The organism is Pseudoalteromonas sp. P80D2, assembly GCF_036680945.1.
Classification (GTDB): domain Bacteria; phylum Pseudomonadota; class Gammaproteobacteria; order Enterobacterales; family Alteromonadaceae; genus Pseudoalteromonas; species Pseudoalteromonas shioyasakiensis.
In genome coordinates this window covers 57,672-115,342 of record NZ_JAZDAR010000035.1, presented here as the reverse complement: position 1 = coordinate 115,342, position 57,671 = coordinate 57,672, and the positions used below count along the sequence as shown (strand labels likewise).

48 protein-coding genes (2 of these 48 cut by a window edge) are annotated in these 57,671 nt (G+C 40.4%); 21 read left to right on the top strand and 27 right to left on the bottom strand.

What is annotated here, in order from left to right; genetic code table 11:
• Window positions 1–746 carry the 3' portion of an HlyD family secretion protein gene (locus tag VRK28_RS10180; RefSeq protein WP_062565480.1) on the top strand. 385 nt of this gene lie to the left of the window's left edge, so only the last 746 of its 1,131 coding nucleotides appear in the window; its start codon lies off the left edge, out of view; it ends in the stop codon at window positions 744–746.
• A 75-nt stretch (window positions 747–821) separates the two neighbouring features.
• On the opposite strand, the gene dnaJ is transcribed toward VRK28_RS10180, so the two are convergent.
• Both dnaJ and dnaK read right to left on the bottom strand, forming a co-directional pair.
• Complete coding sequence (gene dnaJ, locus VRK28_RS10175) at window positions 822–1,961, bottom strand: molecular chaperone DnaJ (RefSeq protein WP_054563084.1); 1,140 nt, start codon at window positions 1,959–1,961, stop codon at window positions 822–824.
• A 233-nt stretch (window positions 1,962–2,194) separates the two neighbouring features.
• On the bottom strand, window positions 2,195–4,117 hold the full coding sequence (gene dnaK / locus VRK28_RS10170) for a molecular chaperone DnaK (protein ID WP_055021216.1): 1,923 nt from the start codon (window positions 4,115–4,117) through the stop codon (window positions 2,195–2,197).
• A 239-nt stretch (window positions 4,118–4,356) separates the two neighbouring features.
• Between dnaK and VRK28_RS10165 the strand changes: the two genes are divergently transcribed.
• Window positions 4,357–5,157, top strand: a complete 801-nt coding sequence (locus tag VRK28_RS10165) for a thioesterase family protein (protein WP_062565481.1) — start codon at window positions 4,357–4,359, stop codon at window positions 5,155–5,157.
• On the opposite strand, the gene VRK28_RS10160 is transcribed toward VRK28_RS10165, so the two are convergent.
• On the bottom strand, window positions 5,146–5,922 hold the full coding sequence (locus VRK28_RS10160) for a substrate-binding periplasmic protein (protein WP_240701529.1): 777 nt from the start codon (window positions 5,920–5,922) through the stop codon (window positions 5,146–5,148). The two genes, VRK28_RS10165 and VRK28_RS10160, sit on opposite strands and share 12 nt — an antisense overlap.
• A 140-nt stretch (window positions 5,923–6,062) precedes the next feature.
• Between VRK28_RS10160 and VRK28_RS10155 the strand changes: the two genes are divergently transcribed.
• From VRK28_RS10155 to VRK28_RS10145, 3 genes are read left to right on the top strand one after another with little or no spacing between them, the layout of a single operon-like run.
• On the top strand, window positions 6,063–7,301 hold the full coding sequence (locus VRK28_RS10155) for a PqiA/YebS family transporter subunit (RefSeq protein ID WP_062565482.1): 1,239 nt from the start codon (window positions 6,063–6,065) through the stop codon (window positions 7,299–7,301).
• Window positions 7,298–8,953, top strand: coding sequence for an intermembrane transport protein PqiB (gene pqiB, locus VRK28_RS10150; protein ID WP_332393879.1), 1,656 nt, complete (start codon window positions 7,298–7,300; stop codon window positions 8,951–8,953). Before VRK28_RS10155 ends, pqiB begins: the two co-directional genes overlap by 4 nt.
• Complete coding sequence (locus tag VRK28_RS10145) at window positions 8,953–9,564, top strand: PqiC family protein (RefSeq protein ID WP_062565484.1); 612 nt, start codon at window positions 8,953–8,955, stop codon at window positions 9,562–9,564. The genes pqiB and VRK28_RS10145 overlap by 1 nt, the downstream gene beginning before the upstream one ends.
• On the opposite strand, the gene VRK28_RS10140 is transcribed toward VRK28_RS10145, so the two are convergent.
• Together VRK28_RS10140 and VRK28_RS10135 are read right to left on the bottom strand one after the other, a co-directional pair.
• Window positions 9,547–10,038, bottom strand: coding sequence for a GNAT family N-acetyltransferase (locus VRK28_RS10140; RefSeq protein WP_062565485.1), 492 nt, complete (start codon window positions 10,036–10,038; stop codon window positions 9,547–9,549). The two genes, VRK28_RS10145 and VRK28_RS10140, sit on opposite strands and share 18 nt — an antisense overlap.
• 3 nt (window positions 10,039–10,041) lie before the next feature.
• Window positions 10,042–10,446: an NUDIX hydrolase gene (locus tag VRK28_RS10135; protein WP_062565486.1), complete on the bottom strand. Its 405-nt coding sequence runs from the start codon at window positions 10,444–10,446 to the stop codon at window positions 10,042–10,044.
• Between the two features lie 285 nt (window positions 10,447–10,731).
• On the opposite strand from VRK28_RS10135, the gene VRK28_RS10130 reads away from it, so the two are divergent.
• Window positions 10,732–12,114: a Na+/H+ antiporter NhaC family protein gene (locus VRK28_RS10130; protein ID WP_062565487.1), complete on the top strand. Its 1,383-nt coding sequence runs from the start codon at window positions 10,732–10,734 to the stop codon at window positions 12,112–12,114.
• Window positions 12,115–12,163: 49 nt separating this feature from the next.
• Here the strand turns inward: VRK28_RS10130 and VRK28_RS10125 are convergent, their stop codons facing one another.
• Window positions 12,164–15,049 (bottom strand): insulinase family protein, encoded by a 2,886-nt coding sequence (locus VRK28_RS10125; RefSeq protein ID WP_253048705.1) that lies wholly within the window; start codon window positions 15,047–15,049, stop codon window positions 12,164–12,166.
• Between the two features lie 166 nt (window positions 15,050–15,215).
• Between VRK28_RS10125 and VRK28_RS10120 the strand changes: the two genes are divergently transcribed.
• Entirely contained in the window at window positions 15,216–15,629 is a 414-nt protein-coding gene (locus tag VRK28_RS10120) for an MAPEG family protein (RefSeq protein ID WP_062565489.1), read from the top strand.
• Between the two features lie 123 nt (window positions 15,630–15,752).
• Here the strand turns inward: VRK28_RS10120 and VRK28_RS10115 are convergent, their stop codons facing one another.
• Window positions 15,753–16,490: a peptidylprolyl isomerase gene (locus tag VRK28_RS10115; protein ID WP_062565490.1), complete on the bottom strand. Its 738-nt coding sequence runs from the start codon at window positions 16,488–16,490 to the stop codon at window positions 15,753–15,755.
• 247 nt (window positions 16,491–16,737) lie between these two features.
• On the opposite strand from VRK28_RS10115, the gene VRK28_RS10110 reads away from it, so the two are divergent.
• The gene (locus VRK28_RS10110) at window positions 16,738–16,935 is read left to right on the top strand and encodes a hypothetical protein (RefSeq protein ID WP_054563072.1); all 198 of its coding nucleotides are present in this window, start codon (window positions 16,738–16,740) and stop codon (window positions 16,933–16,935) included.
• A gap of 75 nt (window positions 16,936–17,010) precedes the next feature.
• Window positions 17,011–18,618, top strand: a complete 1,608-nt coding sequence (gene ushA, locus VRK28_RS10105; RefSeq protein ID WP_062565491.1) for a bifunctional UDP-sugar hydrolase/5'-nucleotidase UshA — start codon at window positions 17,011–17,013, stop codon at window positions 18,616–18,618.
• Between the two features lie 57 nt (window positions 18,619–18,675).
• Here the strand turns inward: ushA and VRK28_RS10100 are convergent, their stop codons facing one another.
• A complete protein-coding gene (locus tag VRK28_RS10100) occupies window positions 18,676–19,623 on the bottom strand; it encodes a hypothetical protein (protein ID WP_062565492.1) in 948 nt (315 codons plus the stop codon).
• A complete protein-coding gene (locus VRK28_RS10095; RefSeq protein WP_054563069.1) occupies window positions 19,610–20,512 on the bottom strand; it encodes a hypothetical protein in 903 nt (300 codons plus the stop codon). The genes VRK28_RS10100 and VRK28_RS10095 overlap by 14 nt, the downstream gene beginning before the upstream one ends.
• Before the next feature lie 219 nt (window positions 20,513–20,731).
• Between VRK28_RS10095 and VRK28_RS10090 the strand changes: the two genes are divergently transcribed.
• The 3 genes from VRK28_RS10090 (at window position 20,732) to VRK28_RS10080 (ending at window position 25,636) form a co-directional block, all read left to right on the top strand.
• Window positions 20,732–21,595, top strand: a complete 864-nt coding sequence (locus VRK28_RS10090; RefSeq protein ID WP_062565493.1) for a S1/P1 nuclease — start codon at window positions 20,732–20,734, stop codon at window positions 21,593–21,595.
• A 34-nt stretch (window positions 21,596–21,629) separates the two neighbouring features.
• Entirely contained in the window at window positions 21,630–24,752 is a 3,123-nt protein-coding gene (locus VRK28_RS10085) for a TonB-dependent receptor (protein WP_062565494.1), read from the top strand.
• A gap of 347 nt (window positions 24,753–25,099) precedes the next feature.
• Window positions 25,100–25,636, top strand: a complete 537-nt coding sequence (locus tag VRK28_RS10080; RefSeq protein WP_062565495.1) for a hypothetical protein — start codon at window positions 25,100–25,102, stop codon at window positions 25,634–25,636.
• A 45-nt stretch (window positions 25,637–25,681) separates the two neighbouring features.
• Here the strand turns inward: VRK28_RS10080 and VRK28_RS10075 are convergent, their stop codons facing one another.
• From VRK28_RS10075 to VRK28_RS10055, 5 genes are all read right to left on the bottom strand, one after another.
• Window positions 25,682–26,692 (bottom strand): ABC transporter ATP-binding protein, encoded by a 1,011-nt coding sequence (locus tag VRK28_RS10075; RefSeq protein ID WP_062565496.1) that lies wholly within the window; start codon window positions 26,690–26,692, stop codon window positions 25,682–25,684.
• Window positions 26,693–26,703: 11 nt separating this feature from the next.
• Window positions 26,704–28,203, bottom strand: a complete 1,500-nt coding sequence (locus tag VRK28_RS10070; protein ID WP_054552193.1) for an ABC transporter permease — start codon at window positions 28,201–28,203, stop codon at window positions 26,704–26,706.
• Window positions 28,203–29,243, bottom strand: a complete 1,041-nt coding sequence (locus VRK28_RS10065) for an extracellular solute-binding protein (RefSeq protein ID WP_054563064.1) — start codon at window positions 29,241–29,243, stop codon at window positions 28,203–28,205. The genes VRK28_RS10070 and VRK28_RS10065 overlap by 1 nt, the downstream gene beginning before the upstream one ends.
• Window positions 29,243–30,055 (bottom strand): hypothetical protein, encoded by an 813-nt coding sequence (locus VRK28_RS10060; RefSeq protein ID WP_062565497.1) that lies wholly within the window; start codon window positions 30,053–30,055, stop codon window positions 29,243–29,245. The genes VRK28_RS10065 and VRK28_RS10060 overlap by 1 nt, the downstream gene beginning before the upstream one ends.
• A 95-nt stretch (window positions 30,056–30,150) precedes the next feature.
• Complete coding sequence (locus tag VRK28_RS10055; RefSeq protein ID WP_332393877.1) at window positions 30,151–30,606, bottom strand: MarR family winged helix-turn-helix transcriptional regulator; 456 nt, start codon at window positions 30,604–30,606, stop codon at window positions 30,151–30,153.
• A gap of 103 nt (window positions 30,607–30,709) precedes the next feature.
• Here VRK28_RS10055 and hmgA point away from each other — a divergent pair, with 103 nt between their 5' ends.
• Both hmgA and maiA read left to right on the top strand, forming a co-directional pair.
• Window positions 30,710–32,014, top strand: coding sequence for a homogentisate 1,2-dioxygenase (gene hmgA, locus VRK28_RS10050; RefSeq protein WP_062565499.1), 1,305 nt, complete (start codon window positions 30,710–30,712; stop codon window positions 32,012–32,014).
• Window positions 32,014–32,643 (top strand): maleylacetoacetate isomerase, encoded by a 630-nt coding sequence (gene maiA, locus VRK28_RS10045; RefSeq protein WP_063530108.1) that lies wholly within the window; start codon window positions 32,014–32,016, stop codon window positions 32,641–32,643. The genes hmgA and maiA overlap by 1 nt, the downstream gene beginning before the upstream one ends.
• Before the next feature lie 53 nt (window positions 32,644–32,696).
• On the opposite strand, the gene VRK28_RS10040 is transcribed toward maiA, so the two are convergent.
• Window positions 32,697–32,927, bottom strand: a complete 231-nt coding sequence (locus tag VRK28_RS10040; protein WP_054563059.1) for a TIGR02647 family protein — start codon at window positions 32,925–32,927, stop codon at window positions 32,697–32,699.
• Window positions 32,928–33,004: 77 nt separating this feature from the next.
• Between VRK28_RS10040 and VRK28_RS10035 the strand changes: the two genes are divergently transcribed.
• Both VRK28_RS10035 and VRK28_RS10030 read left to right on the top strand, forming a co-directional pair.
• The gene (locus tag VRK28_RS10035) at window positions 33,005–33,304 is read left to right on the top strand and encodes a DUF1496 domain-containing protein (protein ID WP_332393873.1); all 300 of its coding nucleotides are present in this window, start codon (window positions 33,005–33,007) and stop codon (window positions 33,302–33,304) included.
• 56 nt (window positions 33,305–33,360) lie between these two features.
• Window positions 33,361–33,627: a VF530 family DNA-binding protein gene (locus VRK28_RS10030; protein ID WP_055198859.1), complete on the top strand. Its 267-nt coding sequence runs from the start codon at window positions 33,361–33,363 to the stop codon at window positions 33,625–33,627.
• A gap of 4 nt (window positions 33,628–33,631) precedes the next feature.
• Here VRK28_RS10030 and VRK28_RS10025 read toward each other — a convergent pair whose 3' ends face one another.
• Window positions 33,632–35,254 (bottom strand): diacylglycerol kinase family protein, encoded by a 1,623-nt coding sequence (locus tag VRK28_RS10025; protein WP_332393871.1) that lies wholly within the window; start codon window positions 35,252–35,254, stop codon window positions 33,632–33,634.
• Window positions 35,255–35,558: 304 nt separating this feature from the next.
• Between VRK28_RS10025 and VRK28_RS10020 the strand changes: the two genes are divergently transcribed.
• Both VRK28_RS10020 and VRK28_RS10015 read left to right on the top strand, forming a co-directional pair.
• On the top strand, window positions 35,559–36,263 hold the full coding sequence (locus tag VRK28_RS10020) for an anti-sigma factor (protein WP_332393870.1): 705 nt from the start codon (window positions 35,559–35,561) through the stop codon (window positions 36,261–36,263).
• Between the two features lie 162 nt (window positions 36,264–36,425).
• Window positions 36,426–37,523, top strand: coding sequence for a HupE/UreJ family protein (locus tag VRK28_RS10015; RefSeq protein WP_332393869.1), 1,098 nt, complete (start codon window positions 36,426–36,428; stop codon window positions 37,521–37,523).
• Between the two features lie 8 nt (window positions 37,524–37,531).
• Here the strand turns inward: VRK28_RS10015 and VRK28_RS10010 are convergent, their stop codons facing one another.
• From VRK28_RS10010 to VRK28_RS09980, 7 genes are all read right to left on the bottom strand, one after another.
• Window positions 37,532–38,149, bottom strand: a complete 618-nt coding sequence (locus VRK28_RS10010; RefSeq protein ID WP_058584303.1) for a TetR/AcrR family transcriptional regulator — start codon at window positions 38,147–38,149, stop codon at window positions 37,532–37,534.
• Between the two features lie 128 nt (window positions 38,150–38,277).
• A complete protein-coding gene (locus VRK28_RS10005; RefSeq protein ID WP_105173388.1) occupies window positions 38,278–39,681 on the bottom strand; it encodes an efflux transporter outer membrane subunit in 1,404 nt (467 codons plus the stop codon).
• Complete coding sequence (locus tag VRK28_RS10000; RefSeq protein WP_062565505.1) at window positions 39,681–42,812, bottom strand: efflux RND transporter permease subunit; 3,132 nt, start codon at window positions 42,810–42,812, stop codon at window positions 39,681–39,683. The genes VRK28_RS10005 and VRK28_RS10000 overlap by 1 nt, the downstream gene beginning before the upstream one ends.
• Before the next feature lie 12 nt (window positions 42,813–42,824).
• Window positions 42,825–43,988 carry an efflux RND transporter periplasmic adaptor subunit gene (locus VRK28_RS09995; protein ID WP_062565506.1) on the bottom strand — a complete coding sequence of 388 codons (1,164 nt, stop codon included), beginning with the start codon at window positions 43,986–43,988 and terminating at the stop codon, window positions 42,825–42,827.
• A 213-nt stretch (window positions 43,989–44,201) separates the two neighbouring features.
• Complete coding sequence (locus VRK28_RS09990; RefSeq protein ID WP_332393866.1) at window positions 44,202–45,290, bottom strand: 6-phosphofructokinase; 1,089 nt, start codon at window positions 45,288–45,290, stop codon at window positions 44,202–44,204.
• 75 nt (window positions 45,291–45,365) lie between these two features.
• On the bottom strand, window positions 45,366–45,800 hold the full coding sequence (locus tag VRK28_RS09985) for a hypothetical protein (protein WP_156426478.1): 435 nt from the start codon (window positions 45,798–45,800) through the stop codon (window positions 45,366–45,368).
• A gap of 63 nt (window positions 45,801–45,863) precedes the next feature.
• Window positions 45,864–47,558, bottom strand: coding sequence for a cyanophycinase (locus VRK28_RS09980; protein ID WP_156426479.1), 1,695 nt, complete (start codon window positions 47,556–47,558; stop codon window positions 45,864–45,866).
• 342 nt (window positions 47,559–47,900) lie between these two features.
• Here VRK28_RS09980 and VRK28_RS09975 point away from each other — a divergent pair, with 342 nt between their 5' ends.
• The 3 genes from VRK28_RS09975 to iadA all read left to right on the top strand — a co-directional run bounded on the left by VRK28_RS09975 (window position 47,901) and on the right by iadA (window position 53,558).
• Window positions 47,901–50,828, top strand: coding sequence for a TonB-dependent receptor domain-containing protein (locus VRK28_RS09975; protein ID WP_062565510.1), 2,928 nt, complete (start codon window positions 47,901–47,903; stop codon window positions 50,826–50,828).
• A gap of 142 nt (window positions 50,829–50,970) precedes the next feature.
• The gene (gene yfcC, locus VRK28_RS09970; RefSeq protein WP_062565511.1) at window positions 50,971–52,380 is read left to right on the top strand and encodes a putative basic amino acid antiporter YfcC; all 1,410 of its coding nucleotides are present in this window, start codon (window positions 50,971–50,973) and stop codon (window positions 52,378–52,380) included.
• A gap of 11 nt (window positions 52,381–52,391) precedes the next feature.
• Window positions 52,392–53,558: a beta-aspartyl-peptidase gene (gene iadA / locus VRK28_RS09965; RefSeq protein WP_062565512.1), complete on the top strand. Its 1,167-nt coding sequence runs from the start codon at window positions 52,392–52,394 to the stop codon at window positions 53,556–53,558.
• A gap of 16 nt (window positions 53,559–53,574) precedes the next feature.
• Here the strand turns inward: iadA and VRK28_RS09960 are convergent, their stop codons facing one another.
• The 4 genes from VRK28_RS09960 to VRK28_RS09945 form a co-directional block, all read right to left on the bottom strand.
• Complete coding sequence (locus VRK28_RS09960) at window positions 53,575–54,861, bottom strand: hemolysin family protein (RefSeq protein WP_062565513.1); 1,287 nt, start codon at window positions 54,859–54,861, stop codon at window positions 53,575–53,577.
• 139 nt (window positions 54,862–55,000) lie between these two features.
• On the bottom strand, window positions 55,001–55,693 hold the full coding sequence (locus VRK28_RS09955; RefSeq protein ID WP_062565514.1) for a substrate-binding periplasmic protein: 693 nt from the start codon (window positions 55,691–55,693) through the stop codon (window positions 55,001–55,003).
• Window positions 55,694–55,817: 124 nt separating this feature from the next.
• Entirely contained in the window at window positions 55,818–56,927 is a 1,110-nt protein-coding gene (locus tag VRK28_RS09950) for an arginase family protein (protein WP_062565515.1), read from the bottom strand.
• Between the two features lie 289 nt (window positions 56,928–57,216).
• Window positions 57,217–57,671 carry the 3' portion of a DUF2189 domain-containing protein gene (locus VRK28_RS09945; protein WP_054564098.1) on the bottom strand. It continues 325 nt past the right edge of the window, so 455 of the gene's 780 nt are visible here — the last part of the coding sequence; its start codon lies off the right edge, out of view; the stop codon is at window positions 57,217–57,219.

Here is a 57,671-nt window from a genome sequence, read left to right as displayed (position 1 = left end):
CCAGTGCACTAATGGCTAAAGCTGAATATGATCGCAGTAAGAAAGAATACGAACGTTATGAAAAAGGGGCAAAAAGCGGTGCTTACTCAAAAGGCCAAGTTGATAATAAATTAGGTGTATACTTAGCAGCAAAGGCAAGTTACGAAGCAGCACAGGCCGAAGAGCTACGTCAAAAACTTGCATTTGAGTCTGAAATAAACGGCGAACAAACTAAAATTGCCGCAGCTCGCGCTAATTTAGAGCAAGCTCAATTTAACTTAGACAGCACAAGCGTTTATGCACCTACCGATGGCTATGTTACACAACTAACATTACGCCCTGGGATGATTGCAGTACCAATGCCACTACGCCCAGTAATGACCTTTGTGCACAAAGAAGATACCGTTTACGTCGCTGCATTTAGACAAAATTCACTATTAAGACTCGAACCAGGCTACAAAGCAGACTTTATCTTTAAAGCTATTCCTGGCAAAACCTTTGCGGGTGAAGTAATCGATGTATTACCTGCTATTGGTGAAGGGCAAGTACAAGCACAAGGCACACTGATGGGCACTGAGTTTTTTGCTCGCCAAGGCCGCGCAATTGTCACCTTAAAAATCACAGACGACATGAGTGAATATAACCTACCACAGGGGACAAGCACAGAAGTCGCTGTTTATTCAGAACACTTCGAGCACGTATCAGTAATGCGTAAAGTATTGATCAGAATGAAAAGTTGGCAAAACTACCTATTCTTAGATCACTAAAGTAGGCAATTACCAATAAAAAAAGGCGCTTATTAGCGCCTTTTTTACTATCTAACTAAAGTTACTTAACTAGAGTTACTTAGTTAGGTCATCGAAAAACTTCTTAACACCGTCAAAGAAACCTTTTTCTTTTGGACGATTTTTAGAGCCATCTTTACCCATGCTTTGCTCAAGTTCTTCAAGCAATTCACGTTGACGATCATTAAGATTAACCGGCGTTTCAATAACCACTTTACAGATCAAGTCACCTTGAGCGCCACTACGTACAGACTTAACGCCTTTACCACGCATACGGAACATCTTGCCCGTTTGGCTTTCTGATGGGATCTTCAGTTTTGCACGGCCATCCAGTGTCGGTACTTCAATTTCACCGCCCAGTGCTGCTGTTGTGAAGCCAATAGGCACTTCACAATACAGGTTATTACCATCACGTTGGAAAATCGGATGTTCACGTACAGAAACCTGAACGTATAAATCACCTGCTGGTGCTCCATGCATGCCCGCTTCACCTTCGCCCGATAGACGAATACGGTCACCTGTATCAACACCCGCTGGGATCTTAACTGATAAGGTCTTAGTTTTTTCTACGCGACCTTGGCCATGACAGCTGTCACATGGATCAGAAATAATTTGACCTGTGCCCTGACACGTAGGACAAGTTTGCTGAACCGCGAAGAAACCTTGGCGCATTTGTACTTGGCCTGCACCATGACAGGTAGTACATGTTTTTGGTTTAGAACCCGCTTTTGCACCGCTACCGTCACATGGCTTACAGCTAACCCAGGTTGGTACTTTAATTTCGACATCTTTACCACGAACAGCCTCTTCAAGGCTTAAGTCCATGTTGTAACGTAAGTCCGAACCACGTTGTTGACGCGATTGACGACGACCACCGCCACCACCAAAGATATCTCCAAACACATCACCGAAAATATCACCAAAATCACCATGACCGCCGCCGAAGCCACCGCCATGACCGCCACCACCTTGTTCAAAGGCTGCATGGCCGTACTGATCATACATTTGACGCTTTTGCGGATCAGTTAGTACTTCGTAGGCATCTTTTACTTCCTTAAATTTAGCTTCAAGGTCTTTATCGCCTGCGGTACGGTCTGGATGATATTTCATCGCTAAGCGCTTATACGCTTTTTTTATGTCTCGTTCGCTGGCATCTTTGCTCACGCCGAGAACTTCATAATAATCGCTTTTTGACATATCTATCACACTACTCTTTTTACTGCAGCTACACTGCGTAAGGTAAATCGACTGATACAAATCGTATTATGGTCATAACCATTTAAGAGGATTAGCAACTTATCAATTTACCGTTTATATACATGCAAAAGGCGCGTCAAGCGAAATCGCTGGCGCGCCTCAATCATTTCATCCTAACTTAATTGGCTAAACAAAGCAGCCATTATTACGTTAGGCAGAAGCGAAACAAGCAATTACTTGTCGTCTTTCACTTCTTCGAACTCTGCATCAACAACATCGTCGTCTTGTTTTGCAGAAGATTGCTCAGCACCTGCATCCGCACCGCCTTGTTGCTGCTGTGCTTTAGCTTGTGCAATTTCCATTAGCTTTTGCGACTTCTCAGCAAGAGCTTGAGTTTTCGCTTCAATCTCTTCTTTGTTGTCACCTTTAATCGCCGCTTCTAGCTCTGTAAGCGCAGCTTCGATTGCTTCTTTATCTTCTGCAGGTAATGCATCACCCGCTTCTTCGATTTGCTTACGTGTACCGTGAACCATTGCATCAGCTTGGTTACGAGTTGCTACTAGCTCTTCGAATTTCTTATCTTCTTCAGCGTGCGCTTCAGCATCACGAACCATTTTTTCTACTTCATCGTCGCTTAGACCTGAAGAAGCTTGGATTGTGATCTTCTGCTCTTTACCTGTATCTTTATCTTTAGCAGATACATGTAAGATACCGTCCGCATCTACGTCGAATGTTACTTCGATTTGTGGAGTACCACGTTGTGCTGGACGAATGCCTTCTAGGTTAAATTGACCTAGTGACTTGTTATCGCTTGCACGCTTACGCTCACCTTGTAGTACGTGAATCGTTACCGCTGATTGGTTGTCTTCAGCTGTTGAGAAAACTTGTGATTTCTTAGTAGGAATCGTCGTGTTTTTCTCGATTAGAGCTGTCATTACTTGACCCATAGTCTCGATACCTAGTGATAACGGAGATACGTCAAGTAGTAGTACGTCTTTAACGTCACCAGCTAGTACACCACCTTGAATCGCTGCACCTACTGCAACTGCTTCATCTGGGTTAACATCTTTACGTGGCTCTTTACCAAAGAACTCAGCAACTGTTTTTTGTACTAAAGGCATACGTGTTTGACCACCAACAAGGATGATGTCATTTACGTCGCTTACTGATAAATCAGCATCAGCTAGTGCACGCTTAAGTGGCTCGATTGACTTAGTTACTAAGTCTTCAACAAGTGACTCAAGTTTTGCACGAGTAACTTTAACGTTCATGTGCTTAGGACCAGTTGCGTCGGCAGTCACGTACGGTAAGTTAACTTCTGTTTGCTGTGCAGAAGAAAGTTCAATCTTCGCTTTTTCAGCAGCTTCTTTAACACGTTGCATTGCAAGTGGATCAGTTTTAAGGTCGATACCTTGATCTTTCTTAAACTCTTCAACTAAGTAGTTGATAACACGGTTATCGAAGTCTTCACCACCTAAGTGAGTGTCACCGTTAGTTGCTAGAACTTCAAACGTGTGCTCGCCTTCAACTTCGTCGATTTCGATGATAGAGATATCAAAAGTACCACCACCTAAGTCATATACAGCAACAACGTTTTCACCTTTGTTTTTGTCCATGCCGTATGCAAGTGCAGCGGCAGTTGGCTCATTGATGATACGTTTAACTTCAAGACCAGCAATACGACCAGCATCTTTAGTAGCTTGACGTTGTGAGTCATTGAAGTATGCAGGTACTGTGATTACTGCTTCAGTAACCGCTTCACCTAGGAAGTCTTCTGCTGTTTTCTTCATTTTTTTCAGCACTTCTGCTGAAATTTGTGGTGCAGCACGTTTCTCGCCACGTGCTTCAACCCATGCATCACCGTTATCAGCTTTTACAATTTTAAAAGGCATGATACCGATATCGCGTTGTACTTCTTCGTCTTCAAAACGACGACCAATTAGACGCTTGATTGCAAATAATGTGTTAGTTGGGTTAGTTACTGCTTGGCGTTTTGCAGGTTGACCAACTAATGTTTCACCGTCTTGCGTATATGCAATGATCGATGGTGTTGTGCGATCGCCTTCCGCGTTTTCGATAACGCGTGCTTTATCACCGTCTAGTACTGCTACACAAGAGTTAGTAGTACCTAAATCGATTCCAATAATTCTACCCATGAATCTTCTCCAACTTCAAAATTCGTTAAAACGTTCGATGACTAGTAAATAGGGGTGCAGGAAACTGAATTCAACTGTAAAAATGAAAAAAATTTACTTTTTTTTGAAATATTTTCGAAATGGGCGTTTTTTCCACAAAAAGCGCTGTTTTCTCAACCTGCTTGCAGGATAAACAAACTGGTCTGATGACTTTAGCTATGCTATAACAAACACCATAACAATAAATGTTAAGGAAAATTATGCATTTTGAACAATTACTCGCCATGGCAGCTGAACTAGGCAAAGACAAAACAAAAGTGATGCAGTTTCCAGAAAACTGGTGCCAAGGCCGCACAGCGTTTGGTGGATTATCTGCAGCTTTATTATATCAAGCTATACGTCAGCATATCGATAGCTCTCGCCGCTTACTATCTTTAAGCACTAACTTTGTTGGCCCGTTAATCGCTGACAATGATTTTTCAATCGACGTTGAAGTCTTACGTGAAGGCAAAAACAGTGCGCAGGTACTCGCTAAAGTGATTCAAAATGGCGATGTTTGTGTGATTACACAAGCCTGTTTTGGGGCTGAGCGTCAGTCCGATGTTCGTGTAGATGTCACTAAGACCATGCAGCTAAAACCTGTTGATGAGCGTTTCACTCTACCTTATAAAGAAGGCGTGATGCCGGCATTTTTCCGACATGTGGCACTGTGTTTACAAGACGGCAATATGCCATTCTCTGGAGCAGACACCTCACATTTAGGTGGTTGGATGAAATTCAAACATGTACCAGAGCAAATGACTGAAGCCCATATCATCGCTCTAACAGATGCATGGCCACCAACCTTATTACAAATGTATAAGCAACCTGCACCTGCAAGTAGTATGTCGTGGTACATAGAATTTGTTGAAGAACCTTCAATTGCCCATGATGCTTGGATTGGCTACGAAGCAGTAACACATCATAGTAAGGATGGCTATGGGCTAGAAGATGGCTGCATTTGGAGTGAAGACGGCAAGCTAATTGCGCTAAGCCGCCAAACCGTCGCGTTATTCGCGTAACTCAGGCTCTGAAAGTTGCGCATACTCAGTACCATCAAGGCGAATAATTGCTTGGTACTGGCCTGACTCAATAATCTCACCAAGACCCAAATTAAAGGTGTTTTTTAACGTTTTACTGTAAAAAAACGCAGGTCTTGGTGCTTCTTTAAAGATTGCATGCACAATAAAAGGTTTTACCTCAGCGCTTTGTTTATATTTTTCTAAATAATATAAAAACACCCGTCGCTCTAAAATAATTACATCGACCCAGCCTTTCATAAGGTGATCAACTTGTGCTTCTTGGTTAACTACTTCTTCGTAAGAACGCAAAATATTGGTAACCGATTTAAAAGGTGCTTCAATGAAATTCGTCGCATTTTGAAAGGCAAGCACGCTTTTACCTGCTAAATCGTAAATACTATTAATTTTCAGCTCTTTATTGGCAAGGCTAACCGCCACATTTTGGTAGCTCAGTAGCTCGTCACTTTTATAAACATGCGGCGTGAGTACGGGTGGAAAATTTAATGCAATATCTACTTTGCCCTGCATAAGCTGCTGCTCAGCACGCTTATTAGACATGTAATGGATATCGATATTAGAAATGCCTTGCGATTTAAAAGCAGCTTTCAATATTTCGAGTTGAATACCGCTGTTAGTGTCTTGAATGACGTAAGGAGGCAAAGAGGCGCTTGCAGCAACAACTATAGGCTTTTGCGTATTTGGCTCAGATAAACACTCACCTTTAACACTAACAAACAACATTAAAAGGATAAATAATTGCTTCACTGATCACCTTAAAGAATTAAATGTATTAAAAAGCGTAATCGCTTTGTACAAATATTAGCTTATATTAAACAAAGGTGCATTTGAATTTATACACTATTTGATGCAAACTTAACTAAGTTCTTGTTTAAGAGACCCTAAGTTTGCAAACAGCCTGTCCTAGCTGCGATCTTGTCATTGAGATCCCACACTTAAGTGCAAAACAAGTGGCAATATGCCCTCATTGCAATACAAAGCTTTCGGCATCGCAAGCTAACCAAGATAGTATGGTGGTCGCACTAAGCTTAAGTGCTATTGTTATGCTACTGAGTAGTATGTTTTACCCATTTCTGTCTTTTACCAGTAGTGGTATTACCCAAACAATCACCTTACCCGATGCCGCACGTATTCTCTTTAATTACGACAACGACTTTTTAGGTTTGTTCATCGACACCAGTATTATTGGTCTGCCACTACTTTTATTAGTACTCATAATTCCTCTGCATTTAGGCTTACTAAAAGCGCTGCCGTATCAATGGGGAAAAAGACTGTTAAAAACCACCTTTGCGTTAGAGCCTTGGATCATGTCTGAGATTTTCTTAATTGGTGTGATGGTCAGTATGGTTAAAATTATGTCGATGGCCGATATTGAATTTGGTGTAAGCTTTTGGGCCTATAGCGCTTTTGTTATCTGTTATGTGGCAGCCACAGCAAAATTAAATAAGCACACCTTATGGCAACAATTAAAAGAACCAGAATATATAGAGCAAACACAGCCAAATACGCGTGCTATTGATCAAGGATTAAGAGCATGTCATGTTTGTGGACAACTGTGTGCGACCGAAACCTGTTCACGCTGCGACTCTAAAACTTACAGTCGTAATCCTTTTAGTGTGCAAAAAGCCGCTGCGTGGTTATTAACCTCAGTGGCCTGTTATATTCCAGCCAATGTCTATCCTATTATGTACACCACAAGCCTTGGCGATGAAACTCCATCGACCATTATTGGTGGGGTAATGATTTTATGGAATAGTGGCTCGTACCCTATCGCAATGATCATCTTTTTAGCGAGTGTGGTTGTTCCCCTTGCCAAAGCGCTAATATTAAGTTTTTTATGCTTTATGGTGATGAAGCCAGCAAACAGACAAACTAAAAGCTATACACGTATCTACCAATTGACTGAATTTATTGGTAAATGGTCAATGATCGATGTATTTGTTGTGGCGATTCTAGTAGCCTTAGTACAACTAGGAAACTTAATGTCAGTAACACCTGGCATTGGCACAATATTTTTTACAACCATGGTTATTTGCCAAATGTTGGCAGCCCATGCGTTTGATCCACGTTTATTGTGGGATAACCCAGATAACTTAAGTACTGCGAAACAAGAGACCTTGGCATGAGCGAAACTGCTAAAATAAAAACAGCGCCAAATATATCGGCCATCTGGATCATTCCAGTTATTGCCTTATTAATTGGCGCATGGATGTTGTACCAGTATCAAGCAAATAAAGGCACCACCATCTTCATCAAAATGCCTCATGCAGAAGGTATTGTGGCTGGTAAAACAGAAATAAAAGTACGTAGCGTGAAGGTTGGCCAAATCGACCATGTTCGTTTATCAGATAAACAAAATAGCGTTATCGCACGGGCGCAAATCGATAAACATTACGACGATTTACTCACAGATGATGCTAAAATTTGGGTTGTAAAACCACGGATTGACGATACCGGCATAAGCGGCATGAGTACCCTACTCTCTGGTGTGTATTTAGAATTTGCACCGGGTGAAAGTAAAAAGCTGGCCGAAAGATTTGAGCTACAAGATGAACCGGCTCTAATTGGTAAAGATGTAAAAGGTGGGCGCTTCACCCTATTAAGTTATAACGCAGAAGTGCTTGATGTGAGTACCGGTATTTACTTTAAAGATTACAAAATTGGCCAAATAGAAACCGCCACCTTTGATTGGAAGAATCAAGCGATGAAATATGGCATTTTTATCAATGAGCCATATCAAAACTTGATCACCTTAAACTCTATTTTCTGGGTAAACTCAGGCATCGAAATAGACCTCTCTGCAGATGGTATTAATGTTAATACAGGCTCGTTAAGTAAATTGCTCAAAGGCGGTATTTCTGTTGGTATTCCTGAGCAACAAGCGCCCGGTGAAGTTGCCAGTAACGGCCATAGTTTTTCTTTAAGTAATAGCTACAAAGCCGCCTTAGAAGAACGCTTTTATGATTTTGACTACTACTTAATCGACTTTGAGCAATCAATTCGCGGCTTACGCGCTGGCGCTCCTGTAGAATACCGAGGTATGCGTATCGGTAGTGTAGTTGAAGCACCTGCAAGTGTCATAATAGATGGTAAGCCCGCACACTTTAGAACTGATAACACCGCAGTACCTGCCCTGATAAAGATTGAGTATGGGCGCCTCTACCACGACAGTACAGCAGCACGCGAGTTTTGGCATTCGAGTTTAAATGGCTGGATCAAAAATGGTCTTCGAGCATCTTTAAAGCCGGGTAACTTACTCACTGGCGCCGTGTACGTTGACTTAGATATTTACGATAATGCAGAGCCTGCCGAATTAAAGACAATAGCCGAGTACACTGTATTCCCGAGTGTATCAAGCGGTATTACAGTCATAGCAGACCAAGTCTCTGATGTATTAAATAAAGTAAATAACCTTAAAATTGAAGATAGCTTGGCACAAATGCAGACCACCTTTGCCGAGTATCAAGCGCTTGCTCATGACATGAGAGAGCTACTAAATAAGCAAGATACGCAAGACTTACCGGGTGATATTAATCGCAACTTTGCAGAAATGACTAAGAGCATGCAACAGTTCGATAAAACCATGAAACAATTCGAAAAAACTATGGCAAGTTATGAGCAAGGTTCAACATTCCACCAGCAGTTGCAAACAACTTTATCTGAATTTAAACGTTTAAGTGAAGAGCTACAGCCACTCACACGAGGTTTAAACCAGCAACCTAATATGTTGATCTTTGATAAAGAGCTACCAGCAGACCCAACGCCGAGGAAACAATAATGAACTATAAACTCTGTGCTTCAGTGGCATCAGTGCTGTTACTTTCGGCCTGCAGTCAGACTTCGTTCTCAACCATTGAGTATTATCAATTTTCGCAGCCAATTGTAGCAATGCAGCGCTTAGCTGAGAATACGCAAGCTCAGCTCAGAATTAACACCGTACAGTTACGTGGTGCGCTGAATAATCGCGGCATTGCTATGGTTCTCGACAACAACCGTGTCAATGCTGCTAACTACCATTTATGGAGCGAATCACCTGATTTAATGTTAACCGCCAGTGCCCATCAACAGCTTTATACTGAACTTGATAATTGGATGGTAATAAAAGGTTTACCGGTGATAACCGATTTAGATCAGCAAAGTTTCTATGAATTAGAATATGAGCTACATCACTTCAACGGCGATGAACAAGGCAATGCCAACATTGCCGGGCTTTGGCGTTTGTACTATACAAACCCTGAGTCGGGCCGAAAGTTAAAAGCAGTCAATTACTTCAATGAGCTTACGCCATTACAAGACAGTGATTACGAAGGGCTTGTTGCAACACTTGAGTCAACCTGGCTAAAGGTCAACAAACAGGTTGCAAACGAGGTATCAAAGCTTGCTCTTTAATAAGAGTTTTAAAGGCTGATTGTCATCATTAATGATGACATCGCCTAGAAACTCAAAACCGAGTTTCTGTAACACCTTCTGTGAACCAATATTTGTTTGCGAGGTTATTGCAGCAAGCACACCAAGCTCTAATACGTGTTTTTTTGCCATCAATAACCGAGCAGCAGCTGTAATGATACCCTTACCTTCATATTTAGCTAACAAGGCAAATCCTAAATCGGGGATAGCTAACGCATCGCGCTGAAAGAGCCCCACCATTCCAACTGGTGTATCATCAGCTAAACAAACAATATAACTGCCAAAGCCCAATTGCTGGTGGCTATTTATAAAGGTTTGTTGAATATAATGCTCAGCTTGTACGGGCGTATTAATGTTTTTATTACCAATGTGCTCTAAAAATGTTGCTTGGTTTAAAAGCTCAACGATAAAAGTCGCATCATCAGGCTGCCCGGCACGTAAATATATATCTAACATTTATTAAAACACCTTACTAACGACATCATTGGTAAAATTAAGGCAATCAAGAACACGCTCTTTTTGTACTTTAGATAACTCGTCAATATCGAAATAGCCGAACTCTGTGTGCTCATCGCTCAACATTATCTCTGCGTCCTCAGCTATATAAGCACGGAAAATAAACGCATGAGAGTTAAACGCTGTATGATAATAAACACCACTTAAATAAGCTATTTCTACGTCACAATTAAGTTCTTCTTGGCATTCGCGAAGTAACGCTTGATGAATGGTTTCACCTTTATCTAAAGCGCCGCCAGGTAACCCCCAACTTTTTTGACCGTAATCAGCTTTTAGTAATAACACCTGACCTTGGTTGTTGGTGATAACCGCATGGCTACTGAGTCTGTAAGTATCTGAAAATGCCATAATCCCTTTGCTCAATTAATAAAAAGTGACGTTATTGATGAGTGTAAAATAATTATCATCGCAATAAAAATTGTTATTGACTAAATTAATATTCAGGATTATTTTTCTTGCGATGTTTTGGGCAAAACAAAAGCAGTATACCCTCTATACTGTCTGGCGCCAGCCAACGCAGGCACTTTCCCTAATGGGTCCATAAAAGTGTGTTCGCGTAAAGCAGTTACTTGAGTCTATAGACTTTTGATTTCTGTAAGCAATCTCGCATTGCTTAACTGTGTGAAAAATATAATGCAAGAACCTTCTGCGTTAAGTTTACTGCCGCCAGTATTGGTGGTGGTTTTGGCCGTATTTTTACGCCGCCCTATTTTATCTTTACTAATTGGTGCTTTGTTTGGTTTAGCCATGCTAGGTCCAACCGCTGTGTTAGCCAATTTTGCTGATATTTCATTAAAAGTAATGCAAGACGAAACCATTGCCTGGCTAATTTTAGTCTGTGGTGGATTTGGTGCATTAATCGCTTTATTAGTAAGAACCGGGGGGGCAAGTGCCTTCGCCGAATTAGCGTTAAAGTTTGCCAAAGGCCAGCGCTCATCGTTAGTGATGACCTTTGTGCTAGGTGTGATTATTTTTATTGATGATTACTTAAATGCGTTAACCGTCGGTGAAACCATGAAACGTATCACCGATAAGTTTAAAATTAGCCGTGAAATGCTCGCTTATGTTGTTGACTCAACCGCTGCGCCTATCTGTGTGCTTGTACCACTCTCAACATGGGCCGTTTTTTTTGGTGGCTTGTTAGTTGACAATAATGTTGCACCAGAAGGCCAAGGTATTGCCGTCTACATTCAAGCAATCCCTTATATGTTATACGCTTGGTTTGCAGTAATTGTGGTATTACTGGTTAGCTTAAATGTGATCCCTGCTTTTGGTCCGATGAAAAAAGCACAACTACGTGCCATGAATAATCAAATCGAGATCTCGAATAGCCAATACACAGATATTCAAACAGCAGATGAATACGCAGTGAAAGCAGCGGAAGAAAACTTTGAAACAGCAGCATCAAACGGCAAACTCTATAACTTTTTAGTGCCGATAGTTTTACTTGTTGCGTTTACTGTTTACTTTGACATTGACGTATATAAAGGGTTGCTTGCAACCTTTGCCGTTGTTTTACCTTTTTACATGTTACAAAAGTTAATGACATTGTCAGAACTCGTTGAGCGTATGCTCGATGGTTTTAAAAGTATGATCCCCGCTATTGGGACTGTGGTTGCTGCATTTATATTTAAAGATGTGTGTGACCAATTAATGCTTCCGCAATATGTCATTAATACATTAAGCCCTTATATGACAGCACAGTACTTACCTGCCGTGGTGTTTTTAGCAATGGCAGTCCTTGCTTTTGCAACGGGTTCAAGCTGGGGTATTTTCGCGGTAACGATTCCTATTGTAATGCCACTGGCTTACGCTATAGATGCCAACATTCCTTTAGTGATTGGTGCTTTGTTGTCAGCGTCATCGTTTGGTAGTCAAGCCTGTTTTTATTCTGACTCCACGGTACTTGCTGCACAAGGCTCAGGGTGTGATTTAGTCAGCCATGCTATCACACAACTGCCTTATACCTTACTTGCAGCAAGCGCTGCATTTATAGGGTTTTTACTTATCGCATAAATCAAAAAGCCCAAGCAATTGCTTGGGCTTTTGTTTATCAACTATTAGGTTACTTTTGGAATTTGATCCCTTTGTAATAACTCTCTAAGTTTTCAACTTTTGTTTGGTCTTTCAGATCAGCAAATGGCTTATCTGCAAACTTACTACCACGCATTTGAATATTTAAACGTGCAGCTTCACTATTGAGCATCGTTTTCTTGTAGTAATCTTTCAGATCAGCCAATGTCACTTTTTCAACTTCAGCGATAAGCTTTTCTTTAGAGTCAAAGTTGAAGTTTTCACGGTACCAATCAGAAATAAGCGGTGACATTTCATCACTTAAATTCTTAGGTTGCTCTTTTAAAGACACAAGCGTTGCATTTTTAAGTTGTGCAAATGTTTCTTTTGTCATGTTATCAAGCTCAACAGCGTATTGCTTTTTGAACTCATCAAAACGCGCTTGCATTTCTTTAGGGCCTTTAACCGGTGTTTGAATATAAAGGCCCAAAGCAGAGTAGTCTTCGATAGGACGTGCAAGCGCACCAACCGCATAAGCTAACTGCTCTTCTGTACGTAACTTATCAAACGCAACGGTTCTAAAGTGGCTTTGTAAAATTTGTGCCTGTGCTTTTTGCTTATAACCTGGGGTTGGGTGAACAACCATATCAATAATTGCTACATCAGCTACATCAATATCTTTTTGCAGTACAATACGTTCACCAGGCTGAGGTAACCAGGCTTTGCTTCTGGCAAACTCAGTCGCTTCATGACCTTTAGGTAGTATAGCGGTTAGCTTACTCGCAATAGATTCAACATCGTTTTGGTTATAGTTACCAAACGTGAATACGCGTAGATCATTGGCTGCAAGTGTTGATTGTTTAATAGCCGAAAAATCGGCAAGGGTTAGTGCATCTGCCGCGGCAATCAAGGTTTCGGTGTCAAATTTACCACTACGAGTAAGCTTAGAGTACTCACCGAATGCTTGATAGAACGGGAACTGTTTTTGCTGATTGAGTAAATCACGCTTAAAACGATCGATTGCTTGGGCAAAACCTTCTTCAGACACATCTAGCGTTAGATTTTCAAGCGCCTGAGCTAAAAGTACGTCTTGTTTATCAGTAAAACCACTTAGTGATAACACAAGGCCGTTACTTGGTTGTAGCCCTAAGCTCATACCTGCAACGGCTGCTTCTGTGCTTAGTTTGCTTTGTTGTAAGTTATAAAGATCAGCCCACACTGCATAAAGAACTTGTGATTTAACATTCACAAGGGCATCAGGTGTATTAATATAAACTTCAACAAGACCTTTTGGTTGCTCAGCAAATTGCTGACTTGCTTGGCGCCAAACTTTTACACCCTGCTTATCAAATACCAGTTCAGGATGCGCTTGTTGTTTAAACTCCGCCGTTTTAATTGCAAAGCTTTCTGGTAATAAGCGGTTTACTGTTGGTAATGCTAAAGCGTATTCGCTCGGTTTGCTCCAGCTTGCAACTTCTGCTTCGCTGATATCTTCAATGCGGTATTTACCATCGTAAAAATGCAGCTGTGAATCTGTTTCTTCTTGCTTTGAAATATACCAAATACGTAGCGTATCTTCGTTTAATTGTGAAAGCACATTTTGCACCGCATCTGCATCAAACTTTGCATAATAATAAGGTGCGTTAATTGCGTTGTTCACAGGGAATTTTTGCATGCTATCAGTTAAGTTACTGACATAACCAAACTCATCACCTTTTTCGAGGAATTGAAATTCATTGTTTAATGATGTACGAATTTCATTAAAGTATTTGCTATCAACACCCTGCTCTTTAATAAGCGCAATGTACTGCATAACCATAGCGACAATTTCTTCGCGGTTTTGCATGCCAGCATCAGTCAATTCAATATTAACCGTTAAGCTGCCGTAGTTACCATATTGTGTTGGAGCATCAGAAGCAGATAAACGTGACACCCAGCCTTTATCACGCAAGATTTGCGCAGGACTACCTTGCATTTCGTTACTTAAAAGGTATGAAACAAAACGATTTGGTTTAACCGCAAACTGTGAACTGTTATCAGCAATTGTGAACTCTAACTGTAGTTGTTTTACATCTTCATTTGGTGAGTAGTAAACACGCTTTCCGCCAGCAACAGAAAAGTCTAACTTATCAGTCACCGTTGGTTTTTCGATTTTTTTATTTTCAATATCAGCAAAATACTGTTTAGCTTTTGCTTCCATTTCAGCAAGTGGACGATTTGAGATCATCGCCACTTTCATAATGTTCGATGAATAATATTTGTTATAGAAAGCAACGGTTTCTTTATGCAGATTGCTGCCTTCTTTGTCCCCTAAAGTTTCTAGGTTACCAATTAAGAAACGGTTTGCAGGGTGTGAGCCCATCATTTGACGCGCTAGTTTAAATTGGCCAAAAAAGTCCATTTCACGACGCATTGACCACTCTGCGTTTACTGCATTTTTTTCTTTGTCTGTGTATTCAGGGTAAAGCTTTGGTGATTTAAAAAAGTCTGCAAAGCGGTCAAGTGCTTCGTCGTAGGCATCATTGTTCACTTTGAACATGTAGTTTGTGATATCTAACCAGGTGTAAGCGTTATGTGCGCCACCATTTTTGGTCATGAAATCACTGTAACCTTTAGTGTCTGGGTAGCGGTCTGTACCAAGGAACAGCATATGCTCTAGGTAGTGCGCCATGCCTTGTTGCGACATAGGATCGTGCAATAAACCAACGCCTACACTCAAAGCAGCAGCTGATTTTTCAGCACTAGGATCTGAAATTAAAATTACATCAATTTCGTTATCTAGTTTTAATGTTTTGTACTCACGGGTGTCGTTTGGGCTGATAACTAACGAGTCAGGAATAAGGTTAGTATTAGCTGCAGGAGGCGTTGTGGTAGAAGTAGAAGAACAACCAGCTAACACTGCAAAAGCGATTGCACTGAGTCCAATTATTTTTTTCATTATTTTGTATCCATTAGAAATTGAATAAATTTTTATTTATCATGTGTTTTCGAGCGCCGCAATTCAATGCTTTTTAGCTAAGTTACAGCAAAACTTTGTAACACATTGTGAAAATGCAATACTTACGGTTAAGATTAATAGCAATAACTATAACAAAGGATGAGCTATGGAAAAGTGGCTAATTGTAGCAATGTTCACTCAGGTCTTTCTGACTTTTTCAGTCATGTACATTATGGGTAAGCGTCGTTTTCGTGCGGCAAAACAAAAAACCATCGAGATGAAAGACTTCTTAACAATGGAGCTTGAAAAGGCTGGGGATAATGTTCGCGTAGCAGATCGGAACTTTATCAATCAATTCGAAATGCCTGTGCTGTTTTTTATTGCGTGTTTAACAGCTCTGCAAGTCAATGCTGTAGGTACTGTATTTGTTGCCCTTGCTTGGGTTTATGTTGCATTAAGAATTATTCATAGCGTAATACACTTAACTTCAAACACCTTGAAGGCGCGCTATTATAGTTTTGTTGTCAGTAGCTTTATAATGCTAGTAATGTGGGTGCTTATTTTAGTTAGAATCTTCTAATAATCATCAATACAAAGAAATAAGGCGCTTTTTAGCGCCTTATATATACCCAAGCCACCTCAAGATGCAGAATTCAGCGTTTCTCAGGAGCTTAATATCAAGGCGTTACTTTGTTGGTTGGAATTATTTACGACGACTAAAGCCTGCAAGAGCTAATAAAGATAGCATCCACGCAAGACTCCCGCCTGAGCTACCACCGCCATTGTCTGAAGAGTTATCTTCATCAATTAGCGTGTTCTCTTTTGGTGATAAAGAAGCAGACGAATTCGGATCATCATCAATCACTGTCACACTGTTAATGTAAAATAAGTTTTCACCACTGAAACCTGATGTTGTATCTGGGCACTGCTCTTCATTAAGATTTACTACTGGGATTTCTCCACAGTGAACTAAAGAGGTGATTTGTTCTAAAACATCCATACTCTGTACAGTTACTTCACCAAAAACAGTAAAGCCACCATTTTGTAAGTCGAGGTTAGCGCTGTTATCTTTTAAATTGAAAAACCACTGACTTGTCGCACTATTAGCATTACCACCAAGCTTGGCCATTGCAATGGTACCTTTAACATTCGACAGCTCTGGCTCATTGGTAATAGCGTCAGCAGTTTCTATCGCCTCAAAATCAGTATCAAATTTAAAACCACCACCTTGCAATACAAAGTTATCAACTGAGCGATGGATAACCGTACCGTCGTAGCTGCCATCTGCAACATAGTTTAAAAAGTTTTCAACGGTAACAGGTGTATGTTGATCATAAAGGTGAACAGTAATACTGCCCAGATCTGTCTGCATTTCAACAATAGTAGCATTGGCTGTAAAACAGCTAGCCAATAAAGCAGGTGCAAGTAGATGTTTTTTCATTGTTTATCTTTCCTGATAATTTTTATTATAAAACTGCAAGAAGCTTAAACAAAATAAACGGCCGCTTAAATAGCAAACAAAACAGTTACACAAAACGCGCCAAAGCAATTACATCTCAGTTACATTAATTTACACCATGTATTCATTATGGTTATAAAAAATTTAAAGAATAAATCAAAATCGTCTTATCAAATAGGCTCAGTTTGTTAGTATCAGCACGACAACAATGAACACACAGGAATGAACCATGGCGAATGAAGAGAACGCAATATGCGATTTTGGCTTACACCAAGGTGAGCCTTACAGTAAGTTACCCGCTAGTTTTTTAAATTGGATGGTCGGCAATAATCATCAAAAGTCTCATTACGCAGAACAAGAACTACAACGCAGACAACTTGCCGCAACAGGACAACTAAATACAGAAAATAGCGACAAAAGTTTATAAAAGACATTTAATTTAAACTTAAGTCGTTTAAACTAAGCGCATAATTAACCTACTGCTCTATTCAGGCAAACAATTATGCGCTTTTTTTTACTAACATCGCTACTGGTTACCCTAACCGCATGTAGCTCCTCTTCTAATAATACTGATTCAGCCCAATATTTAACTCTGCTTCATACTAATGATAACCATGGTCGTTTTTGGCATAACGAACAAGGTGAATATGGCATGGCTGCTCGTAAGACTTTAATTGATCAACTAAAAGCCGAAGCCAAAGCACAAGGTCATGCTGTTTTACTGCTTTCTGGTGGCGATATCAATACGGGTATTCCAGAGTCTGACTTACAACACGCGGAACCAGATTTTAAAGGTATGTCGTTAATTGGTTATGATGCCATGGCAATTGGTAACCATGAGTTTGATAATCCACTGGCAGTACTTGATCAACAACAAAAATGGTCAAACTTCCCTTTTTTATCAGCCAATATCATCGATAAAACAACTGGTGAAACTCGTTACCAAGGCTATAAAATCTTTGAAAAGAATGGGCTTAAAATTGCGGTAATCGGCTTAACTACCACAGATACCGCTAAAATCGGTAACCCGCAATATATCGGTGGCCTAGAATTTAAAGACCCTACAGACGTTACTGCAAAGTTAGCTCCAGAAATTGATAAACAGTACAACCCAGATATTACCATCGCTGTTACTCACATGGGTCACTATGTTGATGCTAACTTTGGTATTAATGCACCCGGTGATGTGACTATGGCGCGCAACTTACCAAAAGGGATGCTTGATATTATTGTTGGCGGTCATTCACAAGAGCCTGTGTGTATGAAAGAAGCCAATGTTGCTGACAAAAGCTTTATGCCAGGTAAAGAGTGTAAGCCTGACCAACAAAATGGTACTTGGATCATGCAAGCCCATGAGTGGGGTAAATATGTTGGTAAAGCTGAATTCAAATTAGAAAACGATGAATTAACTTTGCTCAATTACTCACTTATTCCTGTAAATCTTTATATCGATGATGAAAACGGCAATAAAAAGCTAGCGGCTGAGTACATTGAACCAAACAAAAACTTACAAGACATCCTTGCGGTTTATCAGCAAAAAGGCGCAGCACAAATTGCTGGTAAAATAGGTAACGTGGATGCAAAACTTGAAGGTGACCGCAATAAAGTACGCTATGAGCAAGTAAACTTAGCACGCGTTATTATTGCTGCACAAATGCAGTCAGTGGGTGCTGATTTTGGTTTGATAAGCGGTGGCGGTATTCGCGATAGCATTCAAGCAGGCGATGTAAGTTATAAAGATATTTTAAAAGTTCATCCTTTTAAAAACCGTATCACCTATATTGATATGACAGGCCAAGAACTATTTGACTACTTACAGGTTGTTACTTCTTTCCCTCCTGATTCAGGTGCCTACTTACAATATTATAAGCTAAGCTTTAAACGCGATAACGACACTTTATCTGATGTTAAAATTGCTGGTAAACCACTTGATATGGCTAAAACTTATCGTATGAGCATTAACAGCTATAATGCCTCTGGTGGTGATGGTTACCCTACTCTTACCAGTAAAAAAGGCTTTGTGAGTACAGATGATACAGATGCACAGGCATTAAAACGCTTCTTTGAGCAAAATAGTCCTGTTAAAGCGGCTGATTACGCCCCTAAATAAAGACTACTTAAATAGAAAAAGGGAAGTCAGTGACTTCCCTTTTACTTTTAAACTAGATTACTTCCCAATGACTTCAATATCGGCAATCTCAATCGCTTTCAATCCGTAATGATGTAATCGAGAACGGGAGCCTTCACCATGGGCCTTAGGTGGATAATAGGTTTCTTTTATCTCAGGCTGCTCTTGCCAAACTTCATCAAGTGCTGCCCGAATTTCACTTAATGTTTTTTCTAAACTATTGGTAAAGTTTGGGCGCTTACGTATTGTGTGACCAAGCTCTACTAACCGGTAAAAATACTTGTTCGCTAAAGTAAGTAATTCTTCTGGTACATCTTTATTTTGATTAAGCACTACATCAGGATGTTCTATACAAAACTCAACCAATGCAAGGTAAAAGCACAGCGGTTTATTAGCAAGCGCAACTGTTTTATCAACAGCACAGCTAGCAGCCAAGGTTTTATTTTGAAGATCGACTATCAATTTAGGCTTTTCTTCTGCCTGAACAGCAACTTCTGGTTCGTGTTTTGCAATTTGGATTTTAGTGCGTTCACTTATAAATAATAAATAAGTAAATGCAGCTGCAAATAAACACACCAAAATCAACACAGCGATATCATCTTTAGCAAATAAAGACGATGCCACAACAAAGCTAACCGTTAATGATTTTTGTGGTGCATGCAATTGCTTAGTGATTAAATCTGCACGAGCAGGATAATCAGAGATCCCCTCAATGGAGTAAACCATCACGCCTGAGTCAGCTAATTGTGCATTAAGACGCGCGATATAATTGAGTACCATATCTTTACTACCTGAATGCTTTAAAAAGTCATCAGGTAAATTTAAATGGTTTAAATCAAGAGCAATGCGGTTTTCAACTTTTGCTAGAGTCAGGGCATCATTAGTTGTTGTCTTATAAGCTTTTGCTGTAATAAAGCTGGCAAATAAAACCAGGCAACAGCTTATAAATACTCCGCCATAAGCAAGTTTTACTCTAATTGGCAGCATTGCTATCCCCTACTTTCATTGTTTGCTGAGTCGACTCACATTCCCAAAAAGACTCAACATGATTAAAGTAATGAGAATTTTGATTGTGTGCCAATTGGGTTAACTGCGCTTGAACAGCACATAAAAGGTCGGTGTTCTCATCTTGCATTTTTAAATACCAACGACTGCCACTTATATTGTCGCGTATAGGCGTAATGTAGTTTTTAGAAAAACGTTGCTGATCACTGTCTTGCCAATAAGAAGAAATTAAATCGACCTTACCACTTGCAAGCAGCTCTCTTAATTCAGTATGGGAACTTGCGTAAGTGATATTAAGGTTTTCTAGGTTGATATCTAATTTTTTAAATAATTGTTTAGGGAGAATGTGTCCAGAGCGGCTCGTTGGGTAATCAAGCAAACCAATACGTTTATCTAAAAAGTAGCTTTTTTCAATGCGAGGCTTTTCTTTACTAGAAATTAAATAAGCAGTGTAGTCAGGAAAGCCAACAACCGCTTGGTAGTTATAGGTTGACTCGGCCATAAAGGCATTAATCAAGTTTTCTTTAGCCAGAATCAAATCTGCAATCCCTTTACCTAAAAACTCAATTGTGTCAGAAGTTTTATAACCCCAATAAGAGGTGACCTTGCCGTATTGTTTACTAATGATGTCATCAGCGCACAAAGTTTTAGCAACATCCTCAGCCAACACTTTGCCAGATGAATACACCACCAGCTCGTTAAGGTTAACCTCTGATTTAGTATCACATTGAAAAGACGTTTCAATAAATGCATCTATATCAGATACAGCCGGTTTACCCTGCAAAATTCCGATATAAAAAAACAAAATAACTGCTAGAAACAAAAATGTAACAATCGACGATTTTTTTATTAGTATTGTTCTTAAATTCAATTTTAATAGCCAACAACGCTCCGTTGTCTCTATTTGAACAATTATTCTTACTTATTACAACAAGTAATTTTACCTGAATATTTTAAGTTATTGATAAATAACATATATGAACAAGAAATTATGAATCTTATTGAGTCCTTTCTATTTGCTTTTAAATTCAGGAAAATATGCATCAAGAAATCGTGCTTCAGGGCACATTCATTTTTGGACACTGAGTCAATGTTACAAAAAACAATAAAAATGTTGCTGTTATCGACACCAGTTATTTCTGCGGTGTTAAGTAACCCAGCTAATGCATGGGGTCAGAATGGTCATCGAATTATTGGTGAAATTGCATCTAAGCATATTACAGACACCACCAAGCAAGCATTAGTTCCTTTACTTGATGGTGATTCTTTACCACAGGTAGCAACGTGGGCTGATGAAATGCGTTCTGCTCCAGAAAAATTCTGGCAAAAGAAATCTTCGCGCTGGCATTACATTAACTTTAAAGAAGGTGATGCCAAACCACATTACGAATCACATGCCCACCATAATAAAGAAACCGTGTCAGACATCCTCGAAGGCATGGAATATTCAATCTCAGTATTACAAAACCAAAAAGCTTCTCTAGGTGAAAAACAGTTCGCACTGCGTTTTTTAGTTCACCTTGTTGGTGATAGCCATCAACCTTTTCATGCCGGTCGCGGTGAAGATCGTGGCGGCAACAATATTTCTGTCACATTCTTCGGTCAAGATACCAATTTACATAGCTTATGGGACACAAAACTCATTGAAAATGAAAATTTGTCCTATACTGAGTTTGCGCAATTTATAAATACAACAAATCAAGCGTTAATAACGGACTATCTTGCCAGTTCACCTAGCGATTGGTTAATCGAATCAAATAACATTGCAAACTCTCTGTATAAAGAAAATGAAACAAACGTAAGTTATAGTTATATCTATAAAAACTTACCGATTGTTAAAACTCGCCTACAACAAGGCGGGATAAGATTGGCAGGTTTATTAAATAATCTATTTGATAAATCAGCAAAACCGTTAGTAAAGGCACTTAAGATGCCAACTGACAGCAAACTATAAATGAAACATAACCTCTAACACGGGAAATAACATAATGAAAATCCAACTCCGCAAAACAGCTCTATCACTTGCTATTGCAGCATGTGTTGGTGTGAGTGGTGCAGCGTTAGCAAATGAAACAACATCTGCTATCAAGGGTCAAATCAAAGGTCCTAGCGGCAACCCTGCTGCAGGCACTAAGATTACTATCGTTCACTTACCTTCAGGTTCAACTAAAGAAACTGAAACGAACGATGCGGGTTACTTCACAGCAAAAGGCCTACGTGTAGGTGGTCCTTACCGCGTTGTTGTAGATTCTGACGTATTCGCAGATCAAACATTCAACAACATCAACCTACAAGTGGGTGCTGACTACCCAGTTAATGTTACGTTAGAGAGACAATCTGATGTAGAACAAATCGTAGTTACTGGTCGTCCTATCAGCCGTATGTCTGGTGGTACAGGTCCTGCTGCAACGTTTACTCTTGAAGATTTAGAAAACCAACCAGCTATCAACCGTGACTTAAAAGATATCGTTCGTATCGACCCACGTGTAACAATCGATGATAGCCGCGGTTCAATCAACTGTGGTGGTGGTAACCCACGTTTCAACAGCTTAACGCTAGACGGCGTTCGTATGAACGATAACTTCGGTTTAAGCTCTAACGGTTACCCTACAATCCGTGCTCCTTTCTCTTTTGATTCAATCGAACAGGTTGCAGTTGAACTAGCACCTTTTGATGTTCAATATGGTGGTTTCACATCATGTAACATCAACGCTGTTACTAAATCAGGTGGTAACGAAGTACACGGTGGTATGTTCTTCGATTACACAAATGATTCAATGAAAGGCGATAAAATCGAAGGCGAAGACTACGATAACGGTGATTACACCGAAAAACGTTACGGCTTCAATGTTGGTTTACCACTAATTAAAGATAGCCTTTTCTTATTCACATCTTACGAAAAACTTGAAGGTGTAAAACAATACAACTACGGCGGCCTAGACACAGGTAGTGTTACAGCTTCAGACGTTGCACGTGTACAACAAATCGCTCAAGATGTTTACGGTTATGATGCAGGTGGCATGCCATCAAGCGCACCAGTTGAAGATGAAAAAATCTTGGTTAAGTTAGACTGGAATATCAACGATGACCACCGTGCTAACTTAATCTATAACTATAACGATGGTTTTACACTGTCTCAGTCAGATGCTTACAGCAACACTGTTACTTTAGATAATCACTTCTTCAAGCAAAGTGCTGAATTTACATCGATCATTGGTTCACTTTACTCAGATTGGTCTGATGAATTTTCAACTGAAATTCGTTTAGGGAAATCAGAATTAGATCAGACTGTTCGCTCTTTAGATGCTGCAAGTAGCTTCGGTGAAATGCAAATTCGTACAGAAGACGGCGGTACTATTTATATCGGTCCAGATGATTCTCGTCAATCTAATGCTCTTAGCTACGAAACAGTGACAGCAAAAATTGCGGGTACATACTACCTTGATCAACACACTATTACCGCTGGCTACGAGTTTGAAGAGTTAGACGTATTCAACCAATTCGTTCAGCATACTCAAGGTGAGTGGCGCTTTAAATCTGTAGACGATTTTGAGGCTGGTTTTGCAGACCGTGTTTACTACAACAACGCTGCTGGAACTAACGATCCTACTGATGCAGCAGCTAACTTCTCATACGCTCAACATACTTTATATGTTCAAGATGAGTACAGCTTTACAGATTTAGATGCAACATTAACGTTTGGTCTTCGTTACGACAAATACACAAGTGACGACAAACCTAACTACAATGAAAACTTTACAAACCGTTACGGTTTCAGCAACCAAGGTACATTCGACGGCATCGATTTAATTCAACCACGTGTTGGTTTTGAGTGGTACGCAACAGATGCACTAGAAGTACGTGCAGGTGTTGGCCTATTCTCAGGTGGTAACCCGAACGTTTGGTTATCTAACTCATACTCGAATGATGGTATCACTAACATTGGTACATCAATCAGAGGTGGTGTTGACCTATTTTCTACGCCAAACGTGAACGGCGGCACACCAGGTTACGAAGTACCACAAAGCCTTTACGATCAAGTTGCAAACACAGTCATTGGTTCAGGTGATTCATCAGTAAACGCTGTTGACCCAGACTTCGAAATGCCATCAGAGTGGAAATACTCAGTAGGTGCAACATACACAACTGAAGATGAGTATGTATTCTCACTAGATTACTTATTCACTAAACGTAAAGATGCTGCTTTCCTAGAAGATATCGCGTTACAAGATTCTGGTGAAACAACATTTGATGGTCGCCCAATTCTTGAGTCTAAAGAAGGCCGTAGCGGTGACTTATTACTTACAAACGTAAGTGGTGACAGCGGTGAGTCTCATGTTATCTCAGCAGCAATGAGCAAACGTTTTGATAACGGTATTAGCGTACAACTAGCTTATGCTTACACTGACTCAACTGATGTTAACCCTATGACTAGCTCGGTAGCGAGCTCAAACTACGGTAACTTAGCGACATACGATCCAACTAACCCAGGTGCACACACATCTGATTATGAGATCCCACATCGCTTTACCATGACATTAGGTTACACAACTGAGTTGTTTGATGGTTACAACACTCGTTTCAACCTATTCAGCGAAACATACAAAGGTCTTCCTTACAGCTACACGTTTGATGATTCAGACTATGATGTTTGGGGTGATAGCAACTCAAACGGCGGTCGTCAGCTAATGTATATCCCTGAAGTGAATGACCCTAACGTTGTTTACGACATGACTCCTGAAGAAGTAACTGAGTTTAACGAGTGGATTTCTGCTCAAGGCTTAGCTCGTGGTGAAATCTCTGGTCGTAACCGTCAAAATGCTGATTGGTTCACTAAAGTTAACTTCAAGATGACTCAAGAGTTACCTGGTTTCATGCCTGGTCATAAAGGTGAAGTGTTCTTCGTTATCGATAATTTAACAAACATGTTAAACGATGACTGGGGCGTACTTAAGAAAGGTAGCTTTGTTGGTAACAGCATGGTTACTGTAGAGCTTGATGACCAAGGTCGTTATGTATACTCAGACTTCAACCCTAACAATGGTAAAACTGCAACACAAAGCAGCGCATCAGTTTGGGAAATGCGTGTAGGTGTACGTTACACATTCTAATAACGAGTTAACCTTGTTATAAAACAAAAGCCCGCCCCTACTGGCGGGCTTTTTACTGAAGAGTGCAATCCCTATTATAATCATCCGCAGAATTATTCAATAAAATAAAACAATACCTTAAGACTATTTATAATGGGTCATTAATAATAAAATAAAAAATAACACCCATTTTAAGCGAATAATTTAAATAACCAATATAGCAATAAATCACGACTTCCATTTAACAAATAATAACTTGAAATTAAATAGATCTTAGATTAGATTACAAATTAACCAGTATTAACTTTGAGGATATTAAGATACTTGCGTTAACATTAAAAACATTCATTATTTAAAAGGACAAAAACATGAATTATATTAAATCGTTATTAATTAGCTCTGTCTTTATTTCAACTTATATATTTGCACAGTCTGATAGCTATGTAGTCGATAATGTTGTAGTTTTCCCAAATGCATTTAATACAACTGAGGCTGAATTTTTTAGTGGTTTTCCATATGAAGTTAATGGAACTGGTTCACTTGCTATTTGGGGGTTTGACAGAGCTTCAAATATGCGAGCTTACTTAAGCTACGTTGATATTTATCAAGATGAATTAGAACGAGATATTTTACATCAAGAAGTCTCTAGGGCAGAAAGAGTTGCCTGCCCAATGAATGAAGATAGAACAGATAATAAAGCGTATATGGTTGTAACTTTCACGGATTTAAGCTTTAGACTCCCCGATCAAACCCGCTACTCACATTTTTATAACGGCGATGTAGTAGGCGGAACTGATTGGAATAACAATGGGGAAATAGATGTTCTCGAAAACATATCAGAACTTAGTCTCCATGTCCAATTTGGTCAACGTTATCCTAGCGTTTGTAATATAACATTACGATAAGTAATAATAGCTTTGATTAACTTAACATTAATCAAAGCTACGCCATTATTGTGAATAAACTGCAAGTGGGTGTGTTGTGTTAATAGAAACATGCACTGCATCACCTGGGCGTACCATCACTTCATGGCTAACACGGCTTGTCACTACAGTATCACATGCTAATTTAACCGCGCATAAGCGACTGCCACCTTCGTAACGTACCCATGTCACTTTACCATTACTGGTAGTAGCATTTTGAATAAGGTGAACATCATCAGGGCGAAGTAATACATCAACCTTCGCGGTATCATGATCAACTTTAATCGCTGGTGCATTGCCTAAATCAGTGGTGGCGATATCACCTTCACAATTACCGGCAATGAAACTTGCTTCACCTAAGAAGCGCGCTACAAAGCGATTGCTTGGTAAGCTAAAGCAGCGTTCAGGGGTATCGATTTGCTGAATAATGCCTTCTTTTAATACGCCAACACGGTCACCAACAGATAAGGCTTCTTCTTGGTCATGGGTTACCCAAATTGCAGGAACACCTGCATCTTTTAATGCATTACGAATATCCCAACGTAGGGTGTCTTTTAAAGCCGCATCTAAGTTTGATAAAGGCTCGTCAAGCAATACAAAGTCAGGTTCGTGAGCCAATGTACGCGCAAGGGCTACACGCTGCTTTTGACCACCTGATAAAGTAGCAGGCTTTTTATTACGAAAAGCTTCAAGACCCAGTAATTTAATCCAATGATCTGCTTTTGAGGTATCGGTTAATCTAAAGCAAATATTTTGCTGAACTGTTAAATGCGGAAATAACGCAAAGTCTTGAAATACCATACCCACTTTACGTTTTTCTGGTGGTACTTTTAACTTTGGGGTAGCTCGCCATGAGCCTAAATTAATTTCTCCTTCGCTGATAGGAATAAGCCCAGCTAACGCTTGTAAAATTGTACTTTTACCACAGCCAGTTGGACCAACTAGCATGAGGATCTCACTTTCCCCAAGTGATAAGTTAAGTTCACTTACCACACGATTGCTACCATAATCGATAGACAGCTTACTAACTGATAGCATTAAACTGATCCTTAATGTTCTAATTGACTGCGCTTTTCGCCTGAGAGCATTATAGCTAAGCCACATGCTGATATCACTACTAACAAGAGCCCAGGTATTGCAGCGCGACCGAAATAACCGGCTTCATAAACACGCCATAAATAAGTTGATAGGGTTTCAAACCCTGTTGGGCCGAGTAACAATGTTGCTTCAAGCTCTCGCATTGATTCTAAAAATACCAAGGCTGCACCAGCAATGATACCGCGTAGGGTTAAAGGCAAGGTAATACGCATAAATGCTTCACGAGGGCTTGCGCCTAATACGCGTGCTGATTTAATTAAACTCGAATCTAAGTGTTCTGTGCTGGTACGCACTGAGCCAACTGCCAGCGGTAAAAATCGCAGCACATAGGCAATCACTAATAATGCCAGAGTTTGGTATAAAAGCGGTAATTGCAGGCCACCATAAACCAGTGCAGTTCCCATCACTATACCCGGAATACCAAATCCGAAATAAGTGACTCGTTCCATAATGCGCCCTACTTTACCGCTTAAGGCAGCATGCGCTACAGGTACTGCAACAACAACAGCAACAATAGCCGCAATACCAGATGCATAAGCAGAATTCCACGCAATGCTGAAATCAAAATCAGCAACACCATCACGGGCAAGCCAAAGGGTAAAAATGGCTAACGGCAAACAAATAGCCAATAATAAAACTGGTAGAAAAGTCACTAGCATTGCTAACTTTTGACCGTTTGATGGAAATAACATTAGCGGTCTACCGTGGCGCTCAGAAGCTGTTTTAATTTGTGATTCGATGAACAGTAAAAAGCCTACTATCACCATTAATTGTAGCGATAACATCGCTGCTCGGCTTAAGCCAAAGGCGTTATATTCAACATAGATCACGCGGGTAAAGGTATCTAAGCGCATCATCGCCGGTGTACCGAAGTCTGATAAGGTATAAAGCGCAACCAGTAATGAGCCCGCTGCTATACCGTTTATTACACGTGGTAATATGACTTTAAACACACTCATTGGCATCGACATACCTAAAGTGCGAGCCGCGTTTACCATGCTGGCATCTAGACTAAGTAAAGACGAACGCGTTGTAAGCATTACAAATGGAAACGTGTATAGCGTCATTACAATGGCAGCACCCGTTAAGCCATACATAGGCGGAGTTTCAAAGCCTAACAGCTGATTAATTTCACCACCGGGGCCAAAAGCTGCATATAAAGTAAACGCACCAATATAGCTTGGAATAGCAAGTGGAGCTGCAAACAAAACAAGCCAAAGCTTTTTAAAAGGAAGTTGAACATAGGCACTAATAAACGCCAGAGGCACGCCAATTAAAATAGAGCCTAAAACAGTTAACACCATAAGTGATAAAGTGTTACCTAGAATTTTTAAATTGTGACTATCAAAAACAGCCGTCGCATCACTGGCTAAAGTGATCAGAATATAAACTGGCACTAACGCCAAAAGCGCTGCAAGCAGCGCCATGGGATAAGAAGCAGGTATGCGCATTATAAAACACCGCTACTGCGCATAAGGTCGAGTGTTGGCCTTAAATCTGCCAATTGAGTTAAATCGATTTTCGGCGGTGACACATCCGTTAAGGCTGGTAATCCAGCGGGCTGGTCAATACCTTGGATCAATGGAATTTCGTAGGCTTCACGTGCTAAGTAGCTTTGTACTTCTGAACTTAGTAAGTAGCGCATAAAGTTCATTGCGTTCGGGTTATCTGTCAGCGATAACACACCTGATGCATTAACTAAACAACCGGCATCTTGATTGGTAAAAGCAAGATCAAGGTTTGCATCTGGTTTACCTGATTTAAGACGTAACGTGTAATAATGATTTGCAAAACCAATATCCACTTCACCACGTTCAACGGCCATCACTACGCCAAGCTCGCCGGCATAGGTTTTCGAACGTTTTTGAACTTTCTTAAGCCATTTAGCCGTTTTATCTTCACCTTCAAGAATACGCATTGCCGTGACAAATGATTGGAAAGAAGCATAAGCAGGTGCCCAACCAATTGATAAATCGCTATCGGCAATAGCCATTATGCTATCTGGGATCTGATCTTTTGATAAACGCTTAGTGTTGTAAGGTAATGTACGAATACGACCTGTCACTGGTGCCCAGCCTGGATAGCGGAACTGAGGTTGTAATTGCGCTTCTAAGTCACTTGGTAGTGGTTTAGCTAAACCTGCGTCTGTTACTAAGCCAATCGCACCTGAGTCAACGGCCCAAAATAAATCAGCACGTTTAACACCCGCTTTCGCTTCAGCCACAATCATGTTGGCAAGTGCAGCAGTTGGACCACGGCGAATTGATAAATTAAGTTTTGGGTTTTTCTTTTGGATTGATTGCAGTACGTTTTCGTACAAACCACCTTCACCACGGCCTAAATATAAGGTTAAGTCACCCTCTAGGGCGGGTAAGTCTTTCACTGAAATAGGGCTTGCAGCAGAGGCTGCAAAGGCACGAGAAAGAGGTAGCGGCATTGCGCCCACTACCCCAAACGCAGCCAGGCCTTGAATAAAGGTCCTACGCTTCACTAAAATACATCCTTACGTGCTTTTTCGGCTTCTTCTAGTAACACCTTAGCGCGATCTAGTTTTTCTTGCATATCAACAACCACTGCACGTACTTGGTCAACAGACCCTTTATCAGAAATAGCTTTAGGCAGGGTTACGTTAAAATCTTTTTCGAGAACTTCTACTAACTTCGCATCTTTTTCGATAAGTGTACCTTCAACACCTTCGAATAAGTGAAGGTAAGTATCGTGTACAATTTGCGTTGCTTCATCGCTTAAACGTTCTGCGTATTTTGCAACAACACGGTCTAATTTATGTTTGATCTCATCGATAGTAGCGCTTTGCGTCATTGTTTCAGAAGCAGTTGCTTTTACAGCTTTTAATAAGCCTTTTTGCTGGAAGTCGGCAGCAAGTTTAACAGCTCCAAGACCCTGCCACAAGGCAGCATTTAAGGCCTTTTGGTGCTCACGTACTTCGCTTGCTGGTTTTTTGTCATCAATGGCCATTTTGATACCATAAATGCCTTGCCAGATTGATGCATAAACCGGTACATAATTCGTTTCAATCGCACTGTGAAACTTTACTGATTCCCAGTATTCAATTAAATCATCGCTTTTAACTGCTTTTGCGCCTTTTGTTTCATAATCGGTAACCATGGTGTCAACTTTACCGATCATCCACTCAACGTCTTCTGAGTAATCTTTTAAATTTTCTTTTAGATGATTAACGTGCTCACCAATTGGGCCATTTGCCAATACAGGTTGGGCAATAAAAGTAGATGCTAATACTAGGCTAAGACCTAGTGTTTTAACGGTGTTTAACGCTAATTTCATAGGGGGGACATCCAAGTTTCTAATTGTAAATGATAGCCATTATCATATACGTATCGATTGTCTAAATCAATTGCTATAAAGCCTTGATTACAGAATTACACATTTTTATTTAAGTGATTGGAAAGCTTACTAAGAGTGTTCATAAATTGTTTAAGTTCTCGGCTACCTAAGTCGCTCACTAAACCTGCTTGCCACTCATTTGCTAATGGCACAATTTGCTCATGCAAACGGTTCCCCTCAACGGATAGTGATAACAAACTTGCGCGTTTATCCTTAGGGTTTTCTTTGGCTATTATAAGGTTTCTTGTCAATAGCGACTTTACTGCACGAGACACCGTTGATTTATCCATTTGTGCCATATCACATAATTCTTTGGCAGTACGCTCACCATATTGCGCCAAATTCGCAATTATCCGCCATTGTGGCACCGTTAAATCGAACTGCTGTTGATATAGCTCACTAAACTGCTCACTCATTTGCATTGCAATATTGGTTAATGAATAAGGTAAGAACTGTTTTAAATCGAGCGTTGTTTTATTATCTGTCTTCATGGCTGCACTACTGTCAAAGAATATTTACACAAGTAAATTCAGTGTAGTTTGAATTTAGTCTCACATGAGAGTATCTTACCTAAAACCTTTCAGGAGTCTAGTGATGAATAACGAATTACAATATATGACAGGCTTTGGTAATGAATTTGAAACCGAAGCATTACCCGGTGCATTACCTATCGGTCAATTCAGCCCGCAAAAAGTTAAATACGATTTATATGCTGAGCAGTTCAGCACAACGGCATTTACAGCGCCCCGTGCTGATAACCGTCGTACTTGGTTTTACCGCATTCGCCCGTCAGTAATACAAGGTGATTACACGCCAATTGATAATGGCCTTATTCGCACCGCTCCTATTACAGAAGTGCCAACACCACCGACAATGCTACGTTGGGATCCAATTGAAATTCCAGAACAACCAACTGATTTTATAGATGGTTTAGTCACTATGGCTGCCAACGGTAGTGCCAATGCACAAACAGGTATTGGTATTCATATTTATGTCGCTAATAAATCAATGCAACACCGTTACTTTTATAATGCTGATGGTGAAATGTTATTTGTGCCGCAACAAGGTGAGCTATTACTTAGAACCGAGTGCGGGCAACTAACCGTTCGTGCAGGAGAAATTGCCGTAATTCCTCGTGGCATTAAGTTCGCTGTTGATTTGCTCACCGATACAGCACGTGGCTACATCTGTGAAAACTATGGCCATGCCTATATTTTACCAGAGCGCGGCCCAGTGGGTGCCAATGGTTATGCAAATGACCGTGACTTCCACTACCCTGTAGCAGCTTTTGAAGATGTAGAAGGTGATTTCGAACTCGTTGCTAAATTCAATGGCAATATGTTCCGTTGTGATATTGGTCACTCGCCATTAGATGTGGTTGCTTGGACGGGTAATAGTGCACCTTACAAGTATGACCTTGCTCGATTCAATGTTATGAATACAGTAAGTTACGATCACCCAGATCCATCAATCTTTACTGTATTAACATCACCATCGGGTACAGAAGGTGTCGCTAATATCGATTTTGCTATCTTCCCTCCACGTTGGATGGTGGCTGAGAACACTTTCCGCCCACCTTATTACCATCGTAATATTATGAGTGAGTTTATGGGCTTAATCGAAGGTGTGTACGATGCCAAAGAGCATGGCTTTGTACCAGGTGGTTCTAGCTTGCATAACTGTATGTCGCCACATGGTCCAGAAGCCGATGTATTCGAAAAAGCATCAAATGCTAAGCTTGAACCACAACGCTACGAAAACACCTTGGCATTTATGTTCGAATCGCGTTACGTTATTTCACCAACTAAATATGCCCTTGAAGGTAAAGAGCGTCAGCCTAACTACACAGATTGTTGGCGCACTATTAAAAAACATTTCACAGGTAAACAGGACGTATAATGAAACTTTATAGCTATTTTCGTTCATCAGCTGCATACCGAGTTCGCATTGCGCTTAATTTAAAGAACATTGATCACGAGTTGGTGACGGTTAATTTATTAAAATCAGAGCAACAAAGCGACGAGTACCTAGCTAAAAACCCACAAGGGTTATTGCCTGCACTTGAAACTGAGCAAGGTGTACTTGCGCAATCGCTGGCTATTTTAGAGTGGCTAGAAGAAACTCACCCAGAAACACCGTTACTAACGGGTGATGCATGGCAAAAAGCTCAGATCCGTAATTTATGTTACGCAGTAGCGTGCGATATCCACCCTATCGATAATTTGCGTGTATTAAAGTATTTGGCTAACGATCTTGGTGTTGATGAAGAAGCAAAAACGACCTGGTATAAGCATTGGGTAGAAGTGGGCTTTGAGAGTATCGAAAAGCTACTTGATGAAGCGAACACTTTTTGTGTGGGCAACAAACCAACGCTTGCTGATGTGTGCTTAGTGCCGCAAGTATTTAATGCCTTGCGCTTTAAAGTTGATATGACCAAGTACCCTAAAATTGCTGCGGTATATGAGCAATGTAATAAGCTTGATGCCTTTATAGATGCTGCACCACAAAATCAGCCAGATGCAATTTAAGCTTTAAGATTTGTAGTTAAAAAGGCCCGAACACTTCGGGCCTTTTTTATTTTTTATCTAAGCGCTGAGTTAATCACACTCACATGGTTAATTAAATCGAGCCCTAAGTCGGTTAAGTAGCCCCCATCAGGACTATCTGTAATACCTTTATCATAAAGACGTTTTGCTGCATCTTTAATTGAGCTTTCGGCATCGGAATGAATTTTAATTCCCTGCATTTGAGAGTTGCGAGGAAATTTTGCAAGCAGGGTAAGTTCGTCGATCATATTTTTATCAAATTGCATGTGTTCACCTTTTTATTATTTATTCCTTGTCATAAGCTTAGTGTAGTTATACAGATCTGCCCAACGGGAGGCGCATTTTGTTAAAGAAAATTTTACTGTTAAGTACTTTGTTTACTTTAGGGTTTCTAAACCAAGCGCTAGCAAAGGAAAAACCACTAATTGTGCTTGATGGTCAAGAGGCATTAAACAATCAAAAAGTGTGTTGGTATGAAAATAAACGCTATACCGAAGGTGCGTATATTGCCGTTGGTGATATTAGGTTAATTTGCACTGCTAAACAGCCTAATTTTTCAAACAGTGATTTGGCTTGGCTCAGACTAAATGCTAATGGCGAGATTATTTACCCTAAACAACCGAAAACGATTCACGTCAATTAGCTTAAAACGCACAGATAGGGTACTATTGCGCGGTTGCAAACAACCTAAGATTTATCATGGACAATCAACCAAATAATCCGTTACATGGCGTTAAATTAGCCGACATCGTTACTAAACTTGAAGAAAAACTTGGTTGGGAAGGTATGGCAGCGCACGTCGATGTACGCTGCTTTCAAAATGACCCAAGTGTAAAGTCGAGTCTTAAATTTTTACGAAAGACCCCTTGGGCACGAGAAAAAGTAGAGCAGTTATATATTGATACCTTTATCGATAATGACCAAGCTGATGATGGCACTTTCCAATGGAAAAGCATCAAAAAGTAACCACTTAATCTTCAGCTGCTACAATCACCGAAAGCGATTTCGGTGATATCTCCACCTCTAGTTTATCTGCAGTTTTCACTTCACCATCAATAACATAGCTCAACCCTTTTTCTGCGCTTACTGTCACTCGTTTAGCATTTGTGTGGTGACTGTTAATAGCAAAACTAGTTTGTGTAATACTCGAGAACACTAACTCCGCAATACTTAAAGTACTCGCTTTAGAATCGGCACTAGGTGTTAGCCAGTTAACATCCAGTAAACCATCTTGGTGATCTGGCTGACCTGCAGATTGAGCAAGTAAAGTAGTAAATGGCGCGGCGTTGGCGATGATTAAACTGGTGGTATTGATTATTTGCTCATCGTTATTATCAAGAGTAACAACATAGTCTTGCGCTTCATGCTCACCTAATGCTTGCCAAAATCCTTGTAAATAAGCTAATTGCCCAGACTCATTTTTAGCATCACGATGGGCTTTTTCAATCATCTTTTGTTCAAAACCAATCCCTGCTAGTAATAACATACGCTCGCCATTACATACAGCGGTATCTATCCGACTCGCCTGCCCTTCAATTATTAGCTCACACGCCTGCTCTACCGGAATAAGCTTCGATTGTATACCCATCAACACATGAGCGAGGGCATTGGCAGTACCTAAAGGAATAATACCCAGTTTACAGTCTGTATTAACAAGTACACTTGCCACCTCTGTTACTGTGCCATCGCCACCGCAGGCGATGACTACATCAGGGTTCAATTCAAGTGCTTCTTTGGCTAACTCAGTACCATTTACCTGCTCTGACGTGGTGTAAACAGTTAAATCGTAATACTCAGACAAACGAGATGTAATTTGCTTACGTTTAGCTTCCCACAGTTTTGTGCCAGAAACAGGATTAGCAATGAGCACAGCTTTATTTTTGATTAGTAAGTCACCTCTACGATGGCGACGCACAAGATGACGCAGCTGGCGCTTGTTTAAATTTGCAGTTTCTCGTGTCTCTTTAATTTGTGCGAGTACTTGGTGCACATCGGCATCTTTGTTTTGGCTAAGTAAGTAAGCTGCCATCACAAATACTGAACGGCCACGCCCTAAAGCGCAATGAACTACAACACGTCTATCTGCTTTTACTTGATGGTCAATCCAATTAATCGCTTGGTGTAGTTGCGCGCGTGTTGGCACGCTATGATCAAGAACAGGGATATTTAAATAACGAATATTCTCTTGCGTAGAAGACCATTCAAGGCCATCAAACTCGCAAGTTACATCTAAAATAGCTGTAATACCCATTTCTTTCATGGTGTCTATATCTGAAGGAAATAAACGACAGGCTAAAAATAAATGCTCATTAATTTGTTGTAATGGTGGCACTTTGTCGTGTTTTCTCGACCAAGCATTGTAAAGTTGTGCACCCAATAAAAATGGAATAAAAGCCCAACGAATATAGATAGGAATAACGCCATTTTCACGTTTTCTAAAAATACGTGCGATATTAAAAAAATATGCACCACTAACCAAAAGTAACGACAAAGCCGTCCAATAAAAAAACAGCGCAAAGTAAACAGTTTCTACCCGAATAGCCGCAATTATAAATACAATCGCTAAAGCTAAGTAACTAAATGCTGCCCACATAATCACTCCTTGTTATTCTAATTGCATACTACGTTGCAAGTTTCACTCCAGTAAAAGCCGTTATATTACCCCTACTGGCTATTTAAAATCAGTAACTTAGCATTTATAAAAAAGCTTACCATTTTAGTTTAGGACATTTTTTCACAATTTTATGAATAACTTACAATAATTTACATAGAACCAATTGCATAGATTTGCCAAGTACTCTTTCCCTGCTAGTCTAAGTTAAAAGCCATGCCTAATAATCACAGGTTTTTAGTAGAGCTTTCGTCAAAAATTTAAATCAACCCGAGCATAATTCGTTATGAAATACGATGACCAAACGCTACTTAATTTACTTGCAGCAGAATATGTTTTAGGCACTTTACATGGCCATGCCCGTGATAGATTTAGCCGCTTAATGCGTACCTCTCCTCAAGCCCGATACGCAACCTCATTATGGCAAAGACATATAAAAAACCTAGAAAACGCGATTGAATCTAACCCACCTGATCAGCAAGTTTGGGATAAAATAACAAAACGGATTGACCCACTATTTCTACCAACACAGAAGAAAGCAAAAGACCCTAACTTTGGAATATTTAAGGCTTGGGCTGCTATTGCAACAGCGGTTTGTATTGTGTTGGTATTAATTACTTGGCAACCGCAAGAGTCGTTTAGTGATAAAATCAATCACTCGGTAATGTTTTATGACTCAGCAAATAATCCAGTTTGGAATTTAGAAATAAGCGATCACAGTATTTTACTTAAAGCAGCTAGCGGCATGAGTTTGCAAACTGATTATGATTACCAGTTGTGGATCCGTTTAAAAAACTACCCCAACGCCATCCCTATTGCTTTATTACCAAAAACAGATAGCAAAGAAATTGCCCGAAACGCAATATTTAAACCAAAAGATATCACTTTACTTGCAATAAGCCGTGAACCAATTGGCGGCTCACAATCAGGTAGCCCAAGTGAAATTATTTATACAGCCGTACTCGATGCGAACAAATCATACACAGACTAGAAACAATATATAAATACGAGCAAAGCCAGTATTTCTAAGATAGATGACCTAGTCGATAAACCTTTGTACTTGCTATAGTTACAGCCTCTTTTTACTTATATTAAAAGAAATGGGGTCATTCGAGTATCAGACTTGTCTGCCTGTATTATCTTAGGAATAAAAATGAAAAAGTCGTTGTTGTTTACGCTATTTCTATTAATTTTTAGCTCTATCTGTCACGCCCACCAGCAAAGCACCGCTTATCTTAATTTAGAACAACAAACGAGCGATAAGCTATTGCTAGTAGGCTCTTGGCAAGCCTCGGTGAATGATCTCGATAAAGCAGTAAACTTCGATAAAAATCAGGATAATGTAATTACATGGCATGAAATTACATCACAGCAGCAAGCAGTATTAGACTATCTAAATAGCCATTTTAATGTGTTACAACAAAATCAAAGCTGCAAGGTCACGGTTGATGGTGCACTTAGTATAGATAACCACTTTAATCAGTCGTATATCCATGTGCCCCTACAAGTTGATTGTCCATCTGATAGTTCTATAACAGTTAATTACACAGCCCTATTTGATATAGATGAGCATCATCAAGCAATTGCCGCCATTGCTAAATCAAGCCGCGTATTTGAACAAAATACGGCAAAACAAGTTATAAACTTTAAAGAGCAAAGCTTCACCACAACGTTTATTGAATATGTACATCAAGGCATATTACATATTTGGATGGGCACAGATCATATTTTGTTCTTAATCGCGCTATTGCTGGGCTGTGTGTTAGTTCGTAAGCAAGGCGAGTGGCAACGTGTCGAGTCTAAAAAACAAATTCTAATTGATACAGCTTGGATCATCACCGCTTTTACACTTGCTCACTCACTTACCCTAACAGCAACGGCAATGAATATCATATCGCCAAACACCCGATGGGTAGAATTAGGTATCGCGCTTTCTGTATTATTTGCTGCAATAAATAATATTTGGCCAATGATTATGCGTTTAGGCTGGATCACATTCTGTTTTGGTCTATTACACTGTATGGGGTTTGCGAGTGTTTTAGGTGAGCTTGGTTTGTCAAATGAATACCAGCTAATGAGTATTTTAGCCTTTAATTTAGGGGTTGAGATTGGTCAACTGGTTATTTTAGCAATCTGTTTACCACTGCTAATGCTACTTAGAAATAACACTTGGTACAAAAAAGCTATTATGCCAGCAGGCTCAGTGGTAATTGCCATTATGGCAATCCAATGGTCTATAGAGCGCTTTTAATAAGCGCTTTATTCAAAGGGTAACAACAAGGTTTTCATTGTTGGACGTAGCGCTTTAAGTAACTCATGAATATCTAAATCTGGGTTGAGCATTTTACGCAGTAACAGGCCACCCATTACTGAAAACATCACTTCAATACGGGCATTCACTTCTTCAAGTGCTGTGCCTTGTAATGGCCCTCTTTCACCCACTAATAATTCACGCATAGAATCACGAGCGTGGCTATCTGACTCTCGTAATAAGTTAGCCACTTTTTCATTACGAGCAGCTTCGGCGAGCATTTCTAAATCAAGCGCACCTTGATTCAAATCGGTATGGCGCTCAACGCCTCTGCCTAGACCATCTAGTAATACAGTGACACGATCGCCAGGTTTATCAGCAAACTCTTTAAAGATTGAGAACATTTCTTCCATATCACGCTCAACAATCGATTCTATAATCGCTTCTTTACTGGCGAAGTAATTGTAGATGTGGCCAGCACTCATACCCGCGGTTTTAGAAATTTCGGCCATTCCCGCGCCATGATAACCCTTACGTCGAAAACAATCCGCTGCGGCACAAAGCACTTGATTACGTCTTGCCTCAGCAAGCGCAGGATCATTGTGTCTTTTCGTTTTTTGCGTCATGGTTTCTCCAAGCTTTACTGACTAGGGTTAACTTTAATTTAAACAAGGTTTACAGGATCTTAATCTTTGAGGAGAGTCAAAACAACTAAGAACCTGCAAAACCTTAAATAAATTATGCTTTTGCTGATTTATTGCACAGATTTTTGTGCATTCCAGCCGCCACCCAGTGCTTTATACAAATTAATTTGGCTCGCCAGATACGCTTGCTTACCCAAAATTAACTGTTGTCCTGCACTGTACCAATTTCGTTGTGCATCCAATACTTGCAAGTAGCTGTCGGCACCCTTTTGAAAACGCGCATCCGATAAAGTAAAAGATAGCTCATTACTTTGATACAAGTCATTCAGGGCATCTAGCTGATGCATATAACCTTCACGATCAGCAAGGGCATCAGAGACTTCTTTGAATGCCTGTTGAATGGTTTGCTCGTAACTGGTTATAGCCATTTCTTGCTGAGCTTTTGCAACATCGAGATTAGCTTGATTACGACCCATGTTAAAAATGGGCAAGTTTACCGAAGGCACAAAGCTCCAAGTTCCAGAACCTGAATCAAAAAGATTACTCAAGTCAGCTGAAGCTGTCCCCGCATTCGCGGTTAAACTGATGCTTGGATAGAATGCCGCTTTTGCCACACCAATGTTTGCATTGGCAGCCAATAAATCATGCTCTGCAGCTTTGATATCAGGTCGCTGAGTCAATAGCTCAGACGGTAACCCTACTGGCACATCAGGCAAACTAAGTACATCATCAATACTTTCACTTGGTAATAAATCTGCAGTGACGGTTTTACCTACTAGAAAATCGAGGGCATTTTTATCGCGCTTAAGTAAACGCTGATAGTTTGCAATATCGACCTTAGCGGTTGCTACTGTGCTTTCAAGTTGCGATAGCGTTAACTGAGAAGCAGCACCTAGAGCAAATGTCTTACGAGTTAGCTCTAAAGACTCCTGCTGAGACTTTAAAGTCTCGTTTGCAAGTGCCAAAAGCTCTTTGTCCGTCGCATAGTTAAGCCATGCATTCACTAATTCGGAGATCAAACTAATGCGCACACTGGTTAAACTGTACTCGGCCGAATATAGGTTTTGTAATGCTTGCTCTGATTGGTTGCGTACTTTGCCCCAAAGATCAATTTCGTAAGCGGTTAAGCCAACAGTCGCTGAATAATTTTCAGAGATATTTGCTTGACCAGTACCAGATAAATCTGCCGGAAGACGCTGACGAGTACCCGATGCATTTAGGTCTATGCTTGGGTAAAGCGCTGAATCTTCAATCTGATACATTGCTCTAACCTGCTGCACATTCAGTGCAGCAGTTTTAATATCTTTGTTGTTTTCCAGTGTGAGCGCAATCAGCTGTTGCAGCTGCGCATTACTGAAAAATGACTGCCAATTCAGCGCATTGATATCGCCCGCTGTACCTTGGATATCATAGTTTTGAGCAACGGGTAATTCACGTTGCTCCATATCTGGCGCCATATTACATGCAGATAACATAAGTGCAGCAACAGACACTGAGATAAGTTTAGCTTTCATTATGCCTGCTCCTCATTAGTTGATTTTGTTTTGCCTGGGAATACTCGGCGCACCAGTACAAAGAACAGCGGCACAAAAATTACTACGATGGTCGATGACGCAAGAGTACCGCCAATAACAGCAATACCGAGTGCGTTTTGTGCACCTGAGCCTGCACTTGATGCAATTGCCAGTGGTAGTACACCACACACAAATGCCATTGATGTCATAAAGATTGGACGTAAACGTAGACGAATAGCTGCTACCGCGGCATCGACAAGTTTCATACCTTCATCCATTTTATGAATAGCAAACTCTACAATTAAGATGGCATTTTTTGATGCCAGACCTATGGTGGTTAATAGACCCACTTGGAGATAAATATCGTTTGATAAATTAAATACAAATGACGCAATCGACGCACCAAATACACCAAGCGGTACAATGAGCATAACTGCAGCAGGAACTGACCAGCTTTCATATAACGCCGCTAAACATAGGAATACAACCAACAATGAAAGTGCATAAAGTAATGGCGCTTGACCACCACTTAAACGTTCTTCATATGAAATTCCTGTCCATTCGAACGATACGCCCGGTGGTAATTTCTTAACCATTTTCTCAACTTCAGCCATCGCTTGACCAGTACTGTAGCCTGGAGCAGCAGCACCTTGGATTTCCATCGCTGAGAAGCCGTTATAACGCTCAAGACGCGGTGAGCCATAAGTCCAATAAGAATGAGCAAAGGCAGTAAATGGCACCATGTCACCATTGGCGTTACGTACATACCACTCATCTAGGTCTTCTGGCACCATGCGTGATTCTGGCGTACCTTGTAAGTACACTTTTTTCACACGACCACGGTCAATAAAGTCATTTACATAGCTACTACCCCAAGCCGTTGATAACGTATTATTGATATCTGCTTGAGTTAGGCCTAATGCTTCGGCTTTTGCTAAATCAATATCAAGCTCTAGCTCAGGTTTATCTTCTTGACCATTTGGACGAACACCTGATAACACCGGGTTTTGTGCAGCCATACCTAAAAACATGTTGCGTGCTTCAAGTAGTTTTTCGTGACCTAGACCAACCCTATCTTGTAAGAACAAGGTGAAACCGTTTGCAGTACCAAGCTCAACAACCGCTGGAGGTGGGAAAGCAAACACGAACGCTTCTTTAATCGTTGAGAAGTACCCCATGGCTTTACCCGCAACCGCACCGACAGTTAAATCAGGACGCTGACGTTCATCCCAGTGTTTTAAACCCACAAAGCCGATTGCCGCGTTTTGACCAGAACCTGCAAAGCTGAAACCTGTTACCGTAAAGATAGACTTAACCGCTTCTGATTGTTCTTCTAAGAAGTGGTGTTCCATCTTTTCAACAACTTTTAAAGTTTGCTCTGTTGTTGCACCGGCAGGTAAGCTTACTTGGTTAAACAAAATACCTTGGTCTTCATCTGGTAAGAATGCCGATGGTAATTGTGAGAAAATAAACACCATGCCACCCACGATTAAACCGTAAATAAGTAAATAGCGTTTACTGTGCTTGATCATACGAGACACAAAACCTTGTGTACCCGAGTTCGTTCTGTCAAAACCACGGTTAAAGCCAAGGAAGAAACGACCAAATAAAGATTTATCGTTATGTACATGACTTGGTTTTAACATTGTCGCACACAAAGCAGGTGTTAAAATCAATGCAACTAGTACTGATAAACTCATCGCAGTTACCAAGGTAATTGAGAACTGGCGATAAATAACCCCTGTTGAGCCTGGGAAGAACGCCATAGGCACGAATACAGCCGACAGCACCATCGCAATACCAACAAGGGCACCTTTGATTTCATCCATTGATTTACGTGTTGCCTCAAGAGGAGATAAGTTCTCTTCGGTCATTACACGTTCAACGTTTTCAACCACGACGATTGCATCATCTACCAGTAGACCAATGGCAAGTACCATCGCAAACATGGTTAAGGTATTAATTGAGAAGCCAAACACTTGCAAGATAGCAAACGTACCAAGCAATACAACAGGTACTGCAATAGTCGGAATAAGTGTTGCTCTGAAGTTCTGTAAGAATAAGTACATTACCAAGAACACCAGCACAACAGCTTCGATTAGAGTGCTGACAACTTTTTCAATTGAAAGCGAGACGAATGGCGTCGTATCGTAAGGAACAACCGTAGTTAAACCTTCAGGGAAGAAAGGCTCAAGTTCAGCAAGGGCCGCTTTTACGCCATCTGCTGTATCAAGTGCATTAGCACCACTGGCAAGCTTAACACCTAAACCTGATGCCGGTTTGCCGTTAAAACGCGCAACAACACCGTAGTTTTCACCACCTAATTCAACATCAGCAACGTCACTTAAACGAACAACTGAACCATCAGCATTGGTTTTTACAAAAATATTTCGAAATTGCTCAGGTGTTTGTAAGCGGCTTTGTGCAGTTACCGTTGCATTTAATTGTTGGCCACTTACTGCTGGCAACGCACCTAATTGACCTGCTGAAACTTGTGCATTTTGAGCACTGATTGCAGCACTAATATCAGCAGGAGTTAATGAGTACTTCAGTAATTTAGCTGGGTATAACCAAATACGCATTGCATATTGAGAGCCAAACAGCTGCACTTCACCGACACCGTTTACACGAGAAATAATATCAAGCACGTTTGATGAAACATAATCACCTATATCGATGTTGTTCATACTGCCGTCTTCAGATACAAAGCCTACAACCATTAAGAAGTTACGAGCCGATTTTGCAACCGAGACACCTTGACGTTGTACTTCTTCTGGTAATAACGGTGTTGCAAGCGACAATTTGTTTTGTACTTGAACCTGTGCAATATCAGGGTCTGTATCTGCACTAAAGGTTAAGGTTAACGTCGCTGAGCCGTTAGACTCTGAGGTTGACGACATGTAGAGCAAGCCATCTAGCCCTTTCATTTTTTGTTCAATAACCTGTGTAACCGTATCTTCTAGAGTACGGGCCGACGCACCAGGGTATGTGGCTTGAATACTAATTGCAGGTGGTGCAATTGATGGATACTGTGCAACCGGCAAACTTCTAATTGCTAAGATACCTGCCAGCATAACAACGATAGCAAGCACCCAAGCAAATATGGGCCGATCAATAAAAAATCGTGACATTAAGTTTCTCCGTTACTGGCTGTTAGCTGCTGATTCTGCAGGCATTGCATTGACTGGTGCACCTGGGCGGATTTTCTGTAAACCTTCAACAATTAACTTATCGCCGCTGTTTAGGCCGTCTGTCACTAACCAGTTTGAACCAACAGTACGATCAGTTTTAAGCACGCGTGCTTCTACGGTATTGTCTTTGCTTACTACCATGGCAGTAGGCTCACCTTTGGTGTTTCTGCTTACGCCACGTTGCGGTGCTAAAATCGCATCACTTTTCACACCTTCAACAATCACTGCACGAACATACATACCAGGCAGCAGTAATTTTTCAGGGTTAGGAAATTCAGCACGTAAGGTTACTGAGCCTGTGCTTGGATCAACAGTCACTTCAGAGAATTGCAATGTACCTTTATGTTGATAAGTACTGCCGTCTTCCATCTTTAATTCAACTTTTGAATGTAAAGCGGCATCTTTATCAAGCTCACCCGCAGCAATGGCTTTTTTCAAACGTGTTAGTTCACTGCTTGACTGGGTTAAATCAACATAGATTGGGTCTAATTGAGTAATGGTTGCTAATGCTGTTGCTTGATTAGCACTCACAAGGGCACCGGCAGTGACATCTGATTTACCAATTTGGCCACTAATTGGCGCTAACACTTTGCTGTAGTTTAAATTGATTTCAGCGGTTTTAAGCTGCGCTTGAGCTGTCAGTAAGTCAGCTTTTGCACCTTTGTATGCTGCATCAGCTTCGTCGTAATCTTGTTGGCTTACTGCTTTGATGCTCAATAGCTCTTTATAGCGTTCTGCTTTTGCTTTGGCATTTGCAATACTTGCTTGAGCTTTAGTAATAGCAGCTTTACTAGTCGCTACTTCAGCTTCAAATGTAGATGGGTCAATCTGATATAAAGCTTGGCCTTTTTCAACCTCAGCACCTTCAACAAACATACGTGATTGAATAATACCGTTAACCTGCGGACGAATTTGCGCGATACGTGAAGCAGCCACACGACCCGGTAATTCTTTAGTTAGCGTAAGTGGTTTGCTTTGCATCTCAATAACACCAACAGGAACAGCTTGAGCTGCCTGCGTTTGCCCTTGAGCCGATTCTGATTGGCCGCAGCCTGATAATAAAACAGCACCAGCCAAAGCTGACACTGCAAAAAATGGAATGCGAGAGCGCTGCATGTGTAGTTCCTTAGTTTAGAGTGAACGATCATTCTAAACTAAAAAAGGCACAGATCAACCATCTTTAAAGAACTTTACATTAAATAAAATGCTTGCTTTAACGCATGAATTTTGTGCAATAAATAAATTGCTAATTGAATTATTACGAACGTAACTGAGAAAGTTGTTTTAAAACTATTAGTTATGCGAATTGAAGTTATATCAATTCGCAGATTATTCGCCTAAACACATGCCCATTGCGCGGGCACTTGCTATTAAAGAATGTTCTAGAGGGATGACGCGATATTCAGAAGTAGCTTCTTTTAAACTGATTGGTTTAATTTCACCGTCTTTACTGACAGGAATAAAACCAAACTGGCCTTTCTTTACTAGCTCGAATGCTTGCACCCCAAACTCTGCTGCAAGCACCCTATCAAACGCATTAGGTGTGCCTCCACGTTGAATATGCCCTAATACGGTTACTCTTACATCAAGATCAAGCGCCACACGTATTTGTGAAGCAAGCTGCTCAGCAATGCCACCAAGCACTGGGTTTTCGTAACCAAGTTCATTTGATTGTTTACTAACAACACCACCAGCAACAGGCTTTGCTCCTTCTGAAATGACAATGTTGGCAAATCCATGGCCTTTATCAAATCGTGATGTTAGTTTGGCTTTAATAGCTTCAATATCGTAAGGAATCTCTGGAATAAGTGCGACTTCTGCGCCAGCTGCAATAGCAGAGTGCAAACAAATCCAACCGGCATCGCGCCCCATTACTTCAGTCACAATCACTCGGTTATGACTTTGCGCTGTTGGTATTAAACGATCAATGGCTTCGGTGGCGGTGTCGACAGCAGTCTGAAAACCAATTGTGTAATCAGTGCCATATAAATCATTATCAATAGTTTTTGGCACGCCTACGATATTTAAGCCATGTTCAAATAAGTGCTGAGATACCCTATGTGAACCATCACCACCAATATTAATTACGGCATCAAACCCAAGTTGCTTAATAATACTGATTAACTCATCAGAGCGGTCAATAAACACTTGTTCGCCCGCTATTTCAGCAGGAAATGCGGTTGGGTTCCCTTTATTAACTGTTTCGAGAATTGTTCCACCACGAACATGAATACCCGCCACAACTTCACTAGTTAAGTGTATAATATCATTTGGCTTTTCAAGCACACCACAATATGCTCTTCGGCTACCATACACCTGCCAATTGCCATCATGTTCGGCTGCTTTAACCACCGTTCTGATCACCCCATTGAGCCCAGGGCAATCACCCCCACTTGTTAATAGCAGTAATTTTTTCATTGTGTTACCAACTTCGTTCACTGATTAATTACAGATTAGCTTATATGTTGAAGTTTCGCGTATGACTTACATCAACTAAAACTTGGTTTTTTTATGCGTAGAAAAAAGCGCAACAAATAGCACTAGTAATACATACTTAGGCAGACTAGTCAGTAAAGTGGTGTTATCAATATTTGCAGAAAAGGTGTTAACAGCAAAATATAAATGCAGCGCTAAAAATGGTGTCAGCAATATAAAGTATGAATACGTTTTATCTTTAAGATACAGCGACTTACTAATGAGTAAAAATATTAAGAGTAACGCTAATAAAGGAAGACCTAAAGTAACGATATCAACCATTGATAAAGCAAAGTTAGGTGACAAATCATAAAGGGCTGAAAGTACTTCGGTTGGAATCGCAATAGCCGAGCCATAACCTATGACTGGTATAGATAAATAGGCAAATAAACAGCCAAAAATAAATAAAAGTAGTACGTTATATTTCATAACCCCATTCCATGGTTTGTTCATTATTAGCCTTACGCTAACTAATAATGAACAAATAATCCACTACTTTTTCAGTACCTTACATCGTTAAAATGTCTTAACTTTAAAGGCTAGGTTTTCCACCGCACAGCCTGTACTACTCGTATTTACACGGTAATAATGAGTATTGTCTGTGGCATTTAAATCTAATAAAAACTCATCATGCTGAGCGACTGCTTGTTGCTCTTGTGTTAAGCACATAGCTTGTACAAGCGAACGTAATTTAGCATCTGAAAAAATAGTGCCAAAACGCTGCATCGGCAGTGGCGGAATTTTAATACTAGGGAGTGCATTATCAACAGTTCGTTTAGCTAGAGTAAAACCATCCTTTGTTACATCAATAACTGCACCAGCAGGCCAATAACTGATTGCTCCGTTGTTTTTAGCGTCAGATTTAACATGCACGACACCGCTTTTACCAATCACCGTCATTAGTGCTGTTTCACCAGCTCGAATTGATACAAGGGCTGTGGTCTCATCAATGCCAAAGCCATGCTGTTGCCCGGTATCTGCCAGTAATCTTGCCAAACGCATTGTTCTGTTGCGCTCGCTAAAGTGTGTATCAAGAACACCATAAGTAAAACTGCCAAGCCCACCTTGTTTTTCATAGGTAAGACTATCAGCCGAAATCTTATCACCGCATTCATTTTCACAGCGCTCACTCGGCGCAGACACCGCAAACGAGCCTTCTCTCATTGCCGCTAAACTTGTACCATTTGAAATCATCGGCACTGTGCCATAGGCATTTTTACCACCACTTTGCACCGCTGTACCTGCGCTTGTGCCAACAAGTAATGGTCTTTGTAAAATTGCGTGAGTCCAAGGATATTGCTTGCCGTTGTCATCAAACAGTACTTTTCTGGTTAAACTCTGATCGCCACCGTTAAACATAATACCCGTAGCGTTTTCAATCAGTTTAACTAAATGATCGACCCCTTTATCACAAAGCGCTTTTTCGGCCTTAATTCGATCAGGGTAAATTGTCTCACGATTAAAAACGCCCATAGAGTCAGTGCGTAAAGAATCCAAACTCTCACATTGCTTACTAGTAATCGCTTTTGCTAAGGCGGGGGTTAGAGGTAACCAGCTTGATTCTACACCAGTAAAGTCTAATAGCCCTTCATAAAAGTCAGCTGATTCATATGGATCTCTGCTTGAAGCCGTAACCGCTAAAATTGTTGGTGATTCGGTGGTTGTTTTTAATGAAGCAGCAACAAAATCTAAAATATCATTGGCCGCACGTTCGTTATTATCACTAGTACTAACCTGCTCTATTTGACGGGTCGAATCTGTATTTAATACAGCCACTTCAAGTGAGTCTATGACAAAGCTGTATTCTGAATCAGTGAGTTCGTTTAGTAACTTGTTATCTAAATCACGCCATGCCCATAAAATATCACTTTTAGTGATCAAACCTGACTTTTCACGTGCAATCTGTGCTAATACCTTAAGCGTTTGCTGACGATTTTTTTTATTCTTGCTTGGCCAATTTGTCTTTATTGTAGATAAAGCATCATTATTTAATCGATATTGATTATTCCGTTTACCACTAATCTGTTTATTCGAAAGGCAATTTTTAGGGCTCATACTTGAGCAGGTGGTCAAGGCACCGCCGACTAAGACCAACGTTTGCTGTTGATCATTTGCATAGACTTTGCTGCCAAATGATGCGAAAAACAAACCAAATACCAAAGAAAAAGCTGAAGTTTGATATTTAGTCTTTTGCTCCTTAAGGATGTTCATATTGTTACACTCTTGTAAAAAAATATTAGAAAATTGCTTGCGCAGCTTTTTGTTGCTTGCTATAAAAAAAGGAACATTTAAAAACGCGAGTAAGCTAGCACTGTATTACTAGCTTTGTCAAAAGACCTTACGGATTGGAATTATGTTGAAAAACGCATTATCGCTTTGCACATATTTCTACTCTCCACACTACCTTTCGGAGTGGTTTGACGAGTAGCCACACCTCACTTCCTGTGAGGGGCTAGTTGTGTCTATAACCCACTGCCCTGTCTAAAAAATTATAACAATTATTCAAAACGTCACGGTTTTGCCGTGTGTTTTTTAAGACAAAGGTAAATCAATATGTTTCGTCAGTTATCAATTGCTGTAGCAATCAGTGCTGTGCTGTGCCCAGTACAAGCTGTGTATGCTCAAAACGACCAACAATCAGAAAAAATTGAACGAGTAGAAGTAACAGGATCACGAATTAAAGGGGTTGATTTAGAAGGAACCATCCCGCTTACAGTGCTTGACCAAGATGCAATCAAGCGCTCAGGAGCGAACACTATTCATGAATTATTAAAAGATTTATCCGTTTTTAAAGGCGGATCCGGTACCTTTTCAACATCAGAAAGTGGTGGTACATCAACCTCAACGCCAGCGGGTCAATCCGCTGCGAGCCTTAGAGGTATGGGTCCTTCTGCAACATTAACGCTGATTAATGGCCGCCGTGTTGCACCAAGCTCGTTCGCAGCAGGCACTGAAAACTTTGTCGATGTGAACTCAATTCCACTTGCTGCAATCGAGCGCATTGATATTTTAGCCACTGGCGCATCAGCAATTTATGGTGCTGATGCTGTCGCTGGTGTTATTAACTATATTCTTAAAGATGACTATCAAGGAGCTGAAGTAAATACTTCTTACACCAATAGTTTTGACAGTCATGACGAAGCTAAGAAGCAGCTTAACTTAGTCTACGGAACCAATATCGGTGAAAGTAACTTAACGGTATTTGCTGATATTTACGACCGCAATGCCTTTAAAGCTACCGACAGAAGTTATACCGCAACACCTAATCTAGTGAATGGTTACTCATATTTACCGAAACTTGAGAACTCACCAAACATTTATTATTACAGCAGCCGAGATGGCAATGAACTACCAGCGCCAAACTGTAAAACAGAGCTTGTCACGACTGAGTATGGTGAGCAAATTTGTGCTTACTATGCTAACCAAGATGATTACCTAGAAACCCCATTTGAAAGCCTTTCAACTGGCTTTATGTTTAACAGCACCTTAGGTGATTTAGATTGGCATACCGATTTCTTCTATAGCCAAACTAAATCAAAAGCCTATTCATCACCTGCACCAATCAATCAAATAAACGATGATGATGGTCCGTTTATCATAGAAGATGCGCTATTCATTTATGATAACGCTGATGGCAGTAATGACTTAATGGACCAGCTTTATATTGATCCATTTACCACTCAAGCAGGTCGAGATGTTTATGGCTTTGCATTTGATGCACGTTTTAATTCACCGCGTACTGTTGAAGTTGAAACTAAAAACTTTCGCTTAGTCAGTAGCCTAGCTGGTTACATTGGTGATTGGAGTTGGGAGTCAGGTGTAACATTTTCTCGTTCTAAGTCAGAGCAAGAAGCGATTGATGGTATTTACAACCGCTACCAATTTCATGCTGCAATCACTGGTGAATTATGCTCTGACGGTTCAACGGCTACATACGATGGAACACAGCTCAATTGTGCGCAAGGTCAGTTAATGCCATTCTACAACCCTTTTTTACAGGGTGATGCTAATAATGATGCGGTGCTTGAGCTTGCAAAAGCAAACCCTAGTAGAAGTGGTGAAAGTACAGTTTACGGATGGGATTTAAACTTTAATGGCGACTTATTTACATTTAATGAGTTACCCATTTATGCTGCATTTGGTGTTGAGGCTCGCCGAGAAGAGTTAAAAGATATTCCGTCTTTAGACTCTCAAGCGCGTGCTGAAAATGGTTATTTAGTTGATGTTTTTGGTTTTGGCTCGAGCTTATCAGAAGCAGACCGTACGCAATACGCTGCATTTGTAGAGTTGAATATGCCAGTTACTGAGCAGCTAGAACTGCAAGTTGCTGGTCGTTACGATCATTACAATGACTTTGGTGGAACGTTTAACCCTAAAGTTGGTTTCAGCTACCGCCCTTCAGATTCTCTAATTATTAGGAGCTCTTGGTCAACGTCGTTTAGAGCACCTTCATTAACTCAAGCTGGCGTAAAATTACGTACCACACAATCAAGCTTTGATTGCGGCGCAAATCAGGCAGTTGCAGACTTATACTGTATGGGTGATGGTACGGAAGTCAGTGTTAACAGCCTAGAACTTGGTAATCAAGCACTCAAAGCCGAAGAGTCTGAAGCGCTCAGTATTGGCTTTGCATGGAGCCCATCTGTAAATACCAATCTAACTGTCGATTATTGGCATTTTGATCATGAACAAGTTATCGATACCAATATGACTGCCGTCCTAGATAGAGCAATTACGGATGCTTCTCTTCGTCACTGTGGCTTAGTACCACAAGGACAACAAGGTATTTCGTACGAGCAGCAGCTGTGTGAAGTAACCGATAATGCTGGCCTTAATATCGAAAGTGATGGCGCTAATCTTTCAGAGATCCTAACAAACTATATTAGTGAGTTTAACCCGCGAGAAGATGAGCTATTCCTGCCACTATTTAGAGACCATGTTATTCCACTGGAAAATACCGGCACACAAACCTTAGCGGGTATCGACTTTAAATTCGATCATCGTTTTCTTTTTGCAAAAGGTAATTTAACACTCGCTTTTGATGGTACACACTATTTAGAGTTTGAGCGAAACAAACCCGGTTCAGATGCAATCGAAAAGCTAATCGGCACTTATCGCTACCCTGAAAATGTTGGCAGATTCTCTATCGATTGGGATGCCGAGAGTTATTATTTAAACCTAGGCGCCAATTATACCAGTAGCTATGAGGATGATATTGAAGGGCTTCGTGGCCGTGAAATAGATGAGCTAGCAGAACTTGGCGAGCTTAATGATGAGTTAAAACGCGATGTTGATGACTGGCTAGTATGGGATTTATCTGCCGGGTATTTTATCAATGATTCATTATCAATCCGTGCTCGTATCGATAATATCTTCGATAAAGAACCGCCTAAACTGTATGGTTCAAGTCGAGGTTTTGATTCTATAAACCATAATGCTTATGGCAGTCGCTATACGTTAAGTTTGAGCTATCGCTTTTAGCAAGGTTTGGGCGGCTTAATAGTCGCCCACATCTTTGAGCTTACGTTATCTTAAACTGACGACTCTCAGTATTAATCTTTCTTAGCAAGGGCTACAATACCTTGCTTATCTTATAAACGTCGAATGACATTTAAGTGACTTTATGAAAAACAAACAGTTTGCGATGCCAGATGCGAGCATCATTTTGTTGTGCGTCGCAGTTATCGCCTATTTTGCCAGCCTATTTATAACCCCCGGTGTGTTTAATGCCGAAAAAGATAGCCATAGCGTTGAATTATCACAATATCAAACAGCCTCAGATCATACACCGCCAGCATTTTTTGCAGAAGGTGGTGAAATTGGCCTAGCTAATGTCTTATTTGAAGGGTTAGTGTCAGGTGATAAGTATGGCGCAGCGATTGGTGTAATGGCGTTTATTTTAATCACTGGCGGTGCGTTTGGGATTATCTTAAAAACCGGTGCGATAAATAACGGCATAATGGCACTCATTAATAAAACACAACATATTGAGTGGGTATTCATTCCTCTCTTGTTTGTGCTTTTCTCTTTAGGGGGGGCGGTTTTCGGCATGGGTGAAGAAGCCATCGCCTTTTGTATTGTGTTATTCCCGATTATGAAACAACTTGGCTATGACGCAAAAGTGACGGTATTAACAACCTATGTTGCTACACAAATTGGCTTTGCTACCTCATGGATGAATCCATTTAGCATTGCCATAGCTCAATCAATTGCTGAAATTCCCGTTTTTTCTGGCGCAGGGTTCAGAATGGTTGCTTGGCTTGTTTTTACTTCATTTGGCCTTGTATTCACCATTCGCTATGCCAATTCTATCAGAGCAACTAAACAACAATCTAACCAACACATAAACAGTGCAATAAATTTAGATAACGCAGATAAACTAATCTTACTTACTTTTATTGCTGGCATTGTTTGGGTTATTTGGGGCGTGATGGCTCGGCAGTATTATATTCCTGAACTAGCAGCGCAATTCTTTTGCCTAGGTATTGCTTGCGCTGTAATAGCCAGCCTATTCAAAAAACAAACTGCCAATGAAAGCGCAAACGCATTTAAAGAAGGTGCCCAAGAGCTCTTACCTGCAGCGCTTTTGGTTGCTTTGGCAAAAGGCGTTATTTTAATACTTGGCGGTAGCGATTTAACGTCACCTTCGACCCTTAATACCTTACTGTACTATAGTGCCACCAGCATCTCAGTTGTGCCCGATTATATTGCTGCTTGGGGCATGCTATTATTTCAAAGTGTATTTAACTTCTTTGTTTCGTCTGGTTCAGGACAAGCAGCCATAACAATGCCGCTAATGTCGCCGCTCGGTGATTTATTAAATATCTCACGTCAAATTGTGGTGTTGGCATTTCAGTTGGGTGATGGTTTAACTAATATTTTTATTCCTACTTCTGCTAGTCTCATTGGCTGTTTAGGTATTGTTAAATTAGATTGGAGTGAATGGGCACGTTTTATTTGGCGCTTCACTTTGGCTTTGTTTGGCCTTGCCAGTGGTTTTATTTTTCTCGCACACTTTATTAACTATCAGTAAAAGATTTAATTATGTTAACACTTATAAAAGGCGCAGACGTTTTCGCCCCCTCACCTTTAGGCATTCAAGATGTCCTTATTGCTGGCACAAAAATAGTTGATATACAGCCTGAAATAACTATCGATACCTATCAGGGGATTACCAAGGTAGATGGCACTCATTGTATTTTGGCCCCGGGGTTTGTGGATTCACTCGTTCATATAACTGGCGGTGGCGGCGAAGCTGGCTTTGCAAGTAGAACACCAGAAATGAACCTGACTGATGCAACACTGCATGGTACAACTACTGTTATTGCAGCCCTGGGCACTGACTCAAGTAGCCGAACTCATAGTAACCTGATTGCTAAAGCAAAAGAGCTGAAAGAGCTTGGGCTCAACGTTTTTTGTCATTCGGGCTCATATCATTTACCTGCGAAAACACTGACAGGCTCTATCACCAGCGATTTAATGTACATAGATGAGTTTATTGGCGTGGGAGAAGTTGCTATATCTGATCATCGTAGCAGCCAACCCACAGTGCAACAGCTGGCAGAACTGGCTGCAGAGGCAAAAGTGGCCGGCATGTTAAGTGGTAAAAAAGGCACTGTCAGCATTCATGTTGGCCCTGTTGATACACATTTATCGATATTGCATGAGGTTGATAAGCTAACCGATATTTCGCTAGCACAATTTTACCCAACTCACATGAATCGTAATATCGACTTACTTAATGCTGGGGTAGAGTTTTGTAAAGCCGGTGGCACTATCGATTTTACAACAAGTACAACAGAGTATGACCTTGCTCATGGTGAATACTCTGCCGCACACGCACTTGCCTATTGTATAGAGAATAAAGTCGACCCAACGAAGCTCACTATGAGCTCTGATGGCCATGCAAGCCTCCCTATTTTTGACAAAAGCTATAATCTGCTTGGCCTTGAAGTAGGTAAAGAGTCCACATTGCATGGCTCGTTTGTAGAAGCAGTGCAAAAATTTAATGTTTCGATTGAACACGCTTTAATGGCTGTTACATCAAACCCTGCACAGATACTGGGTATAAATAAAGGTGTAATTAAGCAAAATGCAGATGCCGACCTTGTGTTACTTAATAAAACAACGCTTGCGCCAACAGAATGCTGGTCAAAGGGTGTTCATATGGTAAGCAAAGGCAAAGCACTTGTTAAAGGCACCTTTGAATAAGGCCGCAATCGGCGGCCTAAACAGTATCCGAAATTCGAGTAACAAGTAGTTGCTCGACTTTCACCCCTTCAACATCAACAACCTCAAACTTATAGCCACCGTAATTAATAAACTCGGCGCGTTTAGGCAGGCGTTTCATGGTGTATATTAAAAACCCTGCGACTGTTTCGTAATGAGACTGTTCAGGGAACTCTTCAATTTCAAGTACCTTAGCAAGCTCAACCACAGGTGTTAAACCATCGACCAGCCAAGATGAATTATCACGTTGAATAATTAACTCTTCACCCTGGTGGCTAATTAAGTCGCCCATAAATCCTTTCATTAAATCTTTAACAGTAACAATACCTACCATTAGCGCATACTCATTAACCACTACGGCAAACGGCTCTGCCGCTTTTTTGAAAGTATTTAGCGCCTCTGAAAGACTCAATGTTTCTGGCAGATAAAAAATATCTTGGCTTATCAGTTCATTATCGATTTCAGCGGTTTGCCCTTTTAGCACTTTGCGCAAAATATCTTTTGATTCAACCGAACCAATTAATTTATCTAAACTACCATCACAGACTAAAAAGTGATTATGAGGGTGCTCAATAATTTTGGTTGCAACTTCTTGAGCATCCGCCTTTACATCAAAAAACACAATTTGATCACGAGGAGTCATCACACTCGATAAAAAACGTGCCTCTAAATCAAATACATTGCCAATTAGCTCATATTCTTGTTGCTGTAAGCTGCCGTACTCTGCCCCTGCATCCATCATCGCAACGATGTCTTCTGTGGTGACAATATCTTCTCGTTCAGCGGGTACTTTAAACGCGCGTAAAACCAAATTAGTTATACCATTAAAGAAAACAACAAAAGGAGTGAGCGCAAAGGTCACCCAACGCATAATGGACACCACGTTAACTGCAACTGCCTCTGGCATAATCATGGCTAACCGTTTAGGTAATAAGTCAGCGAATAGAATAAACAAAGAGGTAATACTCAAAAACGAAATCAAAAAGCTGATTTGACTCAATAACGGGCCTTGATAAATCATGCCTAAAATTTGTTCTATGTAAGGAGATAATGCTTGCTCACCAACAATACCACCTAAAATGGCAATTGCGTTGAGGGCAATTTGTATCATGGCAAAAAATGCCCCAGGTTGCTCTTGCAAACTAAGTACTGCTTGGGCTTTTTTGTTGCCTTCGTCCACCATAACTCGTAATTTGATCTTACGAGATGCCGCAATCGCAATTTCGCTCATTGCAAACAATGCACTGATCAAAATTAAAATCATGATAATGAGTAAATCACTCATTGTAGCTCCTAATAATTAAGCGCATTCAGAGTGTTGAATGCAAACAACTTTTTGCTCGTTTAGGCTAGCGAGAGTTTGGCGAGAATGGACAAAAAGCAGCTGATTATAGCCACTTTGTAGCAATCAACAAGTGCTATTTTTAATCGTTAATAGCAAAGCCTTTATTTAATTTTTCAAGAGTAACAGGATTGATATTTTTATTGCAGGCAAAGTATAACTGAGGTGTGCCAACGGGCAGTTTAAATATCGGTTTTAAATCTTCAAGGGTGCTGTCGTTATCGCGCTCATATTTAAATTGTTCATCGCTGAGGATGACTAAATCTATACTTGAGCGTCTGCTTTTCAGTACATCGTAAATATTGTCAAAACTATCAAGTAAGATCAGCTGATTACGCTCATCAAAGCCGTTTTCTTTTAGGTAAATGTGTGAATAGTTATTTTTTAATACTGCAATTCGGTATTTCTTAGCTTCATCTATGTTAGCTATAGTTACTTGCTCAGATTTAAAAGAATAGAATGACGCTGAAAAGCCACCAATTTTCGCTACCCAAGTAAACTTATCTTCGCGTGCCGGAAGCCTTGCCATAGAAAAGATGCAGGTATTGCTATCACGCAATGCAGCGTTATATGAAATTGACCAAGAATTTACTGACAGCTCATAATCTACGCCACTTTTTTCTAAACCTGATTTAACTTTATCAACCACAGTGCCAGTTAATACGCCATTTTTATCTAGGTATTGAAAATTAGGAAAGTTTTCGGTCACCACAGTGATCGCTGCAAAACAAGGTTGCAGAAAAAGCAGCAATGACAGGGTTAGAATTGTGCGCATGATGAGCGATACCAAATAAATTATAATTATTTTTTATAATAATATAGCTCGAAGTTGCAGATATTGAAATATTATTTAGTAAAAAGGAATGAGCGGAAACAGGGTGTTTCCGCTATAGAGTCAATTACTTATTCATTGCATTAATCAAAAAAGCTGAGATTTTAGCGCCTTCTCTTAGAGTTGTTTCAGAACTTGTCTGACCGATTAATGAGCTATCTGTGAATGGTGCAATTTCCATCATGTCAGCACCAGTAATTGGGAACTCGTCAGCCAATGCAACTAGAATGTCTAATGCATGCTGAGGTGTTAAACCACCGGCTTCTGGTGTTCCTGTCGCTGAAGCAAAGCTTTCATCAAGTGCATCAATATCAAAGCTCACATAAAGCTCATCAACATTATCTGCTTTTAGCTGCGCAATAACTTCTTCAGCAACAGCTTTAGCGCCACGTTCGATGATTTCGTGTGCCCAATGTTGTTTAACGCCAAACGTGTCTTCCCAGTGTTGCTTAGGCTTACCACTAGAGCGAATACCAAATTGAATTAAGTTACGTGGAGCTGGTAAGTACTCAAGAATATGTGTACACCACGAACCAAAACATAAATCGATACCTAAACGTTCTACTAATAAGTCTGTATGAGCATCAAAATGAATGATTGCAGTGCGTTTACCTGCATCACGTTTTGCTTTTAAGTAAGCTTTAGTCAGCGGGTAGCTAATTGAATGGTCGCCACCAATACCAAAAATACCCTTATCTGGGTAATTTGCATAAAAGCCATCACAGACATCTTCAGTGATAGACAAAGGCGATACATGATATTCGCTGTTTTCATCAGCATATAACGCTTTTTGACAGTTTGTAATGGTTGCATCGTTAAGGTATTTATCATGCAATAAATGCGGGATCACACGAACATCGCCTAAATCAAAGGCGCGCGCTTGTGGTTGTTGATCAATCAAAGTAGAACGTAAAAATAATGGACCCCAGTTAGCACCACGTAAAATACCACCGCCACAGTCAGAGCTAATACCTAAAATTACCGCTTTGTGTTCAGACTCTGCCAGTGTTTCAAGTGACTCTTTCCAAAGCACATCAACATTATCTGTTTGACCGTATAATTTAGTACGCAGCGCATCTTTACGTTCTTTTGCTGTATTAACTGTAAATACGCCATCGCCAGGAGGACAAAGACACTGACTTAGTTTTTCGTGGAAGGCTTTTTGTGTGTTACTCATCTCTACTCCGCTGATCTTTATCTGCATATTCATGCGTAATTAAAAAAGTTACGCAATTAAGTTTGTGTATAGTCTAGATTTTTGAGACTCAACAATCACTTGCTCAACCAAACCTATAACTCACTGATATTAAATGGTTATAATTTTAATGCAGATGAATTTAAACTGCTCTAGTCAAATAAGAGCGCTGTATTTTGGCAGGTATAACATGCGCGAAAAGAAAGTCAAATTTTGCGGCAACCTAGGTGATTGCCGCTATAGATTTATATTCAAACGAAGTGAATACTCATTATTCGTAGCCTCTTGGCTTCTTAGTTTTGATAACGGCAATGTATGCATGCCAGCTGGCGTAGCTCAATAAAGGCATAATGACAATAAACCCAGCAGTGCCTGTAATAAAGCCGACAAATACTAAACATAGTATCAAACCAGCCCAGACAACCATGGCACCGAAATTGGTTTTAACCGCATTCATTGAAGAAATTACCGCAGTCATAATATCAACTCTGCGTTCCATCATAATTTGCGGGGTAAACGCTGAGATAGCAAATACAGTGACCAGTAAGATACCACCGACAATACTACCGAGCGTTAAAAACGCAGATAACTGCTCAAAACTCGGGTTAACAACGTTCGGGTACAATGCATGAATAAGTGCAGCTAAGCGCATCCAAACAATCATAATTACCATTAATAACACCGCAAAGCCCCATTCACCTGCAGGGTTTCTAAACATCGATTTAA

Coding starts and splice junctions, on each gene's coding strand:
- VRK28_RS09980 (WP_156426479.1), bottom strand. CDS start 47,558: ATGAACATCCTTAAGGAGCAAAAGACTAAATATCAAACTTCAGCTTTT.
- VRK28_RS10005 (WP_105173388.1), bottom strand. CDS start 39,681: ATGAAAGCTAAACTTATCTCAGTGTCTGTTGCTGCACTTATGTTATCT.
- VRK28_RS10130 (WP_062565487.1), top strand. CDS start 10,732: ATGCAAGAACCTTCTGCGTTAAGTTTACTGCCGCCAGTATTGGTGGTG.
- dnaJ (WP_054563084.1), bottom strand. CDS start 1,961: ATGTCAAAAAGCGATTATTATGAAGTTCTCGGCGTGAGCAAAGATGCC.
- dnaK (WP_055021216.1), bottom strand. CDS start 4,117: ATGGGTAGAATTATTGGAATCGATTTAGGTACTACTAACTCTTGTGTA.
- VRK28_RS10115 (WP_062565490.1), bottom strand. CDS start 16,490: ATGAAAAAACATCTACTTGCACCTGCTTTATTGGCTAGCTGTTTTACA.
- VRK28_RS09990 (WP_332393866.1), bottom strand. CDS start 45,290: ATGAAAAAATTACTGCTATTAACAAGTGGGGGTGATTGCCCTGGGCTC.
- VRK28_RS10100 (WP_062565492.1), bottom strand. CDS start 19,623: ATGCTGCCAATTAGAGTAAAACTTGCTTATGGCGGAGTATTTATAAGC.
- VRK28_RS10080 (WP_062565495.1), top strand. CDS start 25,100: ATGAATTATATTAAATCGTTATTAATTAGCTCTGTCTTTATTTCAACT.
- VRK28_RS10025 (WP_332393871.1), bottom strand. CDS start 35,254: ATGTGGGCAGCATTTAGTTACTTAGCTTTAGCGATTGTATTTATAATT.
- VRK28_RS10010 (WP_058584303.1), bottom strand. CDS start 38,149: ATGACGCAAAAAACGAAAAGACACAATGATCCTGCGCTTGCTGAGGCA.
- VRK28_RS10120 (WP_062565489.1), top strand. CDS start 15,216: ATGGAAAAGTGGCTAATTGTAGCAATGTTCACTCAGGTCTTTCTGACT.
- VRK28_RS10140 (WP_062565485.1), bottom strand. CDS start 10,038: ATGTTAGATATATATTTACGTGCCGGGCAGCCTGATGATGCGACTTTT.
- VRK28_RS10040 (WP_054563059.1), bottom strand. CDS start 32,927: ATGCAATTTGATAAAAATATGATCGACGAACTTACCCTGCTTGCAAAA.
- VRK28_RS10090 (WP_062565493.1), top strand. CDS start 20,732: ATGTTACAAAAAACAATAAAAATGTTGCTGTTATCGACACCAGTTATT.
- VRK28_RS10030 (WP_055198859.1), top strand. CDS start 33,361: ATGGACAATCAACCAAATAATCCGTTACATGGCGTTAAATTAGCCGAC.
- VRK28_RS09995 (WP_062565506.1), bottom strand. CDS start 43,988: ATGCAGCGCTCTCGCATTCCATTTTTTGCAGTGTCAGCTTTGGCTGGT.
- VRK28_RS10110 (WP_054563072.1), top strand. CDS start 16,738: ATGGCGAATGAAGAGAACGCAATATGCGATTTTGGCTTACACCAAGGT.
- hmgA (WP_062565499.1), top strand. CDS start 30,710: ATGAATAACGAATTACAATATATGACAGGCTTTGGTAATGAATTTGAA.
- VRK28_RS10075 (WP_062565496.1), bottom strand. CDS start 26,692: ATGCTATCAGTTAGTAAGCTGTCTATCGATTATGGTAGCAATCGTGTG.
- pqiB (WP_332393879.1), top strand. CDS start 7,298: ATGAGCGAAACTGCTAAAATAAAAACAGCGCCAAATATATCGGCCATC.
- VRK28_RS10020 (WP_332393870.1), top strand. CDS start 35,559: ATGAAATACGATGACCAAACGCTACTTAATTTACTTGCAGCAGAATAT.
- VRK28_RS10070 (WP_054552193.1), bottom strand. CDS start 28,203: ATGCGCATACCTGCTTCTTATCCCATGGCGCTGCTTGCAGCGCTTTTG.
- VRK28_RS10135 (WP_062565486.1), bottom strand. CDS start 10,446: ATGGCATTTTCAGATACTTACAGACTCAGTAGCCATGCGGTTATCACC.
- VRK28_RS10125 (WP_253048705.1), bottom strand. CDS start 15,049: ATGAAAAAAATAATTGGACTCAGTGCAATCGCTTTTGCAGTGTTAGCT.
- VRK28_RS09960 (WP_062565513.1), bottom strand. CDS start 54,861: ATGAGTGATTTACTCATTATCATGATTTTAATTTTGATCAGTGCATTG.
- iadA (WP_062565512.1), top strand. CDS start 52,392: ATGTTAACACTTATAAAAGGCGCAGACGTTTTCGCCCCCTCACCTTTA.
- yfcC (WP_062565511.1), top strand. CDS start 50,971: ATGAAAAACAAACAGTTTGCGATGCCAGATGCGAGCATCATTTTGTTG.
- VRK28_RS09950 (WP_062565515.1), bottom strand. CDS start 56,927: ATGAGTAACACACAAAAAGCCTTCCACGAAAAACTAAGTCAGTGTCTT.
- maiA (WP_063530108.1), top strand. CDS start 32,014: ATGAAACTTTATAGCTATTTTCGTTCATCAGCTGCATACCGAGTTCGC.
- VRK28_RS10055 (WP_332393877.1), bottom strand. CDS start 30,606: ATGAAGACAGATAATAAAACAACGCTCGATTTAAAACAGTTCTTACCT.
- VRK28_RS09975 (WP_062565510.1), top strand. CDS start 47,901: ATGTTTCGTCAGTTATCAATTGCTGTAGCAATCAGTGCTGTGCTGTGC.
- VRK28_RS10015 (WP_332393869.1), top strand. CDS start 36,426: ATGAAAAAGTCGTTGTTGTTTACGCTATTTCTATTAATTTTTAGCTCT.
- VRK28_RS10060 (WP_062565497.1), bottom strand. CDS start 30,055: ATGAAATTAGCGTTAAACACCGTTAAAACACTAGGTCTTAGCCTAGTA.
- VRK28_RS10000 (WP_062565505.1), bottom strand. CDS start 42,812: ATGTCACGATTTTTTATTGATCGGCCCATATTTGCTTGGGTGCTTGCT.
- VRK28_RS09955 (WP_062565514.1), bottom strand. CDS start 55,693: ATGCGCACAATTCTAACCCTGTCATTGCTGCTTTTTCTGCAACCTTGT.
- VRK28_RS10145 (WP_062565484.1), top strand. CDS start 8,953: ATGAACTATAAACTCTGTGCTTCAGTGGCATCAGTGCTGTTACTTTCG.
- ushA (WP_062565491.1), top strand. CDS start 17,011: ATGCGCTTTTTTTTACTAACATCGCTACTGGTTACCCTAACCGCATGT.
- VRK28_RS10085 (WP_062565494.1), top strand. CDS start 21,630: ATGAAAATCCAACTCCGCAAAACAGCTCTATCACTTGCTATTGCAGCA.
- VRK28_RS09985 (WP_156426478.1), bottom strand. CDS start 45,800: ATGAACAAACCATGGAATGGGGTTATGAAATATAACGTACTACTTTTA.
- VRK28_RS10165 (WP_062565481.1), top strand. CDS start 4,357: ATGCATTTTGAACAATTACTCGCCATGGCAGCTGAACTAGGCAAAGAC.